The organism is Pseudomonas sp. AC172 (genome assembly GCF_979258595.1).
Map to the genome: position 1 here is coordinate 4,101,889 of NZ_OZ409868.1, position 57,406 is coordinate 4,159,294.

The 57,406-nt window shown below is 59.6% G+C and carries 54 protein-coding genes, 1 other RNA gene and 1 pseudogene (2 of these 56 running past the window's edge); 18 read left to right on the forward strand and 38 right to left on the reverse strand.

Going from position 1 to position 57,406, the window contains the following annotated elements:
* The 3 genes in view from msrA to msrB are tightly spaced (at most 43 nt apart) and all read right to left on the reverse strand, a layout consistent with a single transcriptional unit that may run on beyond the window.
* A protein-coding gene (gene msrA / locus ACZ0A4_RS18410; RefSeq protein WP_463575892.1) for a peptide-methionine (S)-S-oxide reductase MsrA crosses the window boundary here: on the reverse strand, positions 1-196 show its 5' end (the start). Its footprint begins 503 nt before the window's first position; 196 of the gene's 699 nt are visible here — the first part of the coding sequence; the start codon lies at positions 194-196; its stop codon lies off the left edge, out of view.
* A gap of 15 nt (positions 197-211) precedes the next feature.
* Positions 212-2,020, reverse strand: a complete 1,809-nt coding sequence (locus tag ACZ0A4_RS18415) for a cytochrome c biogenesis protein DipZ (RefSeq protein WP_463575893.1) — start codon at positions 2,018-2,020, stop codon at positions 212-214.
* Between the two features lie 43 nt (positions 2,021-2,063).
* Positions 2,064-2,582: a peptide-methionine (R)-S-oxide reductase MsrB gene (gene msrB, locus ACZ0A4_RS18420; protein ID WP_463575894.1), complete on the reverse strand. Its 519-nt coding sequence runs from the start codon at positions 2,580-2,582 to the stop codon at positions 2,064-2,066.
* 151 nt (positions 2,583-2,733) lie between these two features.
* Between msrB and ACZ0A4_RS18425 the strand changes: the two genes are divergently transcribed.
* The 3 genes from ACZ0A4_RS18425 to ACZ0A4_RS18435 all read left to right on the forward strand — a co-directional run bounded on the left by ACZ0A4_RS18425 (position 2,734) and on the right by ACZ0A4_RS18435 (position 5,778).
* Positions 2,734-3,444 (forward strand): response regulator transcription factor, encoded by a 711-nt coding sequence (locus ACZ0A4_RS18425; RefSeq protein WP_141130057.1) that lies wholly within the window; start codon positions 2,734-2,736, stop codon positions 3,442-3,444.
* Positions 3,441-4,958: a sensor histidine kinase gene (locus ACZ0A4_RS18430; protein WP_463575895.1), complete on the forward strand. Its 1,518-nt coding sequence runs from the start codon at positions 3,441-3,443 to the stop codon at positions 4,956-4,958. Before ACZ0A4_RS18425 ends, ACZ0A4_RS18430 begins: the two co-directional genes overlap by 4 nt.
* 118 nt (positions 4,959-5,076) lie before the next feature.
* Positions 5,077-5,778: a hypothetical protein gene (locus tag ACZ0A4_RS18435; protein WP_007949995.1), complete on the forward strand. Its 702-nt coding sequence runs from the start codon at positions 5,077-5,079 to the stop codon at positions 5,776-5,778.
* A gap of 73 nt (positions 5,779-5,851) precedes the next feature.
* Here ACZ0A4_RS18435 and ACZ0A4_RS18440 read toward each other — a convergent pair whose 3' ends face one another.
* The 10 genes from ACZ0A4_RS18440 to hmpA form a co-directional block, all read right to left on the reverse strand.
* Positions 5,852-6,343, reverse strand: a complete 492-nt coding sequence (locus ACZ0A4_RS18440; protein ID WP_064120524.1) for a RidA family protein — start codon at positions 6,341-6,343, stop codon at positions 5,852-5,854.
* Positions 6,336-6,566, reverse strand: coding sequence for a hypothetical protein (locus tag ACZ0A4_RS18445; RefSeq protein WP_463575896.1), 231 nt, complete (start codon positions 6,564-6,566; stop codon positions 6,336-6,338). The genes ACZ0A4_RS18440 and ACZ0A4_RS18445 overlap by 8 nt, the downstream gene beginning before the upstream one ends.
* Before the next feature lie 175 nt (positions 6,567-6,741).
* Positions 6,742-7,629, reverse strand: coding sequence for a heme o synthase (gene cyoE / locus ACZ0A4_RS18450; RefSeq protein ID WP_339449005.1), 888 nt, complete (start codon positions 7,627-7,629; stop codon positions 6,742-6,744).
* Positions 7,630-7,640: 11 nt separating this feature from the next.
* Positions 7,641-7,976 (reverse strand): cytochrome o ubiquinol oxidase subunit IV, encoded by a 336-nt coding sequence (cyoD, locus tag ACZ0A4_RS18455; RefSeq protein ID WP_007916940.1) that lies wholly within the window; start codon positions 7,974-7,976, stop codon positions 7,641-7,643.
* On the reverse strand, positions 7,976-8,599 hold the full coding sequence (cyoC, locus tag ACZ0A4_RS18460; protein WP_016985612.1) for a cytochrome o ubiquinol oxidase subunit III: 624 nt from the start codon (positions 8,597-8,599) through the stop codon (positions 7,976-7,978). Before cyoC ends, cyoD begins: the two co-directional genes overlap by 1 nt.
* 3 nt (positions 8,600-8,602) lie before the next feature.
* Positions 8,603-10,633: a cytochrome o ubiquinol oxidase subunit I gene (cyoB, locus tag ACZ0A4_RS18465; RefSeq protein ID WP_463575897.1), complete on the reverse strand. Its 2,031-nt coding sequence runs from the start codon at positions 10,631-10,633 to the stop codon at positions 8,603-8,605.
* A 3-nt stretch (positions 10,634-10,636) separates the two neighbouring features.
* Positions 10,637-11,578: a ubiquinol oxidase subunit II gene (gene cyoA, locus ACZ0A4_RS18470; protein ID WP_007916947.1), complete on the reverse strand. Its 942-nt coding sequence runs from the start codon at positions 11,576-11,578 to the stop codon at positions 10,637-10,639.
* A gap of 842 nt (positions 11,579-12,420) precedes the next feature.
* Positions 12,421-12,930, reverse strand: a complete 510-nt coding sequence (locus ACZ0A4_RS18475) for a disulfide bond formation protein B (protein WP_064120528.1) — start codon at positions 12,928-12,930, stop codon at positions 12,421-12,423.
* Between the two features lie 25 nt (positions 12,931-12,955).
* Complete coding sequence (locus ACZ0A4_RS18480) at positions 12,956-13,516, reverse strand: ester cyclase (RefSeq protein WP_463575899.1); 561 nt, start codon at positions 13,514-13,516, stop codon at positions 12,956-12,958.
* A gap of 218 nt (positions 13,517-13,734) precedes the next feature.
* Positions 13,735-14,916 carry an NO-inducible flavohemoprotein gene (hmpA, locus tag ACZ0A4_RS18485; RefSeq protein WP_463575900.1) on the reverse strand — a complete coding sequence of 394 codons (1,182 nt, stop codon included), beginning with the start codon at positions 14,914-14,916 and terminating at the stop codon, positions 13,735-13,737.
* A gap of 164 nt (positions 14,917-15,080) precedes the next feature.
* Here hmpA and norR point away from each other — a divergent pair, with 164 nt between their 5' ends.
* The 5 genes from norR (at position 15,081) to ACZ0A4_RS18510 (ending at position 19,649) form a co-directional block, all read left to right on the forward strand.
* A complete protein-coding gene (gene norR / locus ACZ0A4_RS18490; protein WP_463575901.1) occupies positions 15,081-16,640 on the forward strand; it encodes a nitric oxide reductase transcriptional regulator NorR in 1,560 nt (519 codons plus the stop codon).
* 312 nt (positions 16,641-16,952) lie between these two features.
* Positions 16,953-17,855 (forward strand): chemotaxis protein CheV, encoded by a 903-nt coding sequence (locus ACZ0A4_RS18495; protein WP_007916955.1) that lies wholly within the window; start codon positions 16,953-16,955, stop codon positions 17,853-17,855.
* A 27-nt stretch (positions 17,856-17,882) separates the two neighbouring features.
* On the forward strand, positions 17,883-18,341 hold the full coding sequence (locus ACZ0A4_RS18500; RefSeq protein ID WP_463575903.1) for a GNAT family N-acetyltransferase: 459 nt from the start codon (positions 17,883-17,885) through the stop codon (positions 18,339-18,341).
* A gap of 148 nt (positions 18,342-18,489) precedes the next feature.
* Positions 18,490-18,816 (forward strand): hypothetical protein, encoded by a 327-nt coding sequence (locus ACZ0A4_RS18505; protein WP_463575904.1) that lies wholly within the window; start codon positions 18,490-18,492, stop codon positions 18,814-18,816.
* An 83-nt stretch (positions 18,817-18,899) separates the two neighbouring features.
* A complete protein-coding gene (locus ACZ0A4_RS18510; RefSeq protein WP_463575905.1) occupies positions 18,900-19,649 on the forward strand; it encodes a YkgJ family cysteine cluster protein in 750 nt (249 codons plus the stop codon).
* A gap of 114 nt (positions 19,650-19,763) precedes the next feature.
* Here ACZ0A4_RS18510 and ACZ0A4_RS18515 read toward each other — a convergent pair whose 3' ends face one another.
* From ACZ0A4_RS18515 to ACZ0A4_RS18545, 7 genes and pseudogenes are all read right to left on the reverse strand, one after another.
* Entirely contained in the window at positions 19,764-20,846 is a 1,083-nt protein-coding gene (locus ACZ0A4_RS18515) for a methyl-accepting chemotaxis protein (RefSeq protein WP_463577593.1), read from the reverse strand.
* Positions 20,847-21,071: 225 nt separating this feature from the next.
* Positions 21,072-21,353, reverse strand: a pseudogene (locus tag ACZ0A4_RS18520) (PAS domain-containing protein); the annotation flags it as partial.
* A gap of 151 nt (positions 21,354-21,504) precedes the next feature.
* Positions 21,505-21,744 (reverse strand): hypothetical protein, encoded by a 240-nt coding sequence (locus ACZ0A4_RS18525; RefSeq protein WP_038362870.1) that lies wholly within the window; start codon positions 21,742-21,744, stop codon positions 21,505-21,507.
* Between the two features lie 112 nt (positions 21,745-21,856).
* Positions 21,857-21,979 (reverse strand): hypothetical protein, encoded by a 123-nt coding sequence (locus ACZ0A4_RS18530; RefSeq protein WP_463575906.1) that lies wholly within the window; start codon positions 21,977-21,979, stop codon positions 21,857-21,859.
* A 49-nt stretch (positions 21,980-22,028) separates the two neighbouring features.
* Positions 22,029-22,448, reverse strand: coding sequence for a hypothetical protein (locus ACZ0A4_RS18535; RefSeq protein ID WP_463575907.1), 420 nt, complete (start codon positions 22,446-22,448; stop codon positions 22,029-22,031).
* A complete protein-coding gene (locus tag ACZ0A4_RS18540; RefSeq protein ID WP_463575908.1) occupies positions 22,411-23,040 on the reverse strand; it encodes a nucleotidyltransferase domain-containing protein in 630 nt (209 codons plus the stop codon). The genes ACZ0A4_RS18535 and ACZ0A4_RS18540 overlap by 38 nt, the downstream gene beginning before the upstream one ends.
* A 192-nt stretch (positions 23,041-23,232) precedes the next feature.
* Positions 23,233-23,595: a DUF6124 family protein gene (locus tag ACZ0A4_RS18545; RefSeq protein WP_007916971.1), complete on the reverse strand. Its 363-nt coding sequence runs from the start codon at positions 23,593-23,595 to the stop codon at positions 23,233-23,235.
* Positions 23,596-24,669: 1,074 nt separating this feature from the next.
* Here ACZ0A4_RS18545 and ACZ0A4_RS18550 point away from each other — a divergent pair.
* The 7 genes from ACZ0A4_RS18550 (at position 24,670) to ACZ0A4_RS18580 (ending at position 34,742) form a co-directional block, all read left to right on the forward strand.
* Positions 24,670-25,830: an efflux RND transporter periplasmic adaptor subunit gene (locus ACZ0A4_RS18550; protein WP_463575909.1), complete on the forward strand. Its 1,161-nt coding sequence runs from the start codon at positions 24,670-24,672 to the stop codon at positions 25,828-25,830.
* On the forward strand, positions 25,827-28,928 hold the full coding sequence (locus ACZ0A4_RS18555; protein ID WP_463575910.1) for a multidrug efflux RND transporter permease subunit: 3,102 nt from the start codon (positions 25,827-25,829) through the stop codon (positions 28,926-28,928). The genes ACZ0A4_RS18550 and ACZ0A4_RS18555 overlap by 4 nt, the downstream gene beginning before the upstream one ends.
* A gap of 9 nt (positions 28,929-28,937) precedes the next feature.
* Positions 28,938-29,615, forward strand: a complete 678-nt coding sequence (locus ACZ0A4_RS18560) for a heavy metal response regulator transcription factor (protein WP_007916978.1) — start codon at positions 28,938-28,940, stop codon at positions 29,613-29,615.
* On the forward strand, positions 29,605-30,969 hold the full coding sequence (locus ACZ0A4_RS18565) for a heavy metal sensor histidine kinase (protein WP_463575911.1): 1,365 nt from the start codon (positions 29,605-29,607) through the stop codon (positions 30,967-30,969). The genes ACZ0A4_RS18560 and ACZ0A4_RS18565 overlap by 11 nt, the downstream gene beginning before the upstream one ends.
* A gap of 305 nt (positions 30,970-31,274) precedes the next feature.
* Complete coding sequence (locus ACZ0A4_RS18570) at positions 31,275-31,496, forward strand: hypothetical protein (protein ID WP_122604842.1); 222 nt, start codon at positions 31,275-31,277, stop codon at positions 31,494-31,496.
* A gap of 197 nt (positions 31,497-31,693) precedes the next feature.
* Positions 31,694-33,010, forward strand: coding sequence for an OprD family porin (locus tag ACZ0A4_RS18575; RefSeq protein ID WP_463575912.1), 1,317 nt, complete (start codon positions 31,694-31,696; stop codon positions 33,008-33,010).
* Between the two features lie 223 nt (positions 33,011-33,233).
* A complete protein-coding gene (locus ACZ0A4_RS18580) occupies positions 33,234-34,742 on the forward strand; it encodes a sensor domain-containing diguanylate cyclase (RefSeq protein ID WP_463575913.1) in 1,509 nt (502 codons plus the stop codon).
* 202 nt (positions 34,743-34,944) lie between these two features.
* Here ACZ0A4_RS18580 and lpxC read toward each other — a convergent pair whose 3' ends face one another.
* From lpxC to rsmI, 18 genes are all read right to left on the reverse strand, one after another.
* A complete protein-coding gene (gene lpxC, locus ACZ0A4_RS18585) occupies positions 34,945-35,856 on the reverse strand; it encodes a UDP-3-O-acyl-N-acetylglucosamine deacetylase (protein ID WP_007916984.1) in 912 nt (303 codons plus the stop codon).
* Between the two features lie 112 nt (positions 35,857-35,968).
* Entirely contained in the window at positions 35,969-37,165 is a 1,197-nt protein-coding gene (ftsZ, locus tag ACZ0A4_RS18590) for a cell division protein FtsZ (RefSeq protein ID WP_007916986.1), read from the reverse strand.
* Between the two features lie 104 nt (positions 37,166-37,269).
* Positions 37,270-38,529 carry a cell division protein FtsA gene (ftsA, locus tag ACZ0A4_RS18595; RefSeq protein WP_064120500.1) on the reverse strand — a complete coding sequence of 420 codons (1,260 nt, stop codon included), beginning with the start codon at positions 38,527-38,529 and terminating at the stop codon, positions 37,270-37,272.
* Positions 38,530-38,544: 15 nt separating this feature from the next.
* Positions 38,545-39,411: a cell division protein FtsQ/DivIB gene (locus ACZ0A4_RS18600; RefSeq protein ID WP_007916989.1), complete on the reverse strand. Its 867-nt coding sequence runs from the start codon at positions 39,409-39,411 to the stop codon at positions 38,545-38,547.
* Between the two features lie 4 nt (positions 39,412-39,415).
* The gene (locus ACZ0A4_RS18605) at positions 39,416-40,375 is read right to left on the reverse strand and encodes a D-alanine--D-alanine ligase (protein ID WP_242206793.1); all 960 of its coding nucleotides are present in this window, start codon (positions 40,373-40,375) and stop codon (positions 39,416-39,418) included.
* Positions 40,372-41,832: a UDP-N-acetylmuramate--L-alanine ligase gene (gene murC / locus ACZ0A4_RS18610; RefSeq protein WP_137218408.1), complete on the reverse strand. Its 1,461-nt coding sequence runs from the start codon at positions 41,830-41,832 to the stop codon at positions 40,372-40,374. Before murC ends, ACZ0A4_RS18605 begins: the two co-directional genes overlap by 4 nt.
* A complete protein-coding gene (murG, locus tag ACZ0A4_RS18615) occupies positions 41,825-42,895 on the reverse strand; it encodes an undecaprenyldiphospho-muramoylpentapeptide beta-N-acetylglucosaminyltransferase (RefSeq protein WP_064392864.1) in 1,071 nt (356 codons plus the stop codon). The genes murC and murG overlap by 8 nt, the downstream gene beginning before the upstream one ends.
* Positions 42,885-44,102, reverse strand: a complete 1,218-nt coding sequence (gene ftsW, locus ACZ0A4_RS18620) for a putative lipid II flippase FtsW (RefSeq protein ID WP_007916996.1) — start codon at positions 44,100-44,102, stop codon at positions 42,885-42,887. Before ftsW ends, murG begins: the two co-directional genes overlap by 11 nt.
* Complete coding sequence (gene murD / locus ACZ0A4_RS18625) at positions 44,099-45,445, reverse strand: UDP-N-acetylmuramoyl-L-alanine--D-glutamate ligase (RefSeq protein ID WP_463575915.1); 1,347 nt, start codon at positions 45,443-45,445, stop codon at positions 44,099-44,101. The genes ftsW and murD overlap by 4 nt, the downstream gene beginning before the upstream one ends.
* Before the next feature lie 5 nt (positions 45,446-45,450).
* On the reverse strand, positions 45,451-46,533 hold the full coding sequence (gene mraY / locus ACZ0A4_RS18630; RefSeq protein ID WP_007917000.1) for a phospho-N-acetylmuramoyl-pentapeptide-transferase: 1,083 nt from the start codon (positions 46,531-46,533) through the stop codon (positions 45,451-45,453).
* Positions 46,533-47,900 carry a UDP-N-acetylmuramoyl-tripeptide--D-alanyl-D-alanine ligase gene (locus ACZ0A4_RS18635; RefSeq protein ID WP_463575916.1) on the reverse strand — a complete coding sequence of 456 codons (1,368 nt, stop codon included), beginning with the start codon at positions 47,898-47,900 and terminating at the stop codon, positions 46,533-46,535. Before ACZ0A4_RS18635 ends, mraY begins: the two co-directional genes overlap by 1 nt.
* On the reverse strand, positions 47,893-49,356 hold the full coding sequence (locus tag ACZ0A4_RS18640; protein WP_463575917.1) for a UDP-N-acetylmuramoyl-L-alanyl-D-glutamate--2,6-diaminopimelate ligase: 1,464 nt from the start codon (positions 49,354-49,356) through the stop codon (positions 47,893-47,895). The genes ACZ0A4_RS18635 and ACZ0A4_RS18640 overlap by 8 nt, the downstream gene beginning before the upstream one ends.
* Positions 49,356-51,095: a peptidoglycan D,D-transpeptidase FtsI family protein gene (locus ACZ0A4_RS18645; RefSeq protein ID WP_171057288.1), complete on the reverse strand. Its 1,740-nt coding sequence runs from the start codon at positions 51,093-51,095 to the stop codon at positions 49,356-49,358. The genes ACZ0A4_RS18640 and ACZ0A4_RS18645 overlap by 1 nt, the downstream gene beginning before the upstream one ends.
* Complete coding sequence (gene ftsL, locus ACZ0A4_RS18650; protein ID WP_007917008.1) at positions 51,095-51,388, reverse strand: cell division protein FtsL; 294 nt, start codon at positions 51,386-51,388, stop codon at positions 51,095-51,097. The genes ACZ0A4_RS18645 and ftsL overlap by 1 nt, the downstream gene beginning before the upstream one ends.
* Positions 51,385-52,332 (reverse strand): 16S rRNA (cytosine(1402)-N(4))-methyltransferase RsmH, encoded by a 948-nt coding sequence (gene rsmH, locus ACZ0A4_RS18655; RefSeq protein WP_007917010.1) that lies wholly within the window; start codon positions 52,330-52,332, stop codon positions 51,385-51,387. The genes ftsL and rsmH overlap by 4 nt, the downstream gene beginning before the upstream one ends.
* Positions 52,329-52,784 carry a division/cell wall cluster transcriptional repressor MraZ gene (gene mraZ, locus ACZ0A4_RS18660; protein WP_007917012.1) on the reverse strand — a complete coding sequence of 152 codons (456 nt, stop codon included), beginning with the start codon at positions 52,782-52,784 and terminating at the stop codon, positions 52,329-52,331. Before mraZ ends, rsmH begins: the two co-directional genes overlap by 4 nt.
* A 402-nt stretch (positions 52,785-53,186) precedes the next feature.
* Positions 53,187-53,540, reverse strand: an RNA gene (rnpB, locus tag ACZ0A4_RS18665) — RNase P RNA component class A.
* A gap of 73 nt (positions 53,541-53,613) precedes the next feature.
* Positions 53,614-54,486, reverse strand: a complete 873-nt coding sequence (gene rsmI / locus ACZ0A4_RS18670; RefSeq protein ID WP_463575918.1) for a 16S rRNA (cytidine(1402)-2'-O)-methyltransferase — start codon at positions 54,484-54,486, stop codon at positions 53,614-53,616.
* Between the two features lie 209 nt (positions 54,487-54,695).
* Between rsmI and ACZ0A4_RS18675 the strand changes: the two genes are divergently transcribed.
* The 3 genes from ACZ0A4_RS18675 to ACZ0A4_RS18685 form a co-directional block, all read left to right on the forward strand.
* Positions 54,696-56,507: a penicillin-binding protein activator gene (locus ACZ0A4_RS18675; protein ID WP_463575919.1), complete on the forward strand. Its 1,812-nt coding sequence runs from the start codon at positions 54,696-54,698 to the stop codon at positions 56,505-56,507.
* The gene (locus ACZ0A4_RS18680) at positions 56,507-56,869 is read left to right on the forward strand and encodes a YraN family protein (protein ID WP_034156479.1); all 363 of its coding nucleotides are present in this window, start codon (positions 56,507-56,509) and stop codon (positions 56,867-56,869) included. Before ACZ0A4_RS18675 ends, ACZ0A4_RS18680 begins: the two co-directional genes overlap by 1 nt.
* A 104-nt stretch (positions 56,870-56,973) precedes the next feature.
* A protein-coding gene (locus ACZ0A4_RS18685; RefSeq protein ID WP_007917022.1) for a phosphoheptose isomerase crosses the window boundary here: on the forward strand, positions 56,974-57,406 show its 5' portion. It continues 161 nt past the right edge of the window; only the first 433 of its 594 coding nucleotides appear in the window; it begins with the start codon at positions 56,974-56,976; its stop codon lies beyond the right edge, outside the window.

Here is a 57,406-nt window from a genome sequence, read left to right on the forward strand (position 1 = left end):
GTTGGAAAACACCCTGCACGCCCCAGAAACAGCCACCGGCAAACACCGCAGTTTCGCTGTGTGCCTGCGTGATTTCATCAAGGGTTGGAGGCGGAATCACGACCGCGTCTTCGCCCCCCAAAGAAAACGCTGAAACCTGGCCAATCACGCCGGCCACCGCGACTCCCAACAACACACGACGCCATGTAATCTTCATTTCAATGACTCCTGATCAGCCGAAGGTAAAGGCGTAGGCCGATACGCCCGGGTCAAGAAATTCGATGCTGAAGGTTCGATCCTTCACGACATCGGTCTGGCGCACCAACTGGTACAGGCGCTGCTCGGTGACGCGGCCCGAACCGTCGGGGGCGACGTCGACACCGTGGGCATCTGCCGGCGCCTGACCGTCGATCAACACCTTGAAGCGAACGGGTTTGCCGTCCGCGCCCGGTCCCAGTACCAAATGCAGATCGCGGGCATGAAAGCGATAAACGATACGGCTGGCAGAGGCGCCGGCGGTCGCGCGCTCCGCCCCGACGTTCCATTGGCCGCCGAGGCTCCAGTCATTCAAAGCGAGACGGGGCGGTGGGGTATAAGCCGCGACCTTGTCAGGCACCAGGCTGGTGTCGGGTACGAAATGTTCCGCACGCTGGTAGCCGACATAGGTTTCCGGCGACAGCACCTGATTCATGTCGGGCGCCTGCTGCACACCCTTGGCGTCGGCATTGATCAAGCCGTCCGCCACGGTTTTTGCGCCGGCTTCACGCAACAGTTGTTGTATGACGCGTTCCGACTCGGCGTAGTCCCCTTCACCGAAATGGTGGTAACGAATGCGTCCCTGGGCGTCAGCAAAATAATGCGCTGGCCAGTATTCGTTGTTGAAGGCGCGCCAGATCTTGTAGTCGTTATCGATGGCCACCGGATAATTGATGCCCAATTCCTTCATGGCTTTGGTGACATTGCCCTCATCACGTTCGAAGGCGAATTCCGGCGCGTGTACACCTATCACCACCAGGCCCTGATCGCGATACTTCTCGGCCCACGCTTTGATGTAAGGCAGGGTGCGCAGGCAGTTGATGCAGGAGTAAGTCCAGAAATCCACCAGCACTACTTTGCCTTTCAAAGCCTGGGCATCCAGCGGCGCTGAGTTGAGCCATTGCACCGCGCCATCAAGCGGCGGCAACTGGCCTTCGACCGGTAAAGTGCCTGACGTTTTGGCGGCCATTTTCATCGCACCGCCAGCAGCCATCATGCTGCCGTTCGCAGCGCCTTCCTCAGCAGGAATCTGCGCCATCATCGTGGCGTTGGCGTTGGCAGATTTGCCCGACAGCTTGCCGACCAGTGCCTGCTCCAGCCCACCGGTGGACGCCGTTGATAACCGTGCGAGAACCCCGGTATCGAGCCCCAGTGCAATGGCCGCGACACCGGCCAACATCAACGCGCCGAGGCCACGACGAATCCACTCACCGGTGCCGATCGAGCGCTTCATCAGCGCAAAAACCTTACCGCCCAACAGCAGCGCCGCAGCCAGCGAGGTGGCGGCACCCGCCGCGTAGGCGAGCAACAACAGCGTGGTGGCGATGCTTGCCCCTTGCAGCGCGGCACCGGTCAGAATCAGCCCCAGGATCGGCCCGGCGCACGGCGCCCAGAGCAGCCCCGTGGCGACCCCGATCAGAAACGAAGCGCCGGGACGCGGACGATTGTCCTGCCCGGCGGCCTCCGACAGACGACTGCCGGCCGACACCAGCGGCCGGGTCAGACGCTCGGCCACACGCGGCAGCAGCAAGGTCAGCCCGAACAGGGCAACGAACAGCAACGCGAGCCAGCGCCCGTACTGATTGACTTGCACCACCCAACCGCCGCCCACCGCCGCCAACGAGGCGACGAGCGCAAAGGTCACCGCCATCCCCGCCAGCAGCGGCAAGCCACTTTTGATAAACGGCTGCCCGGTGCGAGCGAAGACAAAAGGCAGCACCGGCAGGATGCACGGACTGACGATCGTCAGCACACCACCGAGATAAGCGAGAACCAAGAGCCACATAAATTCGTCCTGTCTGAAGTGAAGATCGCGAGCGGGTCATGACTCAAGCCGCCTCGGCTTTGAAGGTCATCGCCAGGCCGTTCATGCAGTAGCGCAGGCCGGTGGGCCTGGGACCGTCATCGAAGACATGGCCCAGATGACCGCCGCAGCGGCGACAGTGAACTTCGTCGCGGGACATGCCGAACGAACGTTCCTGACGCGTCGCCACCGCGTGTTCCAGCGGCGCCCAGAAACTCGGCCAACCGGTACGGCTGTCGAACTTGGTCGCGGATGAAAACAACGCCAGATCACAGCCGGCACAGGCAAACGTGCCAGTGCGATGTTCATCGTTGAGTGCGCTGGTATAGGCCCGTTCGGTGCCTTCCTCACGCAGGATCTGATACTGCTCGTCGCTTAGAATCGAGTGCCATTCAGTGTCGCTGTGAATGACTTCGAACGCCTCGTCCGCGTGTGCCTCGCCGATCACTGCCGTGGCAGTCGACAATTTTGGCAATACACCCGCCACCAGGGCTGCAACCCCCAGCCCGCCGCCCGCTAACAGAATCTGTCGCCGTGAAAACATGGCCGTCTCCAAAAATTCCAGATGCCCTTCATGGAACACAGCCTAGGCTTGGATTGATCGCCAAATCCTCACGGGGAGTTAACGAATTCGTGATAACTCGCCCGGAGGAAAACCCGCACAATGCGCTTATCGCGCCGAAGGACAGAGCTCCATGGAACAGACCAAACGCATCCTTGTGGTCGAGGATGACCAACACATCGCCGACCTGATTTGCCTGCATCTGCGGGATGAACAATTCGAGGTCACACACAGCGCCGACGGCGACGAAGGCATGCGCCTGCTGCAACAAGGTCACTGGGATGCACTGATCCTCGACCTGATGCTGCCGGGCGTCGACGGTCTGGAAATCTGCCGCCGCGCCCGCGCGATGGCCCGTTACACGCCGATCATCATCACCAGCGCCCGCTCCAGTGAATTGCACCGCATCCTTGGTCTGGAACTGGGTGCCGACGATTACCTCGCCAAACCGTTTTCGATGCTGGAGCTGGTGGCTCGGGTCAAAGCCTTGCTACGCCGAGTCGACGCGATGGCGCGCAATCTGAAAATGGATGCCGGCAGCTTGAGTCTCGATGGCCTGACTATCGATCCGATCACCCGCGAAGTCAGCCTCGACGCCCAAAGGCTGGACCTCACGCCTCGCGAGTTCGATCTGCTGTACTTCTTCGCCCGCCAACCGGGCAAAGTGTTCTCGCGCATGGATCTGCTGAACGCCGTCTGGGGTTACAGCCACGAAGGTTACGAACACACGGTCAACACCCACATCAATCGCCTGCGGGCGAAGATCGAAAAGGATCCGGCACAGCCAGCGCGAATCCTCACCGTGTGGGGCCGTGGTTATAAATTTGGTACCGAGCAGCCATGAAACTGACCCTGACGCAGCGCCTGTCCGTGGTATTTGCCGTGCTGCTGTTGGTGTGCTGCGGCACATCGGCATGGCTGCAGGTGCGCTCCAGTCACATGCATGAGCTGGAAGTGGTGCAAGGCCTGTCGCGAGATCTGGCGCAGCACATCGCCCACGACACGGTGCTGATGGACAGCAACGGTTTGATGCCCGGCGCTGTGCGTGAACTGTTCAGCCAACTGATGCTGGTCAACCCGAGCGTCGAGGTGTACCTGCTAGACACCGAGGGACGGATTGCCGGAAGTGCTGCGCCCGAAGGGCGGATACGCCGCCAGCAGGTTGATCTGGCGCCGATTCGTCAACTCCTCGACGATCAGCCGCTGCCGATCCTCGGCGATGACCCGCGCAGCGTCGATGGGCGCAAGGTATTCAGCGCCGCACCACTGCAGGTCAACGGTAAAGCTGTCGGTTATCTATATGTGGTGCTGCTCAGCGAAGCGCACGACCGCTTCGCCGAACGCGGCGCGACCAGTGCGGCACTCAACACCGCGCTGTTGTCGATCGGACTGGTCGCGTTGCTGTGCCTGGTTGCCGGCCTCACTGCGTTCAATCTAATTACCCGGCCATTGCGGCGACTCACCGAAACCGTCAGCCGCTTCGACATCGACGGGGCGGCGCCACCTCGACCCGTCACGGCACCTGTGGATAAAACCGCTGACCCGGATGAAATCGCCGTTCTCGATGCCGCCTTCCGGCAAATGCAGAATCGTCTCGGCGAACAGTGGCGCTCCCTGACCCGTCAGGATCAGGAGCGTCGCGAGCTGGTGGCGAACATTTCTCATGACCTGCGCACGCCGATGGCTTCGCTGCACGGTTATCTGGAAACCTTGTCGCTCAAAGACGCCACGCTATCCCCGGAGGAGCGGCGCCGCTACCTCGGCATCGCCCTGGACCAGAGCAGAAAGGTCGGCGGTCTGGCGCAGTCACTGCTGGAACTGGTGCGACTGGAACACGGATTCGTGCAACCGGTGCTGGAGCGTTTTTCGCTGATCGATCTGGTGCAGGATATCTTCCAGAAATTCGAACTGACGGCCGAAGCGCGGCAAGTCGAACTCAAGGCCCATTTCGTGCCGAACCTGCCAACGGTCTGCGCCGACCTCGGGTTGATCGAACGGGTGCTGACCAACCTTGTGGACAATGCTTTACGGCATACACCTCTGGGCGGCGAGATCGAGTTCGATCTGACACCTCACGGTGCCTTGGTTGATGTCACGATCAGTGACACCGGTCCCGGCATCGCTCCGGAGTTGCGCGAAGGTTTGTTCCTGCGCCCGTTCAATATCGGTGGCGCGCGGCGTGACGGAGGGCTGGGCCTGCGCATCGTGCACCGCATCCTGCAATTACATGGCCGTGAGATTGAGTTGCTCGACGTCAGCGGGCGCGGTGCGACATTCCGTTTTTCGCTGCCAACGGATCAGCAAACAGCCGAACAATGGATGATGCGTTCAATGAATTTGAACAGCCCCGGCAAATAGTTGAGACCGCCGGCCCGTTGATCCGTGACAACGCCGCCGCGCTCCCCTAAATTAGTCGGCCTGAAAAAGCCCTTGGGTTTTCTCATCTCCACTCAAGTTAAAAAGTAGTGAAATTTCAATGTCCGATTTCAACACCGCTGAATCCGTAGTCACCGAATCGTCCAAAGCGGAATACGAAAACTCCATCAATCTTTCACAACACCTGCCACAAGCCAAAATCATCAGCGAAATGGTCCTGGACGCGTTCCAGTCGACCCGCGAAAGCGACCAGATCCGCGAGCTGCGAGCGGCGATCCGTCAGGCTCACGACAGCTTCGATGACGACAAGGCTTACGAGCTGATGGGCGAACTCAAGGCGTTGAAAGACGCCGAAGCCGCCGATCTCGCCGCCCTTGAAGACCTCAGCAGCAAGTTCTCGATCGGCCGCATCCTGTCCAGCTTCAAGGACGATCCGGCGTTCCAGGAAATCGTTTACGGCCTGGCCCTCAAAGTGCTGAACCAGACCCATCAGGCGATCAGCAACCCGAGCGGCGGCAAGAGCAAGGCTGCAAAGAAGAAAGAAGTCGAAATCTTCACCATCAGCAAGGATGGCATCAGCGTGACCTTGCCACTGCGCACGCCACGCTCGCGCTTGAACGTTGACCGTGCAGCGCTGGAGTTCCTCGGTTTCACCTTCGTTGGTGAAGGCGAAGAAGCGGAGCTGGAAAGCGAAGTCTTCGTCGACAACGCGGGTACCGAACAGGCAGTGAACCGCAAGAACATCATCACCGCGCTGCAACAGCAGACCGCATTTGATGGCTACAGCATCGCCGCGCAGTAATAGCGCAGCCGCTGTATGAAAAAGCCCCGCACTGAGATTCAGGCGGGGCTTTTTGTTGCTCGGCTTTCGAGGGTTATGCGCCCGAATGCAGTGCTACGATCATGTCTACTTCAATCGCCGCGTTCTTCGGCAACTGATACACACCGACCGTGGTGCGCGTGTGCCGGCCGGCATCGCCGAGCACATGACTGAACACGTCCGACGCACCGTTGGCCACTTCGCTCAGGTCAACGAAGTCCGGCGTCGACTTCACATAAACAGTGACCCGCAACAACGCCTTGATCTTGTCCAGCGAACCCACCGCATCGACGATCAACGCCAGACAACGCATCGCACTGATACTCGCAGCGGCTTGCGCATCCTTGAGGGTCAACTCCAGCCCGACCCGACCGGGGTACTGAATCTTGCCGTTAGTGCGCGGCACCATACCGCTGATGTACAGCTCGTCATGATGACGTATCAGCGGCGCGTAATTGCCGCCAGCGGTGTTCTCACCATAAATGTCGTAGTTCAGCTCTTGGGCCAGGGCAATAAAACGCTCGTCGCAGGTCATCCTCTCAGTCATTTCGCCCAGCCTTTTGATCAGTACATGCAGAACCGCAGGTTAAGACCGATGATTGCCGGAGATTCGATTTGTGGCAGGTCATCGACATGGCTGGATCCAAATCTAGGTGTTTTACGAAGTGATAGCAACCTGCCGCCAAGGCATCCTTCGCCACATTTTCTCGATAAACCGCCATCTCTGCGACGCCCTGCATTAACTCAGCAAACAGATCACGCTTTTTCATCCAAACCTGCCCCATTAGAAAATAGCCTCTGGGATCCTATCTGATGAAAAGTTTTCTGAAGGTAGGAGATCTCTCTATAAGCAGACAGTCGTTTCCCAATCGACTTTAAATAGCACCCAACAAAAAACCCCGCACATCTCTCAATGTGCGGGGTTTTTCTTCAAGCCTTTGAGCCTTACGGCGCGTACGTCAGCAGCAGCTCTGCGGGCACCTTGAAGTCCAGGGACATCATGACGCTCAACGCAGTGATGGTGAAGATCGAGAACACGAACAGCTTGCGTGCCCAGACCGTGTCATCCACCGCTTTGTAGCCGGTCCAGGCCATGTACAACCAGTACATGCCCATGGCCGCGGCGACGGCGAGGTAGCTCATGCCGGCGTAACCGCTGAAGGTCAGCATCAAGGTCGCCACGAGGAACGCCAGGATGTAGAGCAGGATGTGCTTCTTGGCCACTTGAATCCCGCGCTTCACTGGCAGCACCGGAATCGATGCGGCCAGGTAATCGTTGAAGCGGAAGATCGCGATGGCGTAGGAATGCGGCATCTGCCACAGGCTGAACATCACCAGCAACGTCAGCGCGGCCATGTCGAAGCTGTTGGTTACGGCAACGTAACCGATCACTGGCGGCATGGCGCCCGACAGACTGCCTACCAGCGTGCCGTGAACCGACTTGCGCTTGAGGTACAGGCTGTAGAAGCCGACGTAGATGATGAAGCCGATGATCGCGAACAAAGCGGCCAACGGATTGGCCACCTTGTACAACAACGCAACGCCGAGAACACCAAGGATGGTCGCGTAGACCAGGGCCAGTTTCAGGGAGATCAAGCCCTGCACCAGCACCCGGTTCTTGGTGCGTTCCATCTTAAGGTCGATGTCGCGGTCGATGCAGTTGTTGAACACGCAACCGGAGGCAACAACCAGGGATGTACCGATCATGGCAGCCAGAAACACCGCCAGATCCACATGCCCTTTCGAGGCCAGGAAAAACCCGCCTGCCACAGAAAGCACGTTACCGAAAATGATCCCCGGTTTGGTGATTTGGATAAAGTGCTTGAGCGACATCGGGTCTTACCTCACTTCGCCATCATGTAGGTGTGGATGCTGAACATGATCCACAACGACAGGCCAACCAGCAGCACGATCACGATCGCCGTGAAGACGAATGCAATCACGTTGTTACGCTGAGCAATGGAACGGTCCAGGTGCAGGAAGTAATACAGGTGAACGATCACCTGGATCACTGCGAACAGCAGAACGATTGCCAGCGTGGTGGCTTTCGGCAGGCTCGGGTACATCACCAGACCGAAAGGAATCACGGTCAGGATCACCGAAAGGATGAAGCCAATGGCGTACGACTTTACGCTGCCGTGGCCAGCATCATGGCTGTCATGGGAGTGTGCATTAGCCATTACAGAGTCCCCATCAGGTAAACAACGGTGAATACGCAGATCCACACCACGTCCAGGAAGTGCCAGAACAGGCTCAGGCAGCTCAGACGGGTCTTGTTGGTCGCCGTCAGGCCGTGCTTGTTGACCTGGTACATCATGATGCCCATCCAGATCAGACCCGCCGAAACGTGCAGACCGTGGGTACCGACCAGGGTGAAGAACGCCGACAGGAAGCCCGAACGGCTAGGACCGAAGCCCTCGGAGATCAGCAGGTGGAACTCGTTGATCTCCATGGCGATAAAGCCTGCGCCCAGCAGGAAGGTCATGAACAACCAGCCCAGAACCTGCTGCTTCTTGCCTTTGAACAACGCCAGCATGGCGAAGCCGTAGGTGATCGAACTGAACAACAGCAGAGCGGTTTCGCCCAGCACGTATGGCAGTTCGAAGATGTCGTGGCCCGCTGGGCCACCGGCTACGTTGTTTACCAGTACTGCGTACACCGCGAAGATCGACGCAAACAGAATGCAGTCGGTCATCAGGTAGAGCCAGAAACCGTATACGGTCATCTCGCCCGAGTCGTGGTGATGGTCATCGTGCCCATGGTCACCATGGGCGTGTCCAACATTGGTCACTAAGTTCGACATGGTTTAAGCCTGTTCCAACGAGGTTTCAACACGGGTGGCACCGGCCGGGATTTTCCCTGCCGCAACCAGACGCTTGTGCTGCTCGGCTTCGATACGCTCGATCGTTTCAACCGGAACCATATAGCCCTGGTCGTCACGTGCAGCGTGGATCACGAAGTAGATGACAGTACCGGCCAGGCTCGCGATCGCCAGCCACCAGATGTGCCAGATCATTGCGAAACCGAAGACGGTCAACAGTGCACCCATCACTACGCCAGTGGCGGTGTTGTTCGGCATGTGGATCGGCTCGTACTTGGCCGGACGCTGGTACGCAGTACCGTTTTCCTTGGCTTCGGTGAACGGGTCGATGCAGTCAGCCTTAGGCAGCACGGCAAAGTTGTAGAACGGCGGTGGCGACGAGGTCGACCATTCCAGGGTGTGTGCATTCCACGGGTCACCGTGATCGCAAACGTTCTCTGGCTTGTTGCGGTCACGCACACTGACGTACAGCTGAATCAGTTGGCAGGCGATACCGGCAGCGATCATCACCGCACCGAACATGGCAACGTACAGGTACGGTACCCACTCAGGGTTGGTGGTGGCGTTCAGACGACGGGTCATGCCCATGAAGCCCAGTGCATAGAGCGGCATGAACGCGACGAAGAAGCCCGAGATCCAGAACCAGAACGCTGCTTTACCCCAGCCCTCGTGCAGCTTGAAGCCGAACGCTTTCGGGAAGTAGAACGCGAAACCTGCGATGTAACCGAATACCGCACCGCCGATGATCACGTTGTGGAAGTGCGCGATCACGAACAGGCTGTTGTGCAGAACGAAGTCAGCACCCGGGATTGCCAGCAGTACGCCGGTCATGCCGCCGATGGCGAAGGTCACCATGAAGCCCAGAGTCCACAGTACCTGGCTGGTGAAGCGCAGACGACCCTGGTAGATGGTGAACAGCCAGTTGAATAGCTTCACACCCGTCGGGATGGAAATCAGCATCGTCGCCAGACCGAAGAAGGCGTTGACGCTGGCACCCGAACCCATGGTGAAGAAGTGGTGCAGCCAAACCATGAAGCCCAGTACCGAGATCGCGCCCGAGGCGTAGATCATCGAGTGGTGGCCGAACAGTTTCTTGCCGGTGAACGCCGAGATCACTTCCGAGAAGATGCCGAATGCCGGCAGGATCAGGATGTAAACCTCAGGGTGGCCCCACGCCCAGAACAGGTTGACGTACATCATTGGATTGCCACCAAGTTCATTGGTGAAAATGTGGAAATCCATGTAACGGTCAAGGGTCAGCAGTGCCAGGGTAGCGGTCAGGATCGGGAACGAAGCCACGATCAGAACGTTTGCCCAGGTGCAGGTCCAGGTGAAGATCGGCATGTCCATCAGTTTCATGCCAGGGGTACGCATTTTCAGTACGGTCGCGAGGAAGTTGACCCCCGTCAGCGTCGTACCTAACCCGGATAACTGTAGCGCCCAGATGTAGTAGTCCATACCCACGCCAGGGCTGTATTGCAGACCCGACAATGGTGGATAGGCAACCCAACCGGTCTTGGCGAATTCGCCGACGCCCAGGGACAGGTTGATCAGTACTACGCCCGAAACCAGCAGCCAGAAGCTCAGGGAGTTCAGGAACGGGAACGCAACGTCACGCGCACCGATCTGCAGCGGCACTGCAAGGTTCATCAGGCCGGTGAAGAATGGCATCGCCATGAAGATGATCATGATCACACCGTGAGCGGTGAAGATCTGGTCATAGTGTTCAGGTGGCAGGTAGCCAGGCGAACCCTCGGTGGCCATGGCCAACTGGGTACGCATCATGATGGCGTCGGCAAAACCGCGCAGCAGCATGACCATGGCGACGATGATGTACATCACGCCGATTTTCTTGTGGTCTACCGAGGTCAACCACTCGGTCCACAGGTACGTCCACTTCTTGAAGTAGGTGATTGCAGCGAACAGCGCCAGACCACCGAGCGCGATCATGGCGATGGTAATCATCACGATCGGTTCGTGGAATGGGACTGCTTCCCAACTTAATTTACCAAACATCGTTTACTCCTCTGCCCCGGCAGCTGAATGCGAACTCGAGTCAATTTCCGTGGCCGCCACTTCTTTCTCTTTCTTCTCGTGCTTCAGCGGCTTGCCCGGCTTCATACCTTCGTACTTGTCGACGATGATCTGGAACTGGTTCGGCGTGACCGAGGAGTAGAGCTCGACTGGGTTGTTCTGGCTCGGTTTGGCAAGGGCCGCGTATTCAGCTTGATCAAGCTGTTTAGGTGACTTCTTGACTTCACTTACCCAGGCGTCGAAATCTTCCTGAGTGGTGGAGATAGCCTTGAATTTCATACCGGTGAAACCCGCGCCGCTGTAGTTGGCGGAGATACCGTCCATTTCAGCGTTGCGGTCAGCGATCAGGTGCAGCTTGGTCTGCATGCCCGCCATCGCGTAGATCTGGCCGCCCAGACCCGGGATGAAGAACGAGTTCATCACAGCGTCAGAGGTGATCTTGAAGTTGATTGGCGTGTGCGCCGGGAACACGATCTTGTTGACCGTGGCAATGCCTTGTTCCGGGTAGATGAACAGCCACTTCCAGTCCAGCGCGACCACTTCGATGGTCACAGGCTTGACGTCGGACTGAATCGGACGATACGGGTCCAGTTCGTGGGTCGAAATGTAGGTGATGTAACCCAGGGCAATGATGATCAGGACCGGGATGGTCCAGACTGCCACTTCGATTTTGGTCGAGTGCGACCATTTCGGGGTATAGACGGCGTTCTTGTTCGACGCGCGGTACTTCCAGGCGAACAGGAAGGTCATGACGATAACCGGCACGACGACCAACAGCATCAGCAGGGTCGCGGTGATGATCAGGTTTCGCTGTTCCAGGCCAACCTGGCCCGTTGGATTGAGCAAGGTCATGTTGCAGCCTCCCAGCAACAACGTGCCGAGCAGCGGCACTAGGCCTAGTAATCTGGGGTACCTGTTTTTACTCATCTCACGACCTCTAAAGCAGCTTGCGCAATGCAGTTGGGTTTTGATCGCCAACACTTCACCCTGCCAAGGGTTGGCATTTTCTTTGGATTGAATAAGGGCCGCCCGTCGCGCGTCAGACGCTCGACAAAACCTGGGACAGCGGTCAGTTCTTATTCGAATTCGTGGTCAAAGGCCTTGTTACAGACCAATTCCATTTGGTGCGGAAAGTTGGAAGGCACCGACACCTGGGTGTCTTGGAAGCCTTGCGACTCACTCGACACCCGACTTTCTGCGCAGCGCCTTAATAAAAAGCGTTCCTTAATAAAGGCTGAACAGTGCCGGGAATTCAGTGCGGGCGATTGTAGATAGGTAGCGCCCTATACACCATGTCTTATCCCGAAATAATTTTTATCCGTTCGAGCAACAATCCATCGCCATTTTTGCAAAAGTTCCGCATGTTATCGAAAACATTTCTCAACAAAAACACCAAAAATTGTAGGTGTACCCGCGTCAGTTCAGACAGCTCTGAAGGCTTTTTCCGAAGGCTCGAACAGCGCAAGCCCCGATAACCCAAGGCTTTTGGCCATATGCGAGCGCTTGTTAAAACTGCCTGCTCTGGCACTCGCGTGCTAAAGCCGAAAACCGCCGAACCAGACCAATCCTTTTTTGTAACAACGGCCGATTCCATGTCACTGAAGCGGCCTGCGACACCGCGTGTGTGACAACATGTCGCACACCTGCCGCACCCTGCCTTGCCGTCCGTCACGGTGTTTTCACAAACACTCTGAAATGCAAAACGCCCCGATATGCTGATACGCAAATCGAGGCGTTTTCTGTATCGGCCAGACTGCCGAATAGTTGATTCAGCGCAGTGCTTTTCGGTTACGCGAGGTCAGCAGTGGCACCAGGATCACCACCAGCACGAACGCCACCAGCGCCCACTGGGCCAGCGACAGACCGAGGATCGGCGGATACGGCGTCGAGCAGAAACCGTCGACCTGGAAGCCCAGCGGGAAGATCTTCGCCAGCGGCAGATCATCGACAATCGGCTGCAGCACATCGATGCCGCAGCTCACCGCCGGATAGAACTGGGTGTACACGTGATGCCCGGCCACAGCGGCCCCAGCAATCGCGCAAATCACCACCAGCACTTCGAATACGGTGATGCTACGGCGCGTGCGCATGGCCGCGCCGATAAACGCGAACAGCGCGATCAGCAGCAATGCATAGCGCTGCAAGATGCACAGTGGGCACGGCGCTTCGCCGAGCACGATCTGCATGTACAGCGCACCGCCGATCAGTGCCAGGCAGATGATGCCCAGCAGCACCAGAAAGCGCCGCTCACGTCCCAGTCGAATCGTTTCCTCGCTCATCGCGTTTCCTTTATATGTCCATGGTTCAGCTGGCCGGCGGCTGCGCTTGCAGTTGCGCCATCAAGCTGATGTTGTCTTCGATATGCCAATTGGCCGCGATGCGACCGTTATCAATCTGATAGATATCGGTTGCCCGGAAGTCTACACGCTGGCCCTGCCCTTTGAGAGCCTTGAACGTACCGCTGAAGTGCCCGCGAAAGTGCAGATGCACCACCACGCGATCCCCGGCGATGATCATTTGCTCGATGTCGCAACTCAAGTCCGGCACGGCCGTGCGAAAGAACTTCGACGCCAGCAACGGCCCGGTCGGCCCCTGCACCCGACCTTCAGGCGGCGTCTGGTCGACAAACTGCGGCGACAACGCCGCCGTGGCCAACGCCTCTTCTCCAGAATTCCAGAAACTGCCATAACGCCGTGCTGCCAGTTCCATGGCTTCGACCTGTGCCTTGGGCAGGCTCTGATCAATGATCAGGCTCTGCGGTTTTATCAGGGCAGATTCTGCAGAAGCAAACGGGCTGGCCAGCCACACGGCCGAAAGACCGATGGCGGCGAAGCTGAAACGACGGGCGAAGGTGAGGTGCGACATGGGGGCGATCCTGATCAGGTCAACGAACGAGCGCCTATCATCAGCATCGGGGAATAAACGATAAACCGGTTAAGAAACGATTAACCTTTAAACAGAATTTAATAATAGATACCGCGTGACGGCCTTCGCGAGCAGGCTCGCTCCCACATTGGATCTGCGTCGAACACAAATCCTGTGGGAGCGAGCCTGCTCGCGAATGAAGGTGACTCGGTTCTGGATTATTCCAAAGCAGAAGCCGGCCCGAAGAACTCATAACGGCTCTGCTTCTCCGGTACACCCAGCGCTTTCAAATGCCGCTTGATCGCACCCATGAAACCCTTCGGCCCAAGGAAGTAAGCGTCGACATCACGCTGCTGCGGCAACCACTCGCCCAACAACTCCTGACTCAACACCCCGACCTTGTCCGCCGCCGGGCTCACGCCGTCATCTTCGGCGTAGCAGTAAAATCGCTTCAGTTGCGGGTGACGCTTAGCCAACTCATCAATCCAGTCACGGAACGCATGCACGCTGCCATTGCGTGCGCAGTGGATAAAGTGCACTGGACGCTCGGTTTCCAGCGCCGCCTCAAGCATCGCCAGCGTCGGCGTGATACCCACCCCACCGCTGATCAGCACCAACGGCTTGTCACTTGCAGCCAAGGTGAACTCACCCGATGGCGGGAACAGTTGAATGCTAGCGCCGACATGCAGTTGATCGTGCAAGTGATTGGACGCACGTCCACCCGGTTCGCGTTTGACGCTGATGCGGTACTGACCGTTGTTCGCCAGTGCCGACAGCGAGTAGTTGCGGCGGATTTCTTCGCCATCGAGGATCAGCTTCATGCCGATGTACTGACCCGGTTCGGCCGCGAGGATCGGGCCTTTGTCTGCCGGTTCGAAGTAGAACGAAATGATTTCCGCGCTCTCCTCGACCTTGGCCACGACGATGAACTCACGCGCCCCGCGCCAGCCGCCGACGGCTTGTTCTTTCTGGTCGTAGATCGCGGTTTCGGCGCCGATCAGAATGTCCGCCAATTGGCCGTACGCCGCACCCCAGGCGCTCATTACCTCGGGCGTAGCGATCTCTTCGCCGAGCACTTCGGAAATCGCCCGCAACAGGCAGGCACCGACAATCGGGTAGTGTTCCGGAAGGATCTGCAGGGCGACGTGCTTGTTGATGATCTTCGCCACCAGATCGCCCAACTGGTCGAGCTGATCGATGTGCCGCGCGTACATCAATACACCGTTGGCCAAGGCACGAGGCTGGTCACCGCTTGCCTGGTGCGCCTGGTTGAAGAGTGGGCGGACCTCAGGGTATTCAGAGAGCATCATGCGGTAAAAGTGAGTGATCAGCGCTTCACCGCCGCTTTCCAGCAGAGGCACGGTGGATTTGACGATGGCACGATCCTGGACGCTAAGCATAAGAATGACTCCTGAGCTTTCTTGAAAAGTTAGCTTAGGGTTATCACGTTCCGTGCCAACTTATTTATCGATATAAATCAATGAGTTGAGAATACAGTAGTCATAAAGACCCAAAGACCTTTATAGTCATCACGACTACATCTTGTCTCTTTGACTACAAGACCATGACCGCCAAATCCCTGCTGACTGCTCTTCTGCCTCTGGTTTCCGATCTATCCCGTGAATTGCCCGAGGGCGAGCGTTATCGACGCTTGCTTGAGGCCATGCGCGCCCTGCTGCCCTGCGATGCGGCGGCGTTGTTGCGTCTCGACGGCGAAGCACTGGTGCCGCTGGCGGTGGACGGTTTGAGCACCGACACCCTCGGCCGCCGCTTCAAGGTCAGCGAACACCCGCGCTTCGAGATTCTGCTGAGCGGTGCCGGACCCACGCGGTTCGCCGCCGACAGCGACTTGCCCGATCCTTATGACGGTCTGGTCGATGGCCTCGACGAGCATCTGGAAGTTCACGATTGCCTCGGCTGCCCTTTATTCGTCGATGAAAAACTCTGGGGCCTGATCACCCTCGATGCCCTCGACCCCGAGCGTTTCGAACCGATCGAACTCGACGCTCTGCAAGCTTTTGCCAGCCTCGCCTCGGCCACGGTCAACGCTGCCGAACGCATTCAACGCTTGGCCAATCGCGCTGAGGACGAGCACCAGCGCGCCGAGGTTTATCGCCAGGCGAGCGGCCAGCAAAATCGCGAGATGATCGGCCAGAGCAAGGCGCTGAAAAAACTGGTTGAGGAAATCAATCTGGTCGGCGGCAGCGATCTGACCGTGTTGATCACCGGCGAAACCGGCGTTGGCAAAGAACTGGTCGCTCAGGCGATCCACGCCGCCTCACCGCGCGCCGACAAACCGATCATCAGCCTCAACTGCGCCGCCCTGCCGGATACGCTGGTAGAAAGCGAACTGTTCGGCCACGTGCGCGGCGCCTTCACCGGCGCCACCAGTGACCGTCGCGGCAAGTTCGAACTGGCCAATGGCGGCACGCTGTTTCTCGATGAAGTCGGTGAGTTGTCGCTGACCGTGCAGGCCAAGTTGTTGCGCGTGTTGCAGAGTGGTCAATTGCAGCGTTTGGGGTCGGACAAGGAGCATCAGGTCGATGTGCGCCTGATTGCCGCGACCAACCGCGACCTGGCCGAAGAAGTGCGCAGCGGTCGCTATCGCGCCGACTTCTACCATCGCCTCAGTGTGTATCCGCTGCGCGTGCCCGCCCTGCGTGATCGCGGCCGCGATGTGTTGTTGCTCAGCGGCTTCTTCCTCGAACAGAACCGTTCGCGCATGGGCCTCAACAGCCTGCGCCTGAACAGCGACGCTCAGGAAGCGCTGCTCGCCTACACTTGGCCGGGCAACGTGCGTGAGCTGGAACACTTGATCGGCCGCAGTGCGCTGAAGGCGCTGGGCAACTGCAAGGTGCGGCCGAAGATACTCAGCCTGAGCGCAGCGGATCTGGATTTGCCGCGCGAGGTTGTGGATAACTCGGTTGAGGCTGTTGTTGGTGCGGAGACCGAGATGCCGCTGATCAGTGGAGATTTGCGCAGTGCGACCGAGCAATACCAACGGCGCTTGATCAGTGCGGCGCTGGAGCGTAATCAGGATAACTGGGCGAGCGCGGCGCGGGAGTTGGGGCTGGATCGGGCGAATCTTGGGCGGATGGCCAAACGACTGGGCATGAAGAGCTAAAAGCACACCCTCACCCTAGCCCTCTCCCTGAGGGAGAGGGGACCGACCCGGGGATGCTTAAGAAACACGCAGACCTGAATCTGCTTTACCGAATCCGTAATCGACTCGGTCGTTCAGGTCGATATACAACGCCAGACACCTCGGTCGGCCCCCTCTCCCTCGCGGAGAGGGCTGGGGTGAGGGGCTTTGGCTTTTGATCTGCACGCCACCCGACAACTAACCTAAAGCCCACCCCTTTAACGCCGATAACCCGGCATCAATAGTTTCTGGCGATTTCCACCCTCGCCCACCACCTTTCCACAGAAGGTTCATATGTCCTCCACCAAAGCCCGCGCAGACTCACTTTCGCTTCTGCTGTTTACCTTGCGCAGCGGCAAGTTGATGGCGATCAACCTGCTGAAAGTCAGTGAAATCATCCCCTGCCCGCCGCTGACAAAACTGCCGGAATCGCACCCGCACGTGAAAGGCATCGCCACCCTGCGCGGTGCTTCGTTGTCGGTCATCGACCTCAGCCGCGCCATCGGTGAACGTCCGCTGGAAGACCCGAACGGCGGCTGCCTGATTGTCACCGACGTCAGCCGCTCGAAGCAGGGCCTGCACGTGCAGGCAGTCAGCAAAATCGTCCATTGCCTGACCACCGACATCAAACCGCCGCCGTTCGGCTCCGGCGGTTCGCGCGCCTACATCACCGGCGTGACCTCGGTGGACGGCACGCTGGTACAGGTTCTGGATATCGAAAAGGTTATCCACAGCATCGCCCCGGCGCAGATCGAAATGGCCCCGACCGACCTGAGCATGGAAGACGCTGATGTGCTCGGCAACGCACGCATTCTGGTGGTCGACGACAGCCAGGTGGCGCTGCAACAATCGGTGCATACCCTGCGCAATCTCGGCCTGCAATGCCACACCGCACGCAGTGCCAAGGAAGCCATCGACTGCCTGCTCGACCTGCAAGGCACCGCGCAGCAGATCAACCTGATCGTCTCCGACATCGAGATGTCCGAGATGGACGGCTACGCCTTCACCCGCACCCTGCGCGAGACCCCGGACTTCGCCCACCTCTACGTATTGCTGCACACTTCGCTCGACAGCGCGATGAACAGCGAGAAAGCACGGCTGGCTGGGGCGAACGGCGTGCTGACCAAATTCTCCTCGCCGGAACTGACCCACTGCCTGATCGAAGCGGCCAAACACGTCGCGGCGCACGGTCACTGAGTCTTGGCTGAGACGTACTGTTTTTTGATGCGGCGCGATCTTGGCAAAGACGCGCCGGATGCTCTTGTGCCTCAAGGTATTGAACTGTGCACGTACTCCGCCGAACTGGCGCCGGACGTGCATCATTTGATGCAACTCGGCTACCGCGAAGGCGGCGGTCGGGTGCCAGCGCTGGACACTTGGCAGCAGCAATTCGAGATCGATCCCGAATACGATCCGTCGCTGTGCTTTATTGCCCACGATGCCGAAGGCGTGGTCGGTGTGGCGCAATGCTGGACCAGCGCCTATATCAAGAATCTGGTGGTGCATCCGCGCATGCAGGGCCGAGGATTGGGCCGGGCGTTGTTGCTCAATGCATTCAAGGTGTTTCAGCAACGGCGCGAAGGTTTTGTTGATCTGAAGGTGCTGGAAGACAACCGGCGGGCGCAGCGCTTGTATGAAAGTGCCGGGATGTATGTGGTCCGCCGGGAGCGGGTGCCGGACTGATCGACCGTCTTCGCGAGCAGACTCGCTCCCACAGTTTGAAATGCATTCCAGGGTGGGAGCGAGCCTGCTCGCGAAAGGGCCGGCACAGGCAACTTCTAACACTCAGGCACACTCCAACCTTGGCCACCCACGACCAAGGACGCCCACCATGAAAGCCATCACCTTAAGCCTGCTCTGCCTCACCGCCCTCTCCTCTCAAGCCCACGCCTCCAGCCCCGACGCCTGGGCCGCCTACGACAAAACCGTACTCGCCGGTTGCACCAAAGCCAGCGGCCTGAAAAACGTCAAACCGGTCGGCACGCCTGCGCAATTCGATGACCGTGTCGGCTACACCGCCGTGTTGCTGCAAGGCCAATATCCGCAAAAACACATGAAAGGCCAGCAAGGCAGCGAGCTGTGTCTGTACAACAAACAGTCGAAAACCGCCTTCGTCACCGAGTGGGACTCGATCCGCCCAACCGGCAAAACCCGCTGAGTGGCGCATAATTTGCTTCGATCGGCGTCTGTGCGGTGGTTTTCCGCCACCGTTTTAAACCCTGATTGAAGACAGATCGCTCAATGAACACGACGTTTTCCTGCGTAGGCTGCGGCAAATGCTGCACCGATCACCATGTCCCGCTGACCCTGGCCGAAGCCCGCATGTGGGCGGCGGATGGCGGTCAAGTGATCGTGTTGATCGAGGCCTTTCTTGGTAATGGCCTGGGTTTGCCGGCGCAGCAGCGTGAACATGCCGAACGGCGTTCAGCCGTCGTTCGCAGCGGCGCGACAGACGCCCATGTGGCGATCACTTTCGCCGCGTACAACGTCGGCCCCTGTCGGAATCTTGACGAAGGCAAGCTGTGCCGGATCTACGAGCGGCGGCCGTTGGTGTGTCGCATTTATCCGGCGGAAATCAACCCGCATATCCCGCTCAACCCTGCCGCCAAGGATTGTCCGCCGGAGTCCTGGCAACAGGGTCCTGTGTTGATTGCCGGCGGTGAGTTGGTAGATCGGGAACTGGTGGAGTTGATTCAGCGCTCGCGCCAGGCCGATCGGGATGACATCGGCATCAAGGATGCGATTTGCGCGATGCTCGGGATTCGCACCACGGCGTTGAAGGGTGACGGGTTTACTGCGTACTTGCCGAATATGAGCGCTTTTGCTTCGGTGATTGATCAGGTGACCGCGCAACCGCTGACGACGGCACCGAGTGAGTGGGTGTTTCATTTGTCCGGGGATGATGTTGCCGGGCAAGTGCTGGCGGCCGGGGCGCAGGTGGTGACTGAGCCGGCGCAGACGTATGCGTTCATTTCGCTGGGGGCGGCTTGATCCAGATACTACATCGCGGCTGATGGCCCTTTCGCGAGCAGGCTCGCTCCCACAGGGGATCGCATTTCAACTGTGGGAGCGAGCCTGCTCGCGAAGGCATCCGCCCGGTCAGCCTCAATCCCGCACCTGCCGCCGCCCCCAGAACTCCCGCGCCAACAACCGCAAATCCCCCGCCAATCCCGCCACATCCTCGGAGTTGCGCTGACTCTGCCGCCCTTCATCCACCGTCACCTCGCACGCCGTGCGAATGCTGACGATGTTGCGATTGATGTCCTCGCTCACCGCGCTCTGCTGCTCCACCGCTGCGGCAATCTGCAGGCTCATCTCGGTGATCTGCTCGACCCGTTCACTGATCCCGCTCAGCGCCCGCGCCGCGCGTTGCGCCTGCTCGACACTGTTTTCCACATGCTCACTGCTTTGCTGCATCACCATCACCGCATCCCGTGCACCGTTTTGCAGGGTGCTGATCATCCGCTGAATCTCGTTGGTCGATTGCTGCGTGCGTTGCGCCAGTCCGCGCACTTCATCCGCTACCACCGCAAAACCGCGCCCGGCATCACCGGCCCGGGCCGCCTCGATTGCCGCGTTGAGCGCCAGCAGATTGGTCTGCTCGGCGATGCTGCGAATCACTTCCAGCACCCCGGAAATTTCGCTGCTATGCCCCTCAAGCTGATGGATCACCTCAGTCGCCCGACTCAACTCCTCAGCCAGACGCAACACCGCACTGCGACTTTTGCCCACCAGCAAATGCCCTTCGCGGGTTTCCGTGCCGGCCATATCCGCTGCCACCGACGCCTGCTGGGCATGGCTGGCCACCTGCGCAACGCTGGCCGCCATCTGATGAATCGCCGCCGCGACCTGATCGGTTTCCGCCTGCTGCGCCAGTGAACTGGTGTGACTGCTGTGCAGATGATCGACCAGTTGCGCGGCATGCCCGGCCAATTGTTGCGAGGCATCGCCGATGCGTCCGACGACTGCGCCGACCTGCGACTCAAGCATCTGCAAGGCAAACTCGATCTGCCCGAACTCGTCGCGCCGGCCGGTGTAGATGGCTTGGCTCAAGGGGTTGTCTGCCACGGTGCGCGCTCGTTCGCTCAGTTGCTCCAGCGGTCGCAGAATCCAGCGCACAGCCACTGCGCACAGACCACTGCCAACGACAAATGCCACGCCGTGCAGCCAAGCCGATTCCGGCCGCAACCAGGCTTCGCCTGCCAACGCAACGCCAAGCAACGCACTGGTCAACGCCGTGATCTTCGCCCGCACACTGATTTTTGGCCCCGGCCATCGTGGCCTTCGCTCACCACGCAATTGCGCGTAGGCCCGCTCTGCCGCCGCGACCAACCGCGCATCCGGCCGCGTACGCACCGACTGATACTCCACCGCCACACCGTTCTGCGTCACCGGTGTGACATATGCACTGACCCAATAGTGATCACCGTTTTTGCAACGATTCTTCACCAGCCCCATCCACGACCGCCCGCGCTTGAGCGTCTGCCACATATGCGCAAACGCCTGCGCCGGCATATCCGGATGACGCAGCAGGTTGTGCGGCGTACCGAGCAACTCGTCGCGGCTATAACCGCTGATCCTGATGAAATCGTCGTTGGCGTAGGTGATCGCGCTGGTCAGATCGGTGGTCGAGAGAATGTTCGCGTCCAGCGCCACATCGACATTGCGACCGGTCACCGGGAGATTGATCTTCATGGGATAGCGCGCTCGTTTTATTGGAAAGAGTCGGCAGGGCTGCTGACTCTAAGCGCACCAAATGGTGAAACGTTGATCTGGCTCAGGGTCTGAGCACTTAGCCATCACTGTGATGGAAAATCACAGCGATGGCCGCAGGCGGGATTGAAACTCAGCGCTTGCCCATCGAACGACGGGTGCCCGGCGGCGCCATGCCCGGGGTCTTGGTGTGGCCATTCTTGGCGCCGTTCTTGTACCACGGCTGATTCGAGCCTTTGGCAGAAGCCAGTTCGCCCGGCTTGAACGGAAATTTGAACGCCGGGATATCGGCTTTGGTTTCGCTGGTATCGGCCAGTTCAGCCGAGACATCGCTAACAGCGTCGTCAACCGGCGGCAGGGTCGGGGAAGTCATAAAAGCTCCGGAAAGCAAAAAAGTCGGGCCCGATCATTGAGCCGCGAAGGCGCGCAGTATACCTGTGCGCCAAGGTTGGGCACCTGAAGATTTGCAGCGCACGCCGAACGGTTTACAGGTAACTGATGATGACGATGCCTTTATCGGTCGAGGTCTTCAGCGCTTCGTAGCGCATGGAAATCGGCATCGACTGATGACTGCAAGCGTTGCGATCGGTGTCGACATCGACTTTCACGCCGGGCTTGATTTCGGAGATTAGTCAGGATCGCAAGCCGTGCCGGATGTCAGTTCATTCGTTGCTGGACGTTACTCAACAATTGCGAGGTGCTTTCCAGCAACTGCGCCAGAAGCGCGTCATCCTCATCCATATACCCTTCGTATTCCGCGAGATTGCGCCGCTCATGACACAACGCGAACAATCGCACCTGAACCTTGCTGATATGCGCCGTATGCACCAGACACTGAAAGACCAGATAGCGTTTATCCGATCGATAACCACTCAATCGAAGCGCCGTCAGCGCCAATGCGTGCGCTGCGTTATAGGCCAAGTCGAAACGGCTGGAAAAAGACAACGTCGAAGTTTGCGCATCCTTGAGCCGATCCACGGCCGAGCGCATCAAGCCCTCACACTCCTTGCGATCCGGCGGCTCCGCTTTCAGCCCACCGCTACGTAGAAGATTCTCCAGACTCTCGTTGCAGCCCATCCTTGGACTCCAAAGGGTTTGCCCCTAACAGATCGATTTTTTCCTGCTGCACCACCCGCACAACAAAGCTGTTTTGCGCAGCCAGTTTCGCCGCCCAGTCTTGCGGGGTGTAAAGCGTCGGATTGATGGGACGACCCAATTGCTCCTCCATGGGCATGAGCCGTTCCATGACTTCACTGTAGTGCAGGCCTTCGCCGATCAGCATGAGATCAATGTCACTGAGTGTGTTTGCTGTGTCTTTGGCGATGGAACCATAGACAAACGCCCAGGTGATCTGCTCGGTAAACGGCTGCAATGCCTGACGCAGAGGCTCGGCGATGGCAAACGTCTTGCGAGCGATGCCCAGCAGTTCGGCATAGATAGGACAGGTGGGATTGGCCTGGTAATGGTTCTGATTACCCACCCTCGTCATGCGCAACACACCGGCTCGCTGCAGACGGTCGAGTTCACGCATGAGACTGCCTTTGCCAACACACGCCCAGCGCGCGATCTCATTGGCATAGAAAGTCTGGTCAGGCTTACCGAACAGCAGACCCAACACTTTTTGTTGAGTGGTGGTAAACAGCGCTTCGCTTAGAGAGATAGTTTCCACTGTGAAGGCCAAAGAGTCCCAAAAAGGGAACGATAGGTCCCTTTTTGGGACTTATCAACCCTACGAATATTTCCAGAGACTGCGGCCACAGAACAGTCGCCATCGCAAACAGACTCACACCTACATTTGGATTGTGATCCCCTTGTGGAGCGAGTCTGCTCGCGAAGAACGATGACGCGGTGTTCAGACGGATTACGTTTGCGGATCAACCCGATCCAGCGCCCGGTTTACCGCAAGTTCGGCGAGCATGACGATCTGCTGGATCGCCAGCGCCGTACTGCGCTGCGGACGACTGAGCTGATCAGCCAGATCACCGGCCATGACATTGGCAGAAGCCAGCGATTCGCAGGCGTGGGCGAGCAGGCTTTCGGTGTCGATGTCCGGGTGGATGAGGAACATCGTACTGGGCTGACGCGGTTTGACCGGTTCGGGGCAGAGGTAGAAGTCGAGAGCGCGCTTGATGGCTTCGCGGGTTTTGATCTGGTCGTCGGCGCGGATGGCGTCTTCGAGTGGGGTTGTGGGATCGATGGGTGGATCGGGTACGGGCTTAGTCATTTACTCAGTCCTCACTGATTGGAGCCAACAATTACCGTTTCTCACGCGGCGAATTGGGTGGCAGCTACGTACGGGGTGAGAAACCGGGCAAGGACCAGTACAACCTCCGGCCGGACCGAAGTCCGCCCGTACATAGCCGCCATAAAAATGCAGGCAGCAATCAGCTGGCGCCGATTATGACGGTACTGGTATTGGAATAATACTTAGCCCGGGTTCTCACACCCGATCACCGAGTTTTCGGCGACAACCAAAGACTAGAGCGCGCACGTCCGACGGACAACCTGAAAACCTTGTGGGAAGGTTCTGGTTAATTGACACAAATTTAAACAGCCAAAAGCCAACCCTCACCCTAGCCCTCTCCCAGAGGGAGAGGGGACTGACCGAGGTGTTTGGCAGAGCTACGCCGACTTGAAATACCGAGCAGAACCCAGATTCTGAAACAGATCAAAAGCCCCTCACCCTAGCCCTCTCCCGGAGGGAGAGGGAACTGACCGTGGTGTTTGGGAGAGCTACGCCGACGTGAAATACCGAGTCGAACACAAATTCTGAAAAGCCGAAAAATCGGCTCCCTCTCCCTCGGGAGAGGGCTGGGGTGAGGGGCGAGAACACCACAATAACCAAAGCCAAGCGCGCCGTGCTCTTCACCACTCAATAGGCCGAGTGTCAGCTCGCCTGCTCTTGATCTTGATCCACGAGCGACGTCGGAAGGCTTCGTTCCGGGATTGATCCGGGCGTGGGAGCGCAGCGACCGTTTGGCGCAGCCAAACACAGCGAGAGGAGGTGCAGCGAAGCAAACCGTAGGCGCTGCGCCCGGATCGATCCCGGAGCGAAGGAACCCCGAGCCCCAGCGAGCGGGCCGCACGCAGGAGCAAGCGTTTTTTGCTTACTTTTTTTGGCGTTTGAAAAAAAGTGAGTCGCCGTAAGGGCGAAACCCTAAGCCGCCGTTACCGCAGCAACGGATATGTACACCCAACGAAACTGACAGCGCTGACAGCTAGCCGTCACCCTACTGACCCGCTGACAGGTTTATAAAGACAACAACCCTGCCCAAACTCCGTCCGGCGCCCACCCCGCATGCGAATCCAAAAGAACAAAGCCCTGCTCGCCACCCTATTGATCGTCCTCGCAGGCGCAGGTCTGTGGTACGCCCTGAAACCCGCCCCGACCAAACTCGCCACGCCCACCGCCATCCCCGTGCGAGTGATCGCAGTCAGCGAAAAAGACGTCCCCCGCTACACCAGCGGCATCGGCTCCGTACTCTCATTACACAGCGTCGTGGTGCGCCCACAAATAGACGGCATCCTCACCAAAATCCTCGTCAAAGAAGGCCAACTGGTCAAAGCAGGCGACCTGCTGGCCACCATCGACGACCGCTCCATCCGCGCCAGCCTCGACCAGGCCCGCGCCCAACTGGGCGAAAGCCAGGCACAACTGCAAGTCGCCTTGGTCAACCTAAAACGCTACAAACTGCTCACCGTCGACGACGGCATCTCGAAACAGACCTACGACCAGCAACAAGCCCTGGTCAACCAACTCAAGGCCACCGCCCAAGGCAACCAAGCGTCGATTGATGCGGCCCAGGTACAACTTTCCTACACACAGATCCGCTCCCCGGTCACCGGCCGCGTCGGTATTCGCACAGTCGACGAAGGCAACTTCCTGCGCATGACCGACACCACCGGCCTGTTCACCGTCACCCAGATCGACCCGATTGCCGTCGAATTCTCCCTGCCCCAGCAAATGCTGCCGACCCTGCAAGGCCTGATCAACGACCCGCAACGCGCACCGGTCAAGGCCTACATCGGCGCCGACACCGATGGCGAAACCGGCAACCTGCTTGGCGAAGGTCACCTGACCCTGATCGACAACCAGATCAACGCCAACACCGGCACCATCCGCGCCAAAGCCGAATTCGCCAACGCCAGCCAGAAGCTCTGGCCCGGGCTGCTGGTCACGGTAAAAATTCAGACGGCCCTCGACAAAGATGCGCTGGTCGTCCCGCCCACCGTCGTACAACGTGGCCTCGACCAACACTTCGTTTACCGGGTGAACGGCGACAAGGTCGAAGCCGTGCAAGTGCAGATGGTTTACCAAGGCAGTGGCCAGGACATCATCCAAGGCGTGAAGGCCGGCGATGTGCTGGTCACCGACGGCCAGTCACGCCTTAAACCGGGTTCCACGGTGCAAGTCATGACCGAGCCGGCGCAGGTGGTGCAAACGGAGCCGAAACCATGAAGGCGCACAAAGGCGTCTCCACATGGTGTATCGATCACCCGGTCGCCACAATCCTGCTGACCATCGCGCTGGTGCTGGTCGGTTTGATTGCCTTCCCGCGTTTGCCGATTGCCCCACTGCCGGAAGCGGAATTTCCTACGATTCAGGTTTCCGCGCAGTTGCCCGGCGCCAGCCCCGACACCATGGCCTCGTCCGTGGCCACGCCGCTGGAGGTGCAATTCAGCGCCATCCCCGGCATGACCCAGATGACCTCTAGCAGTGCCTTGGGCTCAAGCCTGCTTACCCTGCAATTTACCCTCGATAAGAGCATCGACACTGCCGCGCAGGAAGTACAAGCGGCGATCAACACCGCCGCCGGCAAACTGCCCAAGGACATGCCGACACTGCCAACGTGGAAGAAGGTCAACCCCGCCGACAGCCCGGTGCTGATCCTCAGCGTCAGTTCGACGCAAATGCCCGGCACCGAGCTCAGCGACTTGGTGGAAACCCTGCTCTCGCGTCAGATCAGTCAGATCGACGGCGTAGGACAAATCAACATCACCGGCCAGCAACGTCCGGCGATCCGCGTGCAAGCCTCGGCGGACAAACTCGCGGCGATTGGCCTGACCCTCGCCGACATTCGTCTGGCCATCCAGCAAACAAGCCTCAACCTCGCCAAAGGTGCGCTGTACGGCGAATCGAGCATCTCGACACTGTCGACCAACGACCAGTTGTTCCACCCCGAGGACTACAGCCAACTCATCGTTTCCTACAAGGATGGCGCGCCAGTTCACCTGCGCGATGTCGCCAAAGTCGTCAACGGTTCGGAAGATGCCTACGTGCAAGCGTGGGCCGGTGATCAACCCGGTGTGAACCTGGTGATCTCGCGCCAACCAGGCGCGAACATCGTAGAAACGGTCGACCGCATTCAAGCTGCCCTGCCCGGCCTCGAAGCGATGCTGCCGGCCTCGGTGCAAGTGAAAACCTTGATCGACCGTACACAGACCATTCGTGCCTCGCTGCATGAAGTCGAAATCACCCTGTTGATCGCTATCATGCTGGTGGTCGCGGTAATGGCGCTGTTCCTGCGCCAGTTGTCGGCGACCCTGATTGTTTCGGCGGTACTCGGCGTGTCGCTGATCGCCAGTTTCGCCTTGATGTACATCCTCGGTTTCAGCCTGAATAACCTGACGCTGGTGGCAATCGTGGTGGCCGTGGGGTTTGTGGTCGACGATGCGATTGTGGTGGTGGAGAACATCCACCGCCATCTGGAGGCCGGCGACGATATGCGCGAGGCCGCCATCAAGGGCGCCGGCGAGATTGGCTTCACCGTGGTCTCGATCAGTTTCTCGCTGGTGGCGGCGTTCATTCCGCTGCTGTTCATGGGCGGCGTGGTCGGGCGCCTGTTCAAGGAATTCGCCCTGACCGCGACCTCGACCATCATGATTTCCGTGGTGGTCTCGCTGACGTTGGCGCCGACGCTGGCCGCGCTGTTCATGCGCAAACCGGTGCATCACGCCCACGCCAAACCGGGCTTCAGCGAACGCTTGCTCGGCTGGTACGAGAAAGGTCTGCGCCGCGCCCTCGCCCATCAGAAATTGATGATCGGCGTGTTCGGTTTATCGCTGGCGCTGGCCATCGGCGGTTACATCTTTATCCCCAAGGGTTTCTTCCCGGTGCAGGACACCGGTTTCGTCCTCGGCACCACCGAAGCGGCTGCGGATATTTCCTACGGCGACATGGTGAAAAAACATTTGGCCATGGCCGAAATCGTCGCCGCCGATCCGGCGGTGCAGGCGTTTTCCCATTCGGTCGGTGTCTCCGGCAGTAACCAGACCATCGCCAACGGCCGCTTCTGGATCGCCCTGAAAAAACGCGGCGACCGTGATGTTTCAGCCAGCCAGTTCATCGACCGCATCCGCCCGCAACTGATGAAAGTCCCCGGCATCGTCCTCTACCTGCGCGCAGGGCAAGACATCAACCTCAGCTCCGGCCCGAGCCGTGCGCAGTATCAATACGTGCTCAAGAGCAATGACGGCGCAACCCTCGCCACATGGACACAACGTCTCACCGAAAAACTGCGCAGCAACCCGGCGTTCCGCGACATTTCCAACGACTTGCAACTGGGCGGCAGCATCACCCACATCAGCATCGACCGCAGCGCCGCCGCGCGTTTCGGCCTGACCGCCAGCGATGTCGACGAGGCGCTGTACGATGCTTTCGGCCAACGCCAGATCAATGAATTCCAGACCCAGGTCAACCAGTACAACGTGATTCTGGAGCTGGACACCAAGCAGCGCGGCAAGGCCGAAAGCCTCAACTATTTCTACCTGCGCTCGCCGCTGAGTGGCGAGATGGTGCCGCTGTCGGCGCTGGCCAAATTCGATGCGCCGACCATTGGCCCGTTGTCGATTGCCCACGACGGCATGTTCCCCGCCGCCAACCTGTCGTTCAACCTCGCGCCCGGCGTGGCGCTGGGCGATGCGGTGATTCTGCTCAATCAGGCCAAGGCTGAGATCGGCATGCCGACGGCGATCAGCGGCAATTTCCAGGGTGCAGCGCAGGCGTTCCAGAGTTCGCTGGCCAGTCAGCCGTGGCTGATTCTTGCGGCGCTGGTGGCGGTGTACATCATTCTCGGTGTGCTTTATGAAAGCTTCGTGCACCCGCTGACGATCATTTCGACATTGCCGGCGGCAGGTTTGGGCGCGGTGATCATGCTGTGGATCTGTGGCCAGGACTTTTCGATCATGGCGTTGATCGGCCTGGTGTTGCTGATCGGTATCGTCAAGAAGAACGGCATCCTGATGATCGACTTCGCCCTAGAGGCGCAACGCCATCGAGGCCTGTCGCCGCAGGATGCGATTTTCGAGGCGTGCATCACGCGGTTCCGGCCGATCATCATGACCACCCTCGCCGCCCTGCTTGGCGCGCTGCCGCTGATGCTCGGTTACGGCACCGGCGCCGAACTGCGCCAACCGTTGGGGATCGCGGTGGTCGGCGGTTTGCTGGTCAGCCAGATGCTGACGTTGTTTACCACTCCAGTCATATACTTGTGGCTTGAGCGACTTTTCCATAGACCCAAACCTGCGCCCCTGCCGGCGTTGGCGACCACAGACTGAGGCAGGGTCATGCGCGTTCTGATTATCGAAGACGAGGAAAAAACCGCGGACTATCTGCACCGCGGTCTGACGGAACAGGGTTACACCGTGGATCTGGCCCGCGACGGCGTCGAGGGCCTGCATCTGGCGCTGGAAAGCGACTACGCGGTGATCGTCCTCGACGTCATGCTACCGGGCCTCGATGGCTTCGGCGTGCTGCGCGCATTGCGGGCGCGCAAGCAGACCCCGGTGATCATGCTCACCGCCCGCGAGCGCGTCGAAGACCGCATCAAAGGCCTGCGCGACGGCGCCGACGATTACCTCGGCAAACCGTTTTCCTTCCTCGAACTGGTCGCGCGTCTGCAAGCGCTGACCCGACGCAGTGGCGGGCATGAACCGGTGCAGGTGAGCATCGCCGACCTGTGGATAGATCTGATCAGCCGCAAGGCCACTCGCGCCGGCACACGCCTGGATCTGACCGCTAAAGAGTTTTCGCTGCTTAGCGTGCTGGCCCGTCGGCAAGGTGAAATCCTTTCGAAAACTGCGATCGCCGAGATGGTCTGGGACATCAATTTCGACAGCGATGCCAACGTCGTCGAGGTCGCGATCAAACGCTTGCGCGCCAAACTCGACGGGCCGTTCGACGAAAAACTGCTGCACACCATTCGCGGCATGGGTTATGTGCTGGAGAGCCGTGGTGTCCAGTAACTCGATTGCCCTGCGCCTGAGCGGGATGTTCACGCTGGTGGCGTTAGTGGTGTTTCTGTTGATTGGCGGCGCGTTGTATCAGCAGGTCGATAAAGGCTTGGGGTTACTGCCGGAAGCCGAGCTGGATGCGCGCTACAGCGTGCTCGAATCGGCGCTCAATCGCTTCGGCACGCCGGAGCATTGGTTGAAGATCAACGCCAAGTTGAAGCTGCTCGGCGAAGAGGACAAGCGCATTCGGTTCTGGGTGGTGAGTGGCGATCCGGGTTACGAGTATGGTCAACCGGATGCGGTGATTCGCGCGTTCGCCCAAGGGCCGCTGGGCATGCATGACCTGCAGTTGCCCGACCATCCTTATCCGCTGAAAGTGCTGCTGACCGAGTTGCCGGCCAAAGATCAGCGCCCGCCGCTGCGCTTCATGATCGGCATCGATACCGAGACCTTTCATGAGACTCAGCACAACCTGCTGACCGCATTGATCGGGCTGGCGATTGTCGGTGTACTGATGGCGTCGGCGTTGGGGTATTGGGTCGCCCGGATTGGTTTGAAGCCGTTGATCAAACTGTCCCACGAGGCTCAACGACTGGCGCCACCCCTTCGCGCCGGGCGCTTGCGTCTGTCGCCGCTGCCACCGGAGCTTGAGCAATTTGTCGACTCGTTCAACTCGACACTGGAACGGGTTGAACAGGCCTACTCGCGACTCGAATCGTTCAACGCCGACGTCGCCCATGAGCTGCGTTCGCCGCTGACCAATCTGATTGGCCAGACGCAGGTGGCGCTGACTCGCGGGCGCTCCGCCGAACATTATTTCGAAGTGCTGCAATCGAATCTTGAAGAGCTGGAACGGTTGCGTTCGATCATCAATGACATGCTGTTTCTGGCCAGTGCCGATCAAGGCAACAAGGCGACGAAACTCACGTCCACTTCGCTGGCGGATGAGGTGGCAACGACGCTGGAGTATCTGGATTTCATCCTTGAAGACGCACAGGTTGAAGTGCAAGTCAGCGGCGATGCGCTGGTGCAGATCGAGGTCGCGCATTTGCGCCGGGCATTGATCAATCTGTTGAGCAACGCAGTGCAACACACCGGGCCTGGTCAGGTGATCGAGGTGCGTATTGAGGTGGAAGCGCATCAGGTGAGTATTGGTGTGGCCAATCCCGGATCGCCGATTGCCAGTGAGCATTTGCCACGCTTGTTCGAGCGCTTTTATCGGGTGGATGCGTCGCGCAGTAATAGTGGCAATAACCATGGCTTGGGGCTGGCGATCGTTAAGGCGATTGCGCTGATGCATGGTGGGGATGTGTTTGTGCGCAGTGATCGGGGAATGAATACTTTCGGGATTTATTTGCCGGTTTGAAAAGCCCCTCACCCTAACCCTCTCCCGGTGGGAGAGGGGACTGACCGTGGGGTTCTTTCGAAGTACGCCGACCTGAAAGCTCGAGTCGAACTCAGGCTTTGAACAGCCCCCGATCGGCTCCCTTTCCCCCTCGCCCCCCTGGGGGAGAGGGCTGGGGTGAGGGGGTTGCTCTTGGCTGCACCGCGATCTTCGACTTTTACCTCCTGCGCAACAGTCATTTATGAAAATCACGCTGTTTCCCTGCGTCCGGCGACCTTATCTTTGCCCGCACCAAACAGCACTCGCCAAGCGAGAAGGTTTTCAAGATGTCCAACAGTATGGGTATTGCCAGCGCGTTCGTTTTGTCCTCATTGATCCTGTCGCCGATGGCGATGGCTGAAGAATCGCAGGCGTTCGTGGCGCAGAATGTCGCTCGCGCTCAGGCCTTCGATCAGCATCAGGCCGAAGTGATGGCCAAGGCGCAAGACGCCACGCAAGCCCCACAAGCTGCCACTTCCCAGGCTCAAGCGTCCGAGAAAGACAGCTGAGCCGCGCTCCGCGCCAACGTTTCCCTCGACGCGGTTGTTTGGCTCTTCCCGTTCAACCGTCGTCATTCCAGGCCGCTGCCTTTCAGCGGCCTTTTTTCGTTGTGGTCTGAAAGCCGTTTGGTTCGTCTGTAACAACAAGAAACATCGAGCGCCTCAAAATAAAGAGGCGCCAGTTGACCCAAGGAGCTCCATCGCACGTGCGTTACCCAGTTCGCTTCACCCCGCTATTCCTTGCAATTGCCGCAACGATTGCCCCCACCGCCCACGCCGACGAGCCCGCCAACGAAGGCTTCGTCGAAGGCTCGAGCCTCAACCTCAACGCCCGCAACTACTACATGAATCGCAACCGCTTGCAGAAAGCGGACGACAACATAGAGTGGGGCCAGGGGTTTCTCGGGGTCTTCAAGTCGGGTTACACCGAAGGCACGGTGGGTTTCGGCATCGACGCCCACGCCATGCTCGGGCTGAAACTCGACGGCGGTGGCGGCACCGACGGTTCGAGCATCCTGCCGGTCAGAGAGAGTGGCGGCAAAGCACCGGGCGCTTTCTCAACCGCCGGTGGCACGCTGAAAATGCGCGCGTTCGATACCGAATTGAAGGCTGGTGATCTGTTCCTCACCAACCCAGTGATTGCCGGCGGTGAAACGCGCATGCTGCCGCAGACTTTCCGTGGCGTGAGCCTGACCAACCACAGCTTCGACGGTTGGTTGATCGAAGGCGGCCAGGCCAGTTTCACCAAGCCTTACAACCAGAGCGGTCACACGCGCATCGGCACTTCCTACGGGACATTGGCCGATGGCGACGAGAGCCAGCACCTGAACTGGGCCGGTGTGGCCTGGAGCGGCGTCGAAGGCCTGACCAGCAGTCTTTATGCGTCCGAGCTAAAGGACATCTGGAACCAGTACTACTACGACCTCGACTACACGTGGGAGTTGAACGATCTGGTCAGCCTCAACCCGGGCTTGCACTTCTATCACACGCAAGACACGGGTGATGCGCTGCTGGGCAATATCGACAACAACACCTACAGCCTGCATTTCACCGTTGGCGTCGGTAATCACAGCGTTACCGCCGCGTATCAGCGGGTCAACGGCAACACGCCGTTCGACTACATCAGCCAGGGCGACAGCGTTTACCTCGACAACTCCCAGCAGTATTCCGACTTCAACGGCCCGAACGAGCGCTCGTGGAAGCTCAAATACGCCTACGACTTCGCCGGTGTCGGCGTACCGGGACTGACCTCGTCCGTGTCCTACTCGCGCGGCACTGTCGACCTGACCAAGGTTGACCCCGACAGCAAAGGCTATTCCAACTGGTACAGCGCCGAGGGCCGCAACGCCAAGCATTGGGAGCGCGATCTCGATTTGCAGTACGTGGTGCAGAGCGGTCAGGCCAAAGATCTGGCGGTGCACCTGCAATGGGCAACCAACCGTGGCGGCAACGGCTACGGTGTAATTGATTCGGATACAGATGAATACCGCGTCATCATCGACTACCCGATCAACGTCTTCTAAGATCGGCGCCGTAACACCGTATTGAATTCCAGGATGTACCCTTGTGGGAGCGAGCCTGCTCGCGAAGGCGGTCTATCAATCGACATCTATGTTGAATGACACGCCACTTTCGTCGGAACGCCGCCCGGAGCAGGCTCGCTCCCACATTGCGAATGGTTTCTGGCTTCGGCTGTGGTGTTTGGCCTACTACGCTTATAAGACTCTCTCAACCGACAGCCCAATCATGATCGCGAGCCGTACCCCACCCGTTGCGGGCAAAACCGGACGCCCCGAGTTGCTGCTGATCTGCGGCAGTTCGCTGACCGTGATCGCGATTCTGTGCATCGTCACGTTCCTGCTGATCCGCGAGCACGCCAACGCTCAGGAATCGGCGACCCGCAGCGCCACCACCATCGCGCAACTGATCGACGCCGATGTGCTGCGCACGGTCGAGTTGTACGACCTGACCCTGCAAGGCCTGATCGCTGCCGCCCAACGCGATGATCTGCAAACTGTCTCACCGCAGATCCGTCATCTGGCGCTGTTCGACCGCTCGACCACCGCGCGCTTCAAGGGCGACATTCTGCTGCTCGACAAACACGGCAACGTCATTGCCGATTCTTCGCGGGTCGAGCCGAAACCGGGCAACTTTGCCGACCGCGATTACTTCCTCGCGCACGCGTTCAATCGCGACATCGGCATGTTCATCAGCCGTCCGTTCAAGACCCGTTGCGACTGCGATGAAGCCAACCAGTGGCGGATCAGCTTCAGTCGACGGATTTCCTCGGACACCGGTGAGTTCGCCGGCGTGGCCGTGGCGTCGATGAAACTCGACTACTTCGACCAATTGTTCAACAGCCTCGACATCGGCAAAGACAGCACGTTGAACATCATCGACAACGACGGCGTCTTGCTGGCGCAAAAGCCCTATTTGCAAAGCAACTCCATCGGCAAAAGCTTCGGCAACCGGCCCAACGTCATACGGATTCTGCGCGACAAGAGTGGCAATGGCAGTTTCAACAGCGTTTCGAGCATCGACCATCAGCAACGTCTCTATACCTATTCGCGGGTCGGCAATCTGCCGTTGATCGTGATGGTCGCGCTGTCCAGCGACGAGGTGTTCGGCACGTGGCGTCGTACCGCTCTGTTGATCAGCGGCGCCACGGGAGTGTTGTGCGCGGGGTTGCTGTGGCTGACCTGGTTGCTGGCCCGCGAGTTGCGCTTGCGTCAACGGGCCGAGCGCGAGCTGGCGCAACTGGCCGCCACCGATGCACTGACCGGTGTGGCCAATCGGCGAATGCTCGATCAGGCCCTGCGTCACGAGTGGTTCCGTGCTCAACGCTCAGGCAAACCGCTGTCGGTGATGATGATCGATGCCGATCACTTCAAGGCATTCAATGACCGGCATGGGCATCAGGCCGGGGATCAGGCGTTGCGCGAACTGGCCAAGGTGATCACGGCGAACGTGCGACGACCGGCGGATCTGGTCGCGCGCTATGGCGGCGAGGAGTTTTCGGTGATTCTCGCCGAGACCGGCGGTCATGGCGCGCAACAGATCGCCGAGCATATTCGTCAGGCGGTGAAGCAGTTGCCGTTGGTCGACGGGGCAGAGCGGCCGATGACCGTGAGTATCGGCATCGCGACGTGGACGGCGGCGAGTGAGATGACGCTGGAGCAGTTGCTGTTTGTGGCGGACAAGGCGTTGTATCAGGCCAAGGAAGGTGGGCGTAATCGGGTGGTAATCGCAACCTGACAGATGTATTGGCCTCACCGGCCCCATCGCTGGCAAGCCAGCTCCCACAGGGATTTGTGATGTGCTGCAGATTTGTGATTAACAAAGAAAACTGTGGGAGCTGGCTTGCCAGCGATAGGGCCTTTCCAGGCAACACAAAAATCGCAGGCATAAAAAAAGGCCATCCGAGGATGGCCTTCAAAAAACTAGAGAGGTTTTTTACTTACACCGCCGCAACAGGACGCATGTAAGAGATCGGTGCGGTGCTGGCGTCTTCGAACGTCACCACTTCCCAAGCATCTGTTTGCTCAATCAACTTGCGCAACAGCTGGTTGTTCAGTGCATGACCGGACTTGAAGCCTTTGAACTCACCAATCAGGCTGTTACCCAGCAGATACAGGTCGCCAATGGCATCGAGGATCTTGTGCTTCACGAATTCGTCTTCATAGCGAAGACCGTCTTCGTTCAACACGCCATCGGCATCGACCACGATTGCGTTTTCAACGCTGCCGCCGAGTGCGAGGTTGTGCTTGCGCAGGTACTCGATATCACTCATGAAACCAAAGGTACGGGCGCGGCTGACTTCTTTTACGAACGAAGTGCTGGAAAAATCCACGCTTGCACTTTGGGTGCGGTCCCGGAATACCGGGTGATCGAAATCGATCTCGAAGCTCACCTTGAATCCTTCGAAAGGGACGAAAGTGGCGCGCTTGTCGCCGTCTTCCACTGTCACTTCACGCAGGATGCGGATGAATTTCTTGGCGGCGTCCTGTTCTTCCAGGCCTGCCGATTGAATCAGGAATACGAAGGGTCCAGCGCTGCCATCCATGATCGGGACTTCGGACGCGGAGAGCTCGACGTAGGCGTTATCGATGCCCAGGCCAGCCATGGCCGAGAGCAAGTGCTCTACCGTGTCCACTTTCACGTCGCCGTTAATCAGCGTCGTCGACATAGTGGTTTCACCGACGTTTTCCGCGCGGGCAGGAATCTGCACCACAGGGTCGAGGTCAGCGCGACAAAACACAATGCCAGTGTCGACAGGCGCAGGCTTGAGGGTCAGATAGACCTTCTCACCGGAGTGCAGGCCTACACCTGTGGCACGGATAATATTTTTCAGTGTGCGTTGTTTAATCATGGCTTGGGCCGCTTCAGCGCAAATTGCGAACTGGTATCAACAAAGGCTGGCGATGATAGCAGACCATGCCTTTGCTGAACACCAATCACCTTCATAGCCCTGATACATTCCATCAATCGGCCTGACGACGCAGGAAAGCCGGGATGTCCAGGTAGTCCAGATCATCTTGCGGATTCATCTTCGCGGCAGCCGCAGCACCGGCCTGAGCCTGGTTGCGCATGACGGTCGGACGGTCCAGATCACGGTAGTTCACCGCTGGCGCTTCCTGACGGGCCGCAGCCGGTTGTTGCACCTGGGCGGAAGCCATGGAGGTGTGAACGGTGTTGTCGATGACCTTGACAGGCTTCTCGATTTTCGCGCCCAGACCAGTGGCAACCACAGTTACGTGCAGCTCATCGCGCATGTCCGGATCGATAACGGTACCGACCTTGACCATCGCGTGCTCGGAAGCGAAGGCTTCGATGATCGAACCCACGTCGGAGTACTCACCCAGAGACAGGTCAGGACCGGCAGTGATGTTCACCAGGATGCCGCGTGCACCTTGCAGGTTCACGTCTTCCAGCAACGGGTTGCGGATCGCCGCTTCGGTGGCTTCACGTGCACGGTTCGGACCGCTGGCGCAGCCAGTGCCCATCATCGCCATGCCCATTTCGCTCATCACGGTACGCACGTCGGCGAAGTCGACGTTGATCATGCCCGGACGCTTGATGATGTCGGAGATACCGCGAACGGCACCGGCCAGTACATCGTCTGCCTTGGCGAAAGCCGACAAGAGGCTTGCGTCTTTACCGAGGATGGTCAGCAGCTTCTCGTTGGGAATGGTGATCAACGAGTCGACGCTTTCCGAGAGCATGCGGATGCCTTCATCGGCGATCTGCATACGCTTGCGGCCTTCGAACGGGAACGGACGCGTGACTACCGCAACGGTCAGAATGCCCATTTCCTTGGCCACTTCGGCGATGATCGGCGCAGCACCGGTACCGGTACCGCCGCCCATGCCAGTGGTGATGAACACCATGTTGGTGCCCTGCAGGACTTCGGCAATGCGCTCACGGTCTTCGAGAGCGGCCTGACGACCTACTTCAGGGTTGGCGCCAGCGCCCAGACCTTTGGTCACGCCGGTGCCCAGTTGCAGAATGGTACGCGCGCCGATGTTTTTCAGCGCTTGAGCATCAGTGTTGGCGCAGATGAATTCAACGCCTTCGATGTTGCTCTTGACCATGTGATTGACAGCGTTGCCGCCGCCACCGCCAACACCGATAACTTTGATTACCGGGCTTGCGGGGATGTTGTCTACGAGTTCGAACATTTTCCCTCTCCTTACATTCTCTAGTTTTTTCGCCTACTGCTTTTTTGTTGCGGTGCATCTACTGCTACTGCTTGCCGCTCGAAGCTTGACGCTTCCGGCTGCTTTTAAAAGTTGCCTTGAACCCACTTCTTCAATCGGTCCAGCAACGGCGCCTGTGGCTCTTCGTTGCTGTAGCTGTCGCGGCTGCCGATGCCGGAGAACGAAACCCCGTCGGACTGCTTTTGCAGGCCATACATCAACAAGCCAACGCCAGTGGAATAAATCGGGTTGCGCACCACGTCATCCAGGCCCTTCACGCCGTGCGGCACACCCAGACGAACCGGCATGTGGAAGATTTCCTCGGCCAATTCAGTGGCGCCTTCCATCTTCGACGTACCACCGGTCAGGACGATGCCGGCCGGGATCAGGTCTTCGTAGCCACTGCGACGCAACTCGGCCTGAATCAACGTGAACAGTTCGTCGTAACGCGGCTCGACCACTTCGGCCAGGGCCTGACGTGACAGTTCGCGCGGTGGACGGTCGCCAACGCTTGGCACCTTGATGGTTTCACCGGCACCGGCCAGTTTCGCCAGGGCGCAGGCGTAACGAATCTTGATTTCTTCGGCGTACTGGGTCGGGGTGCGCAACGCCATGGCGATGTCGTTGGTCACCTGATCACCGGCAATCGGGATGACCGCGGTGTGGCGAATCGCGCCTTCGGTGAAGATCGCGATGTCGGTGGTGCCGCCGCCGATGTCGACCAGGCACACGCCCAGCTCTTTCTCGTCGTCGGTCAGCACCGAGTAGGCCGAGGCCAGTTGCTCGAGAATGATGTCGTCGATTTCCAGACCGCAGCGACGCACACATTTTTCAATGTTCTGTGCAGCGTTGACGGCGCAGGTGACCACGTGAACCTTGGCCTCCAGACGTACGCCGGACATGCCCAGTGGCTCGCGAACACCTTCCTGGTTATCGATCACGTAATCCTGCGGCAGGGTGTGCAGCACGCGCTGGTCAGCGGGGATCGCCACGGCTTGAGCGGCGTCGAGGACGCGCTCAAGGTCGGCCGAGCTGACTTCGCGATCACGGATCGCGACGATGCCGTGGGAGTTCAGGCTGCGGATGTGATTGCCCGCCACGCCGACGAACGCCGAGTGAATGCGGCAGCCCGCCATCAGTTGGGCTTCTTCGATCGCGCGCTGGATCGATTGCACGGTGGACTCGATGTTGACCACCACGCCCTTCTTCAGGCCACGGGATGGATGGGTACCGATCCCGACGATTTCCAGCGTGCCGTCGTCGGAGACCTCGCCGACCAGCGCCACCACCTTGGAGGTGCCGATATCGAGACCGACGATCATTTTTCCGCTTTGCACGTTTGCCATGGGTCCTGCCTCTTCTTAATTCTTTGCGACAGCGGGTTGGGCTGTCGTCGGCGCTACTGGTTCCCGCCAGCCAACAGCGAGGCCGTTGGCGTAGCGCAGATCGATGCGCGCAATGTTCGTAATCTGGTCTTTAAGCGTCTTGTCATAGATGGCGATAAAGCGGCGCATCTTTTCCACCAGGTTGCCGCGTCCCAGCAGCAACTCGATGCCGGGGCCGGAACTGCCGGCACCGGTGGTCAGGAACCAACTCCCGCGTTCACGCAATTCCAGGCGCGCAATCGAGAAGCCCAACGGCCGCAGCATCTGGCTCAACACCTGGTACTGCTGCATGACTTGCTGCTGAGCCCGTTGTGGGCCGAACAGCTGTGGCAGGTGTTCGTAATTCGCCAGTTCCTTTGGCGTAAACGCCTGGCCCTGGTTGTTCAGCAACGACTCGTCGCCCCAACGCGCCACCGGCAGTTGTTCTTCGAGACGGATCACAACCTGGTCTGGCCATACCCGACGTACTTCGGCATGGGCAATCCACGGCATCTGCTCAAGCTCGGTGCGCATCCCCGCCAGGTCGATGGTGAAGAAGCTCGACGCCACGTACGGGGCGATCCGCTGCTGCACCGCTTGCTGGCTGATGTAGCTCAGGTCGCCTTGCACGGCGATCTTGGTGATCGGCCGGTCGGCGTACGGCAGCAAACGTGTTGCACCTTCGTAAGTACCAAAGCCCAGCACCACCAACAGCACCGGCCAGAACAGGCTCTTCAGAAAGCTGAAATTGGCTTTCGGCAGGCGTGCGGACATCGGCTCTTTCGCCACCATGCGGCTGGCACCCCGTGGCACCGGCTTGCGGCCGGGTGCGGGAGGCTGATGTCGGAGCTGAGCGCCTTGCATCGTCTTAACCTCGAGCGTCTTCAACACTGGCGGCCAGAATGGCCAGAACCAGTTGCTGGAAATCCAGACCGGCCGCACGCGCGGCCATCGGCACCAGACTGTGATCGGTCATGCCCGGAGCGGTGTTCACTTCCAGGAACCAGAACTGCCCGTCGGCGTCCTGCATCACGTCCGCCCTGCCCCAACCGGCAATACCCAGCGCCTCACTGGCCTTGGCCGTGAGATCCATGAGTTCCTGTTCCTTGGCGGCATCCAGCCCGCACGGAATGCGGTACTGGGTATCGTTGGCGATGTACTTGGCGTCGTAGTCGTAGAACGTGTGCGGTGTACCCAGGGCGATAGGAGGCAACACCTGGTCACGCAGGGTGGCGATGGTGAACTCCGGACCTTGAATCCATTGCTCAACCAAGACTTGCGAATCGTAGGTACTGGCCGCTTTCCATGCGTCGATCAACTCGGACGCAGAACTCACTTTGGCCATCCCGATACTTGAACCTTCATGCGCCGGTTTGACGATCAAAGGGAAGCCCAGTTCCGTCGCCGCGGAAATACAATCGGCTTCGCTGCACAGCACGGCGTGACGCGGCGTCGGAATCCCGAGGCTGTGCCAGACCTGCTTGGTGCGCAGTTTGTCCATCGCCAGTGCCGAAGCCAGAATGCCGCTGCCGGTGTACGGAATACCCGCCACTTCGAGCAGGCCCTGCATGGAGCCGTCTTCACCGCCACGGCCGTGAAGAATGATGAAGGCGCGGTCGATCTTTTCGCTGAGCAGACGTTGCAGAATGTCGTCGCCAACGTCGATGCCAAACGCGTCCACGCCAGCGCTCTGCAGCGCGTCGAGCACGGCGTTACCGGATTTCAACGAAACCTCACGCTCGGCACTCAGGCCGCCAAAGAGCACGGCAACGCGGCCGAAGTCTTTCGGCGCGATAGTGGAAAACAGCTTGGCGTAGGCAGCAGTCATTTCAACTTCCCCTCGACCGACGCCGCCACGGCGCCAGCGAACAATTCACTTTTCAACAGCTTCGGCGCGAGACCGCCGATATCACCGGCGCCCTGGCACAGCAGGATGTCGCCGGCACGCAGCAGCGGCTTGACCAGTGGCGCCAGATCGACGCCACGCTCGATGTAGATCGGGTCGAGCTGACCACGCTGGCGGATGCTGTTGCACAGCTTGCGGCTGTCGGCACCCGGGATCGGCTCTTCGCCGGCCGGATAAACTTCCATCAGCAGCAGCACGTTGGCATCGGCCAGTACATTGACGAAGTCGTCGTACAGATCGCGGGTGCGGCTGTAGCGATGCGGCTGGTAGACCATCACCAGACGGCGCTCCGGCCAGCCACCGCGTACAGCTTTGATCACTGCCGCGACTTCGGTCGGGTGGTGACCGTAGTCATCGACCAGCATCACGTTGCCGCCGTCCACCGGCAGTTCGCCGTAGACCTGAAAGCGTCGACCAACACCCTGGAAGCCCGACAGGCCCTGGACGATGGCTTCATCACTGACGCCTTCGTCGGTGGCGATGCAAATGGTCGCCAGCGAATTGAGCACGTTGTGATTGCCCGGCATGTTCACCGACACGTCCAACGGCTCACGGTCAGGGCGCAACACGGTGAAGAAGGTCTGCATGCCTTGCTGGCGGATATTGATCGCGCGGACGTCAGCGTCTTCGCTGAAGCCGTAGGTCACGGTCGGACGTTTCACCAGCGGCAGGATTTCGCGCACCACCGGATCGTCCAGGCACATTACTGCCAAACCGTAGAACGGCAGGTTGTGCAGGAACTCGACGAAGGTTTTCTTCAGTTTGTTGAAGTCACCGTCGTAGGTCGCCATGTGGTCAGCGTCGATGTTGGTGACCACGGCCACCAGCGGTTGCAGGTGCAGGAAACTCGCATCGCTTTCATCGGCTTCGGCAATCAGGTAACGGCTGGTGCCGAGCTGGGCATTGGTGCCCGCAGCATTCAGACGGCCACCAATCACGAAGGTCGGGTCCAGACCACCGGCCGCGAACACCGAAGCGATCAGGCTGGTGGTGGTGGTTTTGCCGTGGGTACCGGCGACGGCGATACCGTGGCGATAGCGCATCAGTTCGGCGAGCATTTCGGCACGCGGCACCACTGGAATGCGACGCTCAAGCGCAGTCGCGACTTCCGGGTTGGAGGTGTTCACAGCACTCGACACCACCAGCACATCGGCGGTCGCGGCGTTCTCGGCACGGTGGCCGATGAAAATCTGCGCGCCGAACGATTCCAGACGCTCGGTCACCGGCGAGGCTTTCAGGTCGGAACCGGAGACTTCATAACCCAGGTTCAACAACACTTCGGCGATACCGCACATGCCCACGCCGCCGATGCCGACGAAGTGGATGCGACGGATGCGGCGCATTTCCGGTTGTGGCATGGCTTTCTGATTCTCAACCATGGGCCACCTCCAGACAGGTATCGACCACGCTACGGGTGGCATCGGGTTTCGCCAGACGGCGGGCCGCTTGGGCCATATCTTCGAGTCGTTGCGGTTGCATCAAGACCTCTGTCAGGCGCGCGGCAAGGTCCGCGGCACCAGTCGTTCTTTGCGGCATCAGGAAGGCAGCGCCTTCACGGGCCAAATAATCGGCGTTGCGGGTCTGGTGATCGTCGATCGCGTGGGGCAAAGGCACCAGCATCGAGGGCAGACCGGCGGCAGCCAGCTCACTGATGGTCAACGCGCCTGCGCGGCACACCACCAGGTCAGCCCAGCCATAGGCCTGGGCCATGTCTTTGATGAAAGGCTGCACCTGCGCATCCACACCGGCGGCGCGGTAGCGCTCTGCAGTCACTTCATCGTGGTTTTTGCCGGCCTGATGAAACACTTCCGGGCGCAAATCGGCAGCGACTTGGGCCAGGGCTTCAGGCAGCAACTTGTTCAACGGTTCTGCGCCAAGGCTTCCGCCAAGGATCAGCAAACGCGCTTTGCGACCGGCCAGGGCTGGTCGCGATGTGTCGAGGAACAGCTCGCTGCGCACCGGGTTTCCGGTGGTACGGCGGGTGTCCGACAGAGTAAAGGTGTCCGGGAACGCTTCACACACCCGGGCGGCGAACGGCACCAGCAACCGATTGGCGGTGCCAGCAACGGCGTTCTGCTCGTGAACGATCACCGGCACGCCGGCCAGTTTTGCGGCAAGACCACCGGGGCCGGTCACATAACCACCGAAGCCAACCACGCACACCGGCTTCAAGCGACGAATGATCGCCCGCGCCTGCCACACCGATTTCAGCAGCATGAACGGCGCCTTGAGCAGCGATAGCTTGCCCTTGCCGCGCAGACCCGTGGCGTTGATGCGGTGCAGTTCAAGACCTGCGGCCGGCACCAGTTCATTTTCAATTCCGCGTGGCGTGCCGAGCCAGTGCACGGTGTAGCCGCGCGCCTGAAACTCGCGGGCACAAGCCAGCGCCGGGAACACGTGGCCGCCGGTTCCGCCGGCCATGATCAATACGTTAGCGCCCATGATTCGGCTCCTCGGCGAAGTCGCTCTCATGGAATTCCATCTCTTCACTGCCCAGGTGGGTTCGACTCTCCCACTCGATCCTCAATAACAAACCGAGGCAGGCACAGCAGATCACCAACGAGCTACCGCCATAACTGAGGAACGGCAAGGTCAGACCCTTGGTTGGCAGCAGGCCGACGTTCACACCGATGTTGATCAGGAACTGACCAATCCACAGGAACGACAGACCGTAAGCCACATAAGCGGCGAAGAACTGCTTGGCTTTCTCTGCCCACAGGCCGATGTACATGCCGCGAATACACACGAAAACAAACAGCGCGACGGTGCACAGCGAACCGACGGCGCCCAATTCTTCAGCCAGAACCGAGAACACGAAGTCGGTGTGCGCTTCCGGCAGGTAAAACTGCTTCTGCACGCTGTTGCCCAACCCCACGCCGAGCCATTCACCGCGACCGAAGGCGATCAACGCTTGCGACAACTGATAGCCGGCACCGAACTGATCAGCCCACGGGTCAGCGAAGTTGGTCAGACGCGCCATTCGATACGGCTGCATCTGAATCAGCAAGACCACGGCACCGACCGCCAAGACCACCATCAGCGAAAAGCGGAACAACCCGACCCCGCCGAGGAACAGCATGGCCGCCGCTGCACCCATCATCACCACGGTGGCACCGAAGTCCGGCTCCATCAGCAACAGACCGGCCATCGGCAGCAGCACGATGAACGGCTTGAAGAAACCCATCCAGCTCTCACGCACTTCTTTCTGGCGACGCACCAGATAACCGGCGAGGTAGATCACCACGAACACCTTGGCGATTTCCGACGGCTGCACGTTGAAGAAGCTGAATCCGATCCAGCGCATCGAACCGTTCACTTCGCGTCCGATGCCAGGAATGATCACCATAACCAGCAAGCCAAACGCGCCGATCAGCATCAGCCAGCCGAGACGTTGCCAGGTGGCGATCGGAATCATCATGGTGACGATGCACGCGCCCAATCCGAGCACCACATAGATAAGGTGGCGAATCATGTAATACAGCGGACTGCCCGACTGCGCCGCCGCCACTTCAGTGGACGCCGAGGCGATCATGATCAAACCGAGACCGAGCAATGCCAGGCAACCGGCGAGCATCGGGAAATCGAGGTCGATACCGCGCCCGGTGATGATCGGCGACGGATACGGTTTGATGATATTGCGCAGGCTCATGCCAATTCCTCCACAGCGCGGACGAACTGGTGACCACGGTCTTCGTAATTCTTGAACATGTCGAAACTGGCGCAGGCCGGCGACAGCAGCACCACATCACCCGGCTGGGCGGCGGCGCGGCATTGCGCAACGGCATCGACCAGCGAGGTCGCGCGAATCAGCGGCACGGCATCACCGAGGGCTTCACCGATCTTGTCGGAGTCGCGGCCCATCAGGATAACGGCACGGCAGTTGGCCGCGACCGGATCACGCAGATCGTTGAATTCGGCACCCTTGCCATCGCCACCGGCGATCAGGATGACCTTGCCGTCGATGTCCGCGCCCAAGCCTTCGATGGCGGCCAGTGCGGCGCCAACGTTGGTCGCTTTGGAATCGTTGTAGTAAGCGACGCCATCGAGATCACGCACCCACTGGCAGCGGTGTTCGAGACCGGCAAACGTGCGCAAGGCCGAGAGCATGGCGTCGAACGGCAAGCCCACAGCATGACCGAGCGCCAGCGCCGCGAGGGCGTTGGACTGGTTGTGTGCGCCGCGAATCTTCAGTTCACGCACCGGCATCAGGTTCTGGAATTCGAAGGCAAGATACTTCTCGCCCTCTTCTTCACGAATACCGAATGCCTTGAAATCCGGTTTGGTCAGGCCGAAGGTCCAGCACGGCTGGCCCTCGCCCATCAACGGACGGCTCAGCGCGTCCTGCCGATTGACCACGAACTGCCTGGCACCCCGGAAGATCCGGTGCTTGGCCAGGTGGTACGCCGGCAGACCGCTGTAGCGATCCATGTGGTCTTCGCTGATGTTCAGCACGGTGGCCACTTCAGCGTTGAGCTGGTCGGTGGTTTCCAGCTGAAAGCTCGACAGCTCCATCACGTACAGCTCGACGTCGTCGCTGAGCAGATCCAGCGCCGGGGTGCCGAGATTGCCGCCGACGGCGACACGTTTGCCGGCCGCAGCCGCCATCTCGCCGACCAGGGTGGTGACGGTGCTTTTCGCGTTGGAACCGCTGATGGCCACGATCGGCGCCTGCGCGTTACGCGCGAACAGCTCGATGTCGCCAGAGAGTTTCACGCCACGGGCCGCAGCAGCTTGCAGGGCCGGGGTCGCCAACGCCAGGCCGGGGCTCACGTAGAGCTCGTCGGCACGGCAGAGGAATTCGACGTCCAGCTCGCCACAACGCACTTCCACGTGCGGATAGTCACGCTTGAGCGTGGCCAGTTCCGGTGGATTTTCCCGCGTGTCCGCCACGGCAAACGACGTGCCCCGGCTCGCCAGGAAGCGAACCAGGGACATGCCGCTCTTGCCGAGGCCGACAACGATGCGGAAGTGGTCAGAAGCGATCAGAGACACTCGTTCTACCTCAGCTTCAGGGTGGCAAGGCCGATCAGCACGAGAATCACGGTGATGATCCAGAAACGGACGATCACGCGCGGCTCGGGCCAGCCCTTGAGTTCAAAATGGTGGTGGATCGGTGCCATGCGGAACACACGGCGACCGGTCAGCTTAAAAGACGCAACCTGAATGACGACTGACAGGGTTTCCATCACGAACACGCCGCCCATGATGAACAGGACGATTTCCTGACGGACGATCACCGCGATGGTGCCCAGTGCCGCGCCGAGTGCCAGCGCACCGACGTCGCCCATGAACACCTGCGCCGGGTAGGTGTTGAACCACAGGAAGCCCAGACCGGCACCGATCAGCGCGCCGCAGAACACAATCAGCTCGCCCGCGCCCGGTACGTAAGGGATCAGCAGGTACTCAGCGAATTTCACGTTACCCGACAGGTAGCAGAAAATGCCGAGGCCACCGCCAACCATCACGGTCGGCATGATCGCCAGACCGTCGAGGCCGTCAGTCAGGTTGACCGCGTTGCTCGAACCGACGATTACAAAGTAGGTCAGCACGATGAAACCCAGGCCCAGCGGAATGCTGTAGTCCTTGAGCATCGGCAGGATGAGCGTGGTTTCCACCGGGGTGGATGCGGTCATATAAAGGAAGATCGCCGCGCCGAGGCCGAACACCGACTGCCAGAAATACTTCCAGCGGCTCGGCAAACCACGCGAGTTCTTCTCGATGACTTTGCGGTAATCATCGACCCAGCCGATGGCGCCGAACAACAGGGTTACCAACAAGACAGTCCAGACGTAGCGGTTGCTCAGGTCAGCCCAAAGCAAGGTGCTGACGCCGATCGAAGACAGAATCAGCGCGCCGCCCATGGTCGGTGTACCCGACTTGGACAGGTGCGATTGCGGGCCGTCGTTACGCACGGATTGCCCGATCTGACGGTTCTGCAGGGTGCGGATCATCCACGGGCCATAGCACAGCGACAAAACCAGCGCAGTCAGTACACCGAGAATCCCGCGCAGGGTCAGGTACTGAAAGACTGCGAAGCCTTTGTAGAACTGTTGCAGATACTCCGCTAGCAGCAGCAGCATTAATGTTTCTCCAGACTGGACCCGCACAGAGCCGCAACGATGTTTTCCATCGCTGCACTGCGCGAACCCTTGATCAAAATAGTGGTGTTTGTGTCCTGCTCGGCGTCGAGGGCCTGAATCAGTTCGGCTTGGCTGCCGAAGTGATGCGCCTGTTCACCGAAAGCGTTTACGGCGTGAACCATGTTTGGCCCAACGGCATAAAGCGCGGAAACCTTGCCCCGGGCGTACTCGCCCACGTCGCGGTGCCCCTGCTCCGCCCAATCGCCCAACTCGCCGATATCTCCGAGCACCAGGACGGTGCGGCCGGAAAAGCCGGCGAGTATATCAACGGCCGCGCACATTGAGGTGGGGTTTGCGTTGTAAGTGTCATCGATCACGCGCATGCCGTTTTTCGCCAGCTGCGCGACGGTGCGACCCTTGACCGGTTGCACGGCGCCAAGCCCGGTGGCGATGCCGAACAGCGACACGCCCAAAGCGTGTGCGGCAGCGGCGGCGGCCATGGAATTGGCGACGTTGTGGGTGCCGAGCAGGTTCAGTTGAACGCGCTCGGCACCTTCAGGTGTGTGCAGATTGAAGGCCGGGCAACCACGGGCATCGGTGCTCAGATCGCTGGCGTAGAAATCCGCCTGAGTGTTGCTCAGGGCGAAGGTCAGCACCTTGCGAGCACCCGCACGGGCCTTCCATATACCGAAGGCCTTGTCATCGAGGTTAAGCACGGCGATGCCATCGGCCGCCAGCCCGTCGATGATTTCGCCTTTGGCTTCGACGATTTTCTCCGGCCCGCCAAACTCACCGACGTGAGCCGTGCCGGCATTGTTGAGGATCGCCACGTGCGGCTTGGTCAGACCCACGGTGTAAGCGATTTCGCCGAGGCGCGAGGCGCCCAGTTCGATCACCGCCGAGGTGTGTTCCGGGGCCAGTTCGAGCAGGGTCAGCGGCGCGCCGAGGTCGTTGTTCAGGTTGCCACGGGTCGCCAATACCGGACCGCGCGTGCGCAGGATGCTCGCAAGCATTTCCTTGACCGTGGTCTTGCCGCTGGAACCGGTAATCGCGGCGACTGGCTGAGTGAACGCGGCACGGTTCAAGGCACCCAACTGGCCAAGGGCCTGACGGGTGTCTTTGACCAGCAGTTGCGGCAGCGTGCTGTCGGCGACTTCGCGCTCGACCAGCGCGGCAACGGCGCCTTTGGCAGCGACATCATTCAGATAGTCATGACCATCGAAACGCGGACCGGTCAGGGCAATAAACAGTTGGCCGGGCTGAATCGCGCGACTGTCGATGCTGACGCCGTCGAAACTGGCATCGGCAGCAATCAAACGTGCGTCGAGCGCGTTGGTCAGTTCGCTGAGTTTGAGGGCCTTAAGCATGGGCTACCTCCCAAGCGGTCAGGGCGTGATCGGCCTCGACCAGATCAGAGAAGGCATGGCGTTCGCCGTTGATTTCCTGATAGTCCTCGTGACCTTTACCGGCCAGTACGACCACGTCATCGGCGGACGCGCCGGCAATCAGTTGCGCAATCGCCTGGCCACGGCCGGCGACGAAGGTGACTTTATCCACAGCAGTGAATCCGGCGCGGATGTCTTCGAAAATCACCGCTGGATCTTCAGTACGCGGATTGTCGTCGGTGACCACGACCTGATCGGCCAGACGCTCGACCACTTCGGCCATCAACGGACGTTTGCCGCGATCACGATCGCCGCCGCAGCCGAACAGGCACAGCAGTTGACCTTTGACGTGCGGGCGCAACGCGGTCAGGACTTTTTCCAGCGCATCCGGGGTGTGGGCGTAATCGACCACCACCAACGGCTGCGTGCCGCCACCGAGACGCTGCATGCGCCCGGCCGGGCCTTCGAGTTTCGGCAACACTTTGAGAATTTCGTCGAGCGCGTAATCCAGACCCAGCAAGGCGCCGACCGCCGCCAGAACGTTGCTCAGGTTGAAACGGCCGAGCAGCGTGCTGCGCAGATGATGTTCACCCTGCGGCGTCACCAGCGTGGCGCGCACGCCGTGGTCGTCGAACTGCGCTTTGCGGCAATACAGATAGGCGCTGCTGTCGAGCAGGCTATAAGTGATCAGGCGCGATTCACGTTTTTCCGCAGCCAGTTGCCGGCCGAAATCGTCGTCGAGGTTGACCACGCGGCACTTCAGGTCATTCCAGGCGAACAGCTTGGCCTTGGCCTCGGCGTACGCCTCCATGCTGCCGTGATAATCCAGATGATCGCGGGACAGGTTGGTCATCACCGCGACGTCGAACGCCAGCGCCGTGACGCGGCCCTGATCCAGACCGTGGGACGACACTTCCATGGCCACGGCTTTGGCGCCGGCCTTTTTCAGGTCGCCCAACGTCGCTTGCACGGCGATCGGGTTTGGCGTGGTGTGCAGACCGCTTTGCAGTGCGCCATAGAAGCCGGAACCCAAGGTGCCGACGATGCCGCAATGCTGGCCGAGCAGATCCAGTGCCTGCGCGACCAATTGGGTCACGCTGGTCTTGCCGTTGGTGCCGGTCACGCCAATCAGATTCAGGTGATGGCTTGGCTCACCGTAAAAACGCCCGGCGATGTCCGACAGCTGCGCTGCCAGGCCTTTGACCGGAATCAGCGGCACGTCAGTGATCGGCAGCACGGTAGCGCCTTCCACTTCATAAGCCACAGCCGCCGCACCACGCTGCAATGCGTCGGCAATGTGCGCACGGCCATCGAATTTTCCGCCAGGCACGGCGAGGAACAGATCGCCCGCGCGTACGTTGCGGCTGTCCAGCGCCAGTTCACGGATCAACAGATCGTGGCCGGCGTGGGGGAATATCTTGTTCAGACTTAATGACATCAGCCGCGCCCTCCATTGGCTTTCAGCGGAACGACCGGGGTGGCGTTGGCTTGCTGCGTCGCCGGCAGGTTGTCCGGCGTAACGTTCATCAGGCGCAGGGTGCCGGACATCACACGGCTGAACACCGGCGCGGAAACCAGACCACCGAAGTAACCGGCCTTGGACGGCTCATCGATCACCACAACAATCGCGTAACGCGGGTCGCTCATCGGGCCGAAACCGGCGAACAGCGAGCGATAAGAGTTTTCCGCGTAGCCCTTGGTACCCACCGAGGTCTTGCGCGCGGTACCCGACTTGCCAGCCACGTGATATGCCGGCACCTGCGCACGGAACACGCCACGCGGCGCCTCGATCACCTGAGTGAGCATGCCTTGCATGGTTTTCGCGACGGCTTCCGGCAGCACTTGCGTGGTCTGCGGCGGTTTGTCGGTTTTGATCAGGGTCAGCGGCGCGAGACGACCGTTGTTGGCCAACGCCGAGAACGCATGAACCAGTTGGATCGCGGTCACGGAAATACCGTAGCCGTAGGACAGCGTTGCGGTTTCAGCCTTGCGCCATTCGCGGTAGTTCGGCAGGTTTCCGACACGTTCGCCCGGGAAGCCGAGGCCGGTGTCCTGGCCGAGGCCGACTTTCTGCGCGAGACGGAAAATCGTTTCGCCGCCGATATCGAACGCGACCTTACTCATGCCGACGTTACTGGAATTGATCAGGATGCCGGTCAGGTCGAGCACCGGACCTTCCGTCTTGGAAACGTCCTTGATCGTGTACTTGCCGATCTGCAGGGAGCCCGGATACACCTCGACGGTGTCGCTCGGTTTCCAGCGGCCGGTTTCGATCGCGGCGCTCATCGAGATGGCTTTCATCGTTGAACCGGGTTCGAACACGTCGATCATCGCGCGGTTACGCATCATTGCCGGTTGCAGGTTGCGGCGGTTGTTCGGGTTGTAGGTTGGCTGGTTGACCATGGCCAGAATCTCGCCGGTCTTGACGTCCATGATCACCAGACTGCCGGCCTTGGCGCCGTTCTCGATGATCGCGTTACGCAGCTCGCGGTTGGCCAGATATTGCAGACGCAGGTCAATGGACAACGCCAAGGGCTTGCCGGCCTTGGCGTTTTTGGTGACCTGGACATCCTTGATCAGCCGACCGCGCCGATCCTTGATGACCTGTCGTTTGCCCGGCACCCCAGCGAGCCATTCGTCATAAGCGAGTTCGACACCTTCGCGACCGTGGTCATCGATGTCGGTAAATCCGACCATGTGCGCAGTGACTTCACCGGCCGGGTAGAACCGGCGGAATTCTTCGATGCCGTAAACGCCCGGCACTTTCAGGTCGAGCACAGACTGGCCCTGCTCAGGGGTCAGCCCGCGCACCAGATAAATGAATTCTTTGTTGGCCTGGGCTTCGAGGCGTTCGGTCAGGGCTTTCGGGTCCTGCCCCAGCGCGGCAGCGAGTGCCGGCCATTTCTCTTTCGCCGTTTGCATTTCCTTGGCGTTAGCCCACAGTGTGGTCACCGGGGTACTCACGGCCAAAGGCTCGCCGTTACGGTCGGTGATCAGACCACGGTGAGCGGGAATCGGGATGTGACGCAGGCTACGTGCGTCGCCCTGACCTTTGAGGAAGTCACGGTCGACCACTTGCAGGTCGATGATGCGCCAGCAGATCGCCGCGACCATCACGCCGAGCAGCGCCACCATCAGGCGGAAGCGCCATGGGAACAGTGCGCCTTCGAGTTTCATCATGGCGCCACCATCTTCACGTCAGCCGCGCCGGGGATGTGCATTTTCAGTTGTTCGGTGGCCAGCACTTCGATGCGGCTGTGCGCGGTCCAGGTGCTTTGCTCAAGAATCAGGCGACCCCACTCGGCCTGCGCCTTGTCGCGCACGCTGAGTTCGTTATAAAGGGTATTGAGCAACTGCCGGTTCCAGTGCGCGCTGTACGACACGGCGATGGCCGAGACGAGCACGCCGATGAACAGCAGCAGCATCAGAAAGCTGCCGCCGGGCAGTGGCTTGGCGAAAAGCTTGCTCACCGCAGCTTCTCCGCGACGCGCATGACGGCGCTACGGGAACGTGGGTTGGCTTTGAGTTCGGCGTCGGAGGCCGTCTGCGCTTTGCCATGGACTTTGATTTTCGGTTCGAACGCCACGTGGCGAACCGGCAGGTTGCGCGGCAGGTTATCGGCTTCGCCTTTCACCAGCTTGCGCATGAACAGTTTGACGATACGGTCTTCCAGCGAGTGGAAGCTGATCACCACCAGGCGACCGCCGACTTCCAGAGCATCCAGCGCCGCTTCGAGGCCGGCTTCCAGATCACCCAGTTCGTTGTTGACGTGAATGCGCAAACCCTGGAAGGCGCGGGTGGCCGGGTTCTTGCCCTTTTCCCATGCCGGGTTGGCGACTTTCAAGACTTCAGCCAGATCAGCGGTGCGCTCGAACGGTTTGATGTCGCGGCGCTCGGCGACGGCGCGAGCCATACGACCGGAAAAACGTTCTTCGCCGTATTCCTTGAACACCCGGGCGATTTCCTCAGCCGGCGCGGTGTTGACGAATTCGGCAGCGCTGATACCACGGGACGGGTCCATGCGCATGTCGAGCGGGCCGTCATTGAGGAAACTGAAGCCACGCTCAGCGTCGTCCAGTTGCGGTGAGGACACGCCGAGGTCCAGCAGAATACCGCTGACCTTGCCGCTCAAGCCTTGCTCGGCAACCACCGAACCGAGCTCGGCAAAGCTGCGCTGCACAACGACAAAGCGGCCGTCTTCGGCCGCTAGCGTTTGCCCGGTGGCAATCGCTTGTGGATCTTTGTCGAATCCGATGAGCCGACCGTCCGTGCCGAGCTGGCTGAGGATCAACCGGCTATGGCCACCGCGCCCGAACGTTCCGTCCAGATAGCAGCCATCAGGACGTACGGCGAGAGCCTCGACGGCTTCGTCAAGCAGTACGGTGATGTGGTTAAAGCCGCTATCAATAGTCACAGGATCAAATCACGCAGTTCATCAGGCATCGCGCCCGGTTGTTGAATAGCAGCAAGGTCAGCGGCAGATACCGCGTTCCATGCATCCTCGTCCCACAATTGGAACTTGTTCAGTTGGCCTACCAGCATCGCGCGCTTATCGAGCTTGGCGTATTCGCGCAGACGCGGTGGAACCAGAAAACGACCGCTGCCATCGAGTTCGAGGTCGACGGCATTACCAATCAGCAAACGTTGCAGGCGACGGTTCTCTTCGCGAAGCGAAGGAAGCGCACGCAACTTGGTTTCAATAATTTCCCACTCGTCGAGGGGATAGACACACAGACACGGATCAACGGCATCAATGGTCACGATCAACTGGCCGGAACTGCGCGAATCGAGCTCGTCACGGTACCGGCTCGGCATAGCGAGACGGCCCTTTGCGTCGAGACTGATAGCGTTAGCTCCGCGAAACACGTCTGCGTTTCTCCAATTTTTATCGTTTTGAGCTCAAAAAACCCACTTCATGCCACTTTCCGCCACTTGCGCACACTATAGGAATGCGCCCACCACACCGTCAAGGCGCGGATTAAAGGAAAACCCTTACAGAACGGAGATTTAGGAGCATAAAAGGAGGAGTAACGACAATCTGACGGAGACTTTCGACCCATAACTTGATGCAGCACTGATAGCTGCGCTCGAAAGTTAAAGTAATTTGTTAAGAGTAAGATTTTTTCGGTATTACAAAAGCGCTTCTGCTGTTGATTGAAGCAAGGTGGGAAATGGCTATTACTGCGTTTGCCGCTGCCGAACTTTCAGAGCAGGCCTGCTGATATAACACAGCCCTGTTGCCAATGATTCAAGCAGGGAAAGAAAAAGGTGGAGAGTCGATCTGTAAGCCGGGTTCTGTCTTGAACAGTCATTCGTCTACGATGGCCATCACTGGACATCTTTAGCAACCTACCCGGTCCCAGCGCGGGCCACGCCTTGGGACCCTATTTGGTCTTGCTCCAAGTGGGGTTTACCTAGCCACGAACTGTTGCCAGACGTGCGGTGCGCTCTTACCGCACCTTTTCACCCTTACCGGCGCCGAAGCGCTTAGGCGGTTATTTTCTGTGGCACTTTCCGTAGGCTCACGCCTCCCAGGCATTACCTGGCACTTCGCCCTATGGAGCCCGGACTTTCCTCCCCCCCCTAATTTTCATAGAGGGCAGCGACTGTCCGATCGACTCTCCGCCGCGAAGGTTAACGGCAGAGCGCCCGAAGAACAAGCGCTAAAAGTCTCAAGACCGCCATGGGCGACGGCTTACACGCCTTTCTGTTTATCCAGCGCGACCTGATACAACACGTTTTTGCGCTCGCCGGTAATCTGCGCCGCCAACGCAGCAGCTCGCTTGAGCGGCATTTCTTCGAGCAGCAGCTCAAGGATGCGCATCGCCTCGCTGCTGACTGCATCTTCAGACTCCGGCGCGGTCCAGCCAGCCACCAACACGACGCATTCGCCGCGCTGCTGATTGCTGTCCGACTCGACGAACGCGCGCAGCTCGGCCAGCGGCAGACCTTTGAGCGTTTCAAAGGTTTTGGTTATTTCGCGGGCGAGCAATGCCTGACGCTCACCACCAAATACTGCTTCCATATCCTGCAGACATTCAAGAATGCGGTGCGGGGCTTCATAGAAGATCAACGTGCGCGGCTCTTCCTTGACGGCTTCCAGTCGCGCCTTGCGCCCGACAGATTTGGCCGGCAGAAAACCTTCGAAGATGAAACGGTCGGACGGCAGACCGGCCGCCGACAGCGCGGCGATAAGGGCACAAGCTCCCGGCACCGGCACCACATTGATTCCAGCCGCGCGAGCTTGGCGAACCAGGTGATAACCCGGATCGGAAATCAGCGGTGTCCCCGCATCGGAAATCAGCGCCACGTTGTCACCGGCCAGCAAGCGGGTAATAAAGCGGCTACCTTCATCTCGTTCATTGTGTTCGTGACACGCGGCCAGCGGCGTGCCGATCCCGAAGTGCTGCATCAGGCGCGCCGAGTGGCGGGTGTCTTCGGCAGCAATCAAGGCCACTTCGCGGAGGATCTTCAGGGCACGGGCGCTGATGTCGTCCAGGTTGCCGATGGGCGTCGCCACCACATAAAGCGAGCCAGCAGCGGAATTCAGGGAACCTGGAGCAGTCAAAGCGCACACCTCATGATCGTAAAAGCGGCCATTGTAGCGCGTCACGAGGCTTGCGATGCGTTCCAGCCGAACCCGGTTTTGCGTGCCGTTGTGCGCCGCCGCAACATTTACTCCAGCTAAATTGTCCGTTTCACGCCACTAACATCGCGCCCCGGCCAGTGCTTGGGTACAATTCGACGCTAATTTGATCGAGTATCAGGAACACTTACATGATCGCTTGCCTGCGGCTGTTCACTGCCCTCTGCCTCGCTGCCTTGTTGGCGGCGTGCGCCAGCTCCCCTTCCTCCAGCCTTGGCGAACTCCCACGGACTCCGGATGCCAGCATCGAGCAACTGCTCGAACAGGCTACCCAGGCGAAAACCCCGGAAAAAGCCGCTCTGTTGCGCCTGAGCGCTGCGGACCTGGCTTATCGCCAGGGCAATGCCGGTCAGTCTGCGCAGATCCTGCAACAAGTGCCGATGGAGCAACTGAAGCCCGGCCAGCAGATTTTTGCCAGCACGCTGAATGCCGAACTGGCGATGACCCGCAATCAGCCGAAAGCCGCGCTGACTGCCCTGAGCCATCCAAGCCTGCAACATTTGGGCGAAATGCCTGAAGAGCAGCAAGTGCGCACCGGCACCGTGCATGCCCGCGCCCTTGAAGCCGATGGCCAGACTTTGGCTGCCGCCCGCGAGCGTGTGTTTATCGCGCCGATGCTGCAAGGCGAAGCCGCGAGCAAGAACCACGAAGCGATCTGGACCCTGATCGGCTCGCTGCCAACTGATCAACTGCAACCCAACACCACCGATGATCTCGGCGGTTGGATGGGCCTGGCCATGGCAGTGAAATCTGCCGGCACTCTGGAACAGCAACAAGCCGCTATCGACACCTGGCGGGCACAGAATCCAAAGCACCCGGCCGCAATCAACCTGCCGCTGCCGCTGACCAAACTCAAGGAACTGGCCAGCCAGCCACTGAGCAAAATCGCCCTGCTGCTACCACAGGACGGCCCGCTGGCCGCTGTCGGCAAGGCACTGCGTGAAGGCTTCATGGCTGCGCACTACCAGGCTCAACAGGCCGGACAAAAACCGCCAGCGATCGAGTTCTACGACAGCTCCAAGCTGACCTCGATGGACGAGTTCTACCGCAAGGCTCAGGCTGACGGCGTGCAACTGGTTGTCGGCCCGCTGGAAAAACCACTGGTCAAACAGCTGAGCACCCGTCCGCAACTGCCGATCACCACCCTCGCGCTGAACTACAGCGAAGGCGATCAAGGCCCGGCACAACTGTTCCAGTTTGGTCTGGCTGCTGAAGACGAAGCCCGCGAAGTCTCGCGCCGCGCCCGTGCCGATGGCCTGCATCGCGCCGCGATCATGGTGCCGAAAGGCGAATGGGGCGACCGTGTACTGCGCGCGTTCAGCCAGGACTGGCAGGCCAACGGTGGCAGCATCGTCGCTACTGAACGCGTTGATCAGCCGGTGCAACTGGCTCAGCAGATCGCTGAGATGTTCCAGCTGCGTCAGAGCGAAGCCCGCGCCAAGAGCCTGCAAAATGCCGCTGGCACCAACGTAGCCGCGCAGCCGTCGCGTCGTCAGGACATCGAGTTCATCTTCCTTGCTGCCACGCCGCAACAGGCGCAACAGATCAAGCCGACCCTGAACTTCCAGTACGCCGGTGACGTTCCGGTTTACGCGACCTCGCACGTTTACAGCGCCAGTGGCGACGTCAACCAGTACAACGACATGAACGGCATTCGCTTCTGCGAAACCCCATGGCTGCTGGACTCCAGCGACCCACTGCGTCAGCAAGTGGTTGCGCAGTGGCCACAAGCCGCCGGCAGCCTCGGCCGCCTGTACGCAATGGGTGTCGATGCCTATCGCCTGGCGCCGCGCCTGGGTCAACTCAAAGCCCTGCCGGACAGCCGCATCGATGGTGAGTCGGGCAGCCTTGGCATGACCCAGACCCAGCGTGTTGTACGTCAGCTGCCTTGGGCGCAGTTCGTCAGCGGCCAGGTTCAACGCCTGCCGGACACCCCGCGCTGATGCCCGACAGGTCACGCTCGCAAAGCGGCAAGGATGCCGAGCGCCAGGCGCTCGAGCATCTGCAACAACAAGGTCTGCGCCTGCTGGCGCAGAACTGGTTTTGTAAACGCGGCGAGCTTGATCTGGTCATGCTTGATGGCGATACAGTAGTATTCGTTGAAGTTCGCTACAGAAAAAACACCCAATGGGGTGGCGCGCTCGCTAGCATCGATGGGCGCAAGCAGCAGAAACTGATTTTCGCTGCGCAGTATTTTCTTCAGCGCGAGTCGCGTTGGGCCAATTCCCCCTGCCGCTTCGACGTGGTGGCCATCGATAGCCATCCGGATCAGCTGAACTGGTTGCAGAATGCTTTCGACAGTTGATCGTCGGCGTTGCGACCCGGACAATCCCACCGACAAATTTTGCTCTTTGCTTTGCGGGCTGCACATTCATGTGCCGGACAGCCGCGCTACTTAAGGTCACACAGATGGACATGCAATCCCGAATTCGCCAGCTTTTCCAGGCCAGTATCGACACCAAGCAACAGGCGATGGACGTACTTGCACCGCACATCGAGCAAGCCAGCCAGATCATGGTCAACGCCCTGCTCAACGAAGGCAAAATGCTCTCGTGCGGCAACGGCGGCTCAGCCGGCGATGCCCAGCATTTCTCTTCCGAGCTGCTCAACCGCTTCGAGCGCGAGCGTCCGAGCCTGCCGGCCATCGCCCTGACCACCGACACCTCGACGATCACCTCGATTGCCAACGACTACAGCTACAACGAAGTGTTCTCCAAACAGATCCGTGCGCTCGGTCAGCCAGGCGATGTCTTGCTGGCGATTTCGACCAGCGGCAACTCGGCGAACATTATTCAAGCGATCCAGGCCGCACATGATCGCGAAATGATTGTCGTAGCTATGA

Bases quoted from the DNA above. Each gene is read 5' to 3' on its own strand.
- ACZ0A4_RS18680 (WP_034156479.1), top strand. From the start codon at position 56,507: ATGCCCGACAGGTCACGCTCGCAAAGCGGCAAGGATGCCGAGCGCCAG.
- ACZ0A4_RS18635 (WP_463575916.1), bottom strand. From the start codon at position 47,900: ATGCTTAAGGCCCTCAAACTCAGCGAACTGACCAACGCGCTCGACGCA.
- ACZ0A4_RS18415 (WP_463575893.1), bottom strand. From the start codon at position 2,020: ATGTGGCTCTTGGTTCTCGCTTATCTCGGTGGTGTGCTGACGATCGTC.
- ACZ0A4_RS18425 (WP_141130057.1), top strand. From the start codon at position 2,734: ATGGAACAGACCAAACGCATCCTTGTGGTCGAGGATGACCAACACATC.
- cyoA (WP_007916947.1), bottom strand. From the start codon at position 11,578: ATGAGTAAAAACAGGTACCCCAGATTACTAGGCCTAGTGCCGCTGCTC.
- ACZ0A4_RS18525 (WP_038362870.1), bottom strand. From the start codon at position 21,744: ATGACTTCCCCGACCCTGCCGCCGGTTGACGACGCTGTTAGCGATGTC.
- mraY (WP_007917000.1), bottom strand. From the start codon at position 46,533: ATGCTGCTGCTGCTAGCGGAGTATCTGCAACAGTTCTACAAAGGCTTC.
- ACZ0A4_RS18675 (WP_463575919.1), top strand. From the start codon at position 54,696: ATGATCGCTTGCCTGCGGCTGTTCACTGCCCTCTGCCTCGCTGCCTTG.
- ACZ0A4_RS18550 (WP_463575909.1), top strand. From the start codon at position 24,670: ATGCGAATCCAAAAGAACAAAGCCCTGCTCGCCACCCTATTGATCGTC.
- ACZ0A4_RS18495 (WP_007916955.1), top strand. From the start codon at position 16,953: ATGTCCTCCACCAAAGCCCGCGCAGACTCACTTTCGCTTCTGCTGTTT.
- ftsZ (WP_007916986.1), bottom strand. From the start codon at position 37,165: ATGTTCGAACTCGTAGACAACATCCCCGCAAGCCCGGTAATCAAAGTT.
- ACZ0A4_RS18500 (WP_463575903.1), top strand. From the start codon at position 17,883: ATGCGGCGCGATCTTGGCAAAGACGCGCCGGATGCTCTTGTGCCTCAA.
- ACZ0A4_RS18580 (WP_463575913.1), top strand. From the start codon at position 33,234: ATGATCGCGAGCCGTACCCCACCCGTTGCGGGCAAAACCGGACGCCCC.
- ACZ0A4_RS18435 (WP_007949995.1), top strand. From the start codon at position 5,077: ATGTCCGATTTCAACACCGCTGAATCCGTAGTCACCGAATCGTCCAAA.
- ACZ0A4_RS18645 (WP_171057288.1), bottom strand. From the start codon at position 51,095: ATGAAACTCGAAGGCGCACTGTTCCCATGGCGCTTCCGCCTGATGGTG.
- ACZ0A4_RS18560 (WP_007916978.1), top strand. From the start codon at position 28,938: ATGCGCGTTCTGATTATCGAAGACGAGGAAAAAACCGCGGACTATCTG.
- lpxC (WP_007916984.1), bottom strand. From the start codon at position 35,856: ATGATTAAACAACGCACACTGAAAAATATTATCCGTGCCACAGGTGTA.
- ACZ0A4_RS18475 (WP_064120528.1), bottom strand. From the start codon at position 12,930: ATGAGCGAGGAAACGATTCGACTGGGACGTGAGCGGCGCTTTCTGGTG.
- ACZ0A4_RS18545 (WP_007916971.1), bottom strand. From the start codon at position 23,595: ATGACTAAGCCCGTACCCGATCCACCCATCGATCCCACAACCCCACTC.
- ACZ0A4_RS18640 (WP_463575917.1), bottom strand. From the start codon at position 49,356: ATGTCATTAAGTCTGAACAAGATATTCCCCCACGCCGGCCACGATCTG.
- ACZ0A4_RS18445 (WP_463575896.1), bottom strand. From the start codon at position 6,566: ATGAAAAAGCGTGATCTGTTTGCTGAGTTAATGCAGGGCGTCGCAGAG.
- ACZ0A4_RS18555 (WP_463575910.1), top strand. From the start codon at position 25,827: ATGAAGGCGCACAAAGGCGTCTCCACATGGTGTATCGATCACCCGGTC.
- msrB (WP_463575894.1), bottom strand. From the start codon at position 2,582: ATGTTTTCACGGCGACAGATTCTGTTAGCGGGCGGCGGGCTGGGGGTT.
- norR (WP_463575901.1), top strand. From the start codon at position 15,081: ATGACCGCCAAATCCCTGCTGACTGCTCTTCTGCCTCTGGTTTCCGAT.
- murG (WP_064392864.1), bottom strand. From the start codon at position 42,895: ATGGGCGCTAACGTATTGATCATGGCCGGCGGAACCGGCGGCCACGTG.
- ACZ0A4_RS18605 (WP_242206793.1), bottom strand. From the start codon at position 40,375: ATGACTGCTGCCTACGCCAAGCTGTTTTCCACTATCGCGCCGAAAGAC.
- murC (WP_137218408.1), bottom strand. From the start codon at position 41,832: ATGGTTGAGAATCAGAAAGCCATGCCACAACCGGAAATGCGCCGCATC.
- ACZ0A4_RS18510 (WP_463575905.1), top strand. From the start codon at position 18,900: ATGAACACGACGTTTTCCTGCGTAGGCTGCGGCAAATGCTGCACCGAT.
- ACZ0A4_RS18480 (WP_463575899.1), bottom strand. From the start codon at position 13,516: ATGTCGCACCTCACCTTCGCCCGTCGTTTCAGCTTCGCCGCCATCGGT.
- ACZ0A4_RS18440 (WP_064120524.1), bottom strand. From the start codon at position 6,343: ATGACTGAGAGGATGACCTGCGACGAGCGTTTTATTGCCCTGGCCCAA.
- cyoC (WP_016985612.1), bottom strand. From the start codon at position 8,599: ATGTCGAACTTAGTGACCAATGTTGGACACGCCCATGGTGACCATGGG.
- ACZ0A4_RS18570 (WP_122604842.1), top strand. From the start codon at position 31,275: ATGTCCAACAGTATGGGTATTGCCAGCGCGTTCGTTTTGTCCTCATTG.
- cyoE (WP_339449005.1), bottom strand. From the start codon at position 7,629: ATGTCGCTCAAGCACTTTATCCAAATCACCAAACCGGGGATCATTTTC.
- ACZ0A4_RS18430 (WP_463575895.1), top strand. From the start codon at position 3,441: ATGAAACTGACCCTGACGCAGCGCCTGTCCGTGGTATTTGCCGTGCTG.
- ACZ0A4_RS18535 (WP_463575907.1), bottom strand. From the start codon at position 22,448: ATGGGCTGCAACGAGAGTCTGGAGAATCTTCTACGTAGCGGTGGGCTG.
- cyoB (WP_463575897.1), bottom strand. From the start codon at position 10,633: ATGTTTGGTAAATTAAGTTGGGAAGCAGTCCCATTCCACGAACCGATC.
- ACZ0A4_RS18505 (WP_463575904.1), top strand. From the start codon at position 18,490: ATGAAAGCCATCACCTTAAGCCTGCTCTGCCTCACCGCCCTCTCCTCT.
- hmpA (WP_463575900.1), bottom strand. From the start codon at position 14,916: ATGCTTAGCGTCCAGGATCGTGCCATCGTCAAATCCACCGTGCCTCTG.
- cyoD (WP_007916940.1), bottom strand. From the start codon at position 7,976: ATGGCTAATGCACACTCCCATGACAGCCATGATGCTGGCCACGGCAGC.
- ftsW (WP_007916996.1), bottom strand. From the start codon at position 44,102: ATGAGCCTGCGCAATATCATCAAACCGTATCCGTCGCCGATCATCACC.
- ACZ0A4_RS18600 (WP_007916989.1), bottom strand. From the start codon at position 39,411: ATGCAAGGCGCTCAGCTCCGACATCAGCCTCCCGCACCCGGCCGCAAG.
- ftsA (WP_064120500.1), bottom strand. From the start codon at position 38,529: ATGGCAAACGTGCAAAGCGGAAAAATGATCGTCGGTCTCGATATCGGC.